The following is a 57,671-nucleotide window of genomic DNA, read 5'->3' as shown; positions in this document are numbered from 1 at the left end:
CGCCGCGCACCGTCCTGCTGGTCCTCGGCGTCCTCCTCGTCCAGGTCGCCTTCATCGCCTCCTACGTGGGCGCCTTCCACCATCCGACACCGCACGACATCGCGGTCGGCGTCGTCGCGCCGGCGGGCCAGGCGCCCACGGTGGCGCAGAAGCTCAACGGCCTCGACGGGCGCCCGCTGTCCGCCGAGGTGGTCGCCGACGAGGCGGCCGCACGCGACCGCCTCGCCGACGGCACCCTGGCCGCGGCGATCGTCGTCGACCCCACCGGCACGGAGGACACGCTGCTGGTGGCCACGGCCCGCGGCGCGACGCTGACGACCGCCGTCGAGCAGATCGCGCAGCGGGTGGACGCGCAGCAGGGTCGGACGATCACCACGACCGACGTCGTACCGCTGCAGGACGGCGACGCCCGCGGCCTGACCGGCTTCTACCTCGCCATCGGCTGGCTGGTCGGCGGCTACCTGGTCGCCTCGCTGCTCGGCGTCGCGAAGGGTGCTCGGCCTGCCAACCGCCGCCGGGCCGTGATCCGCCTCGGCGCGATGGTGCCGTACGCCGTCGTGTCGGGTCTGTCTGGCGCGCTCGTCGTCGACCAGGGGCTCGGAGCGCTGACCGGGCACTTCTGGGCGATCGCCGGGGTCGGGATGCTCCTGGTGCTCGCGAGCGCGACGGTGACCATGGCGCTGCAGGTGCTGTTCGGGACGATCGGCATCGGGCTGACCGTGCTGCTCTTCGTCGTGCTCGGCAACCCGAGCGCCGGTGGCGCCTACCAGTCCGAGCTGCTCCCGGGCCTGTGGCGAGGCGTCGGTCAGGCGCTCCCCAACGGCGCCGGCACGACCGCCCTGCGCGAGATCGTCTACTTCGGCGGCCACGGTGCGGCGCCGCACCTCTGGCTGATCGCCGGCTACGTGGTCGTGGGCACGCTCGTGGCGCTGCTCGCCTCGGGCCTGCGCCGGCCGGTGGAGTGACCACCGATCTTGGTGATCCGCGCCCGCTCCTGATCGCGCGGGCGAGCCCACGGCGCTAGCGTCACGGCCCATGGGGGAGACGGTGGGGATCGTCGGAGGCGGCATCGTAGGGCTCGCCGTCGGCCGCGAGATCGTGCGCCGCCGCCCGGGGACCCGGGTCGTCGTCCTGGAGAAGGAGGACCGGCTCGCCGCCCACCAGACCGGCCACAACTCCGGCGTCGTGCATGCGGGCATCTACTACCGGCCCGGCAGCCTCAAGGCGCAGCTGTGCACGCGCGGGCGCGCCCTGCTCGAGGAGTACGTCGACCAGCAGGCCATCCCGTACCGACGCTGCGGCAAGCTCGTCGTCGCCGTCGACCCCTCCGAGCTGGAGCGGTTCGACGCGCTCGAGAAGACCGCTCGTGAGAACGGCGTACCCGGCCTGCGGCGGCTGCAGGGCGCCGAGATCACCGAGGTCGAGCCGCACGCGTTCGGCATCGCGGCCCTGCACTCGCCCGCCACCGGCATCGTCGACTACGTCGCGGTCGCGCAGGCGTTCGCGCGCGAGATCGTGGGGGCGGGCGGCGACGTCCGGCTCGGGGCCGAGGTGACAGCCATCGACCGAGTGCCCGGCGGCGTGGCCGTCACGGCCGGCGAGCGGCACGTCGTCGACCACCTGGTGGTGTGCGGTGGGCTGCAGTCGGACCGGCTGGCGCGGCTCGTCGGTGGCTCCAAGGCGCCCCGGATCGTGCCGTTCCGGGGCGAGTACATGCAGGTCGCGCCGCAGAAGCAGGAGCTCGTGCGCGGGATGGTCTACCCGGTGCCGGACCCGCGCTACCCGTTCCTGGGCGTGCACTTCACACGGCGCGTCGACGGCACCCTGGAGGTCGGGCCGAACGCGTTCCTCGCTCTCAGCCGGGACCGCTACGGCCGCGGGTCGCTGTCGGCGCGCGACACGGCGGCCACCCTCGGGTGGGGCGGATTCTGGCGTTTCGCCGGCGAGCACTGGCGCACCGGCGCCACCGAGCTGCGCGGGGTGCTGTCGAAGCGGGCGTACATGAGAGCGGCCCAGCGCTACGTGCCCGAGATCGGGGCCGCGGACGTCGTACGCGCGGGGATGGGGCTGCGGGCTCAGGCGCTGGCCGCCGACGGCTCGCTGGTCGACGACTTCGTGATCGATCGGGTCGACCGGGTCACCAGCGTCCGCAATGCGCCCTCACCGGCGGCGACGTCGAGCCTCGCGATCGCGGAGTACGTCGTGGACCGGATGGCCTGACGTCATACGGGTCGGTGGCCGGAGCGACCGACCCGTATGACGTCCCGCGCGACGGGGTCCGACCTCAGTGGCCGGCGATCGCCGCGGCCACGGCGGTGTGCACGTCGTGGTGGAACACCGACGGGATGATGAAGCTCGGGTTGAGCTCGTCGTCGCTCACGACCAGCGCGATCGCCTGCGCGGCCCGCAGCATCATCTCGGTGGTGACCTGCTTGGCGCGGGCGTCGAGCAGCCCGCGGAAGACGCCCGGGAAGGCCAGCACGTTGTTGATCTGGTTGGGGAAGTCGGAGCGGCCCGAGGCGACGACGGCGGCGTACTTCGCGGCTGCGGCCGGGTCGACCTCCGGGTCGGGGTTGGCCATCGCGAACACGATCGGCTTCTCCGCCATCTCCGGGATCCACTCGGCGTCGAGGACACCGGGGGCGGAGACGCCGATGAAGACGTCGGCGCCCTGCAGAGCCGCCCGCAGGTCGCCGGTCACGCGGCGCGGGTTGGTGTCCGCGGCGAGTGCGGCGTGCGCCTCGGAGAGTGTCGAGTCGCCGGCGACGAGGCATCCGTTGCGGTCGTAGACGACCACGTCGGCCACACCGGCGGCGAGGAGGAGGCGCACGATCGCCGTGCCGGCGGCGCCACCGCCCGACACGACGACCTTGATCGAGTCGACCGACTTGCCGACGACGCGCAGCGCGTTGGTGAGACCCGCCAGCACGACGATCGCGGTGCCGTGCTGGTCGTCGTGGAAGACCGGGATGTCGAGGCGCTCGCGTAGCCGGGCCTCGATCTCGAAGCAGCGAGGCGCGGCGATGTCCTCGAGGTTGATGCCGCCGAAGCCGGGCGCGATCAGCTCGACCGCGCGCACGATCTCGTCGGTGTCCTGGGTGTCGAGGCAGATCGGCCAGGCGTCGATGCCGCCGAAGCGCTTGAACAGCGCGGCCTTGCCCTCCATGACCGGGAGCGCGGCGCCGGGGCCGATGTTGCCGAGACCGAGCACGGCGGACCCGTCGGTCACCACGGCCACGGCATTGCCCTTGATCGTCAGGCGGGAGACGTCCTCGGGGTGCTCGGCGAGCGCGCGGGAGACGCGGCCGACGCCGGGCGTGTAGGCCAGCGAGAGGTCGTCACGGGTCTTCAGCGGCACCTTCGAGGAGATCTCGATCTTGCCGCCGAGGTGGAGCAGGAAGGTCCGGTCGGAGACCTTGTGCACCGTCACGCCGGGGACCTCCGCGACGACCTTCTCGAGCTCGATCGCGTGGTCGCCGTCGGCGGCCGAGCAGGTGACGTCGACGACGAGCCGGTCGTGGCTGGAGTCCGTGACGTCGATCGCGGTCACGACGCCGCCCGCGCCAGAGAGTGCGGTCGCGACGGCGCCGACGACGCCGTGGTCGGGCGCGGTGTAGAGGCGCATCGTGATCGAGTTGGAGGAGGCTGTCGCGGTCTTCACGTTGTGACTATGCGCCTGTTCGGCGGCTACTCGGAAGTAGCGGAAACCCCCGATTCCTGCCGGTAAGCGGGAGCACGGGTCGCGGGTGTGGCACGAGTCTCAAGAAGAGGCAGATGGCGGGGCGCGATCAGCTCGGACAGCACCACCACGCTCGTCGACCGCCGGACCGACGCCGACTGGTCGATGCGGACCAGCACGTCCTGGAGCTGCGCGTGCGATGCGGTCGCCACCCGGCACACGACGTCGAACGCCCCGGTCGTGACGTGGGCCTCGAGCACCTCCGGGATCGCGACGAGGTCGGCGCGGACGTCGTCGAGCGCGCCCTGCGCGATCTCCAGCGTGACGATGGCCTGGACCGGGAAGCCGGACGCCGCGATGTCCAGCGTCGGCGCCCAATCGCGGATGACGCCGGCGTCGGCCAGCCGCCGCAGCCGGCTCTGCACCGTCGCGCGCGCGACCCTGGTGATCCGGGACAGCTCGAGGTCACCGATCCGAGGGTGCTCGTGGAGCGCCTGGAGCAACGCGACGTCGAGCTCGTCCACCGAGGATGTCATGGGCTCAAACTAGACAATCTGTGCAGCCCGAGATAGTCGGGGGGTCACAGTTGTGACAGTCTGGCAAGCATCGGATGGGCAGGTTGCTGTGGTCAGGCGGCGCTCACTTGACTGTGCCCATGACGCTCGCGGACACCCTCACCAACGAAGAGAAGCTCGCCGATCTCGACCTCGACACGCTCAAGCAGCTCGTCGGGCTGGTCGAGCACGACGCCGCCACCGACCCCTTCCCCGTCAACGGCTGGGACGCCGCCGTCTGGGCGGTCGGCAACGCGACGCAGACCTCGCACTTCTTCCAGTCGGCGTTCGGCATGGAGCTGGTCGCCTACTCCGGGCCCGAGACCGGCAACCGCGACCACGTCGCGTTCGTCCTGCGCAGCGGCGGCGTCCGGTTCGTCGTCAAGGGCGGCGTCAACTCGAGCAGCCCGATCGCCCGGCACCACGCCCGGCACGGCGACGGCATCATCGACATCGCGCTCGAGGTGCCGGACGTCGACAAGTGCATCGAGCACGCCCGCGCCCAGGGCGCGACCGTCCTCGAGGAGCCGCACGACATCTCCGACGAGCACGGCACGGTGCGGATCGGTGCCATCGCGGCGTACGGCGAGACCCGCCACACGCTGGTCGACCGCAGCCGGTACGACGGCCCGTACCTGCCCGGCTACGTCGCCCGCACCTCGGGCTTCCGCAAGCGTGACGGCGCGCCGAAGCGCGTGTTCCAGGCGCTGGACCACATCGTCGGCAACGTCGAGCTCGGCAACATGGACGAGTGGGTGGCGTTCTACAACCGCGTCATGGGCTTCACGAACATGGCCGAGTTCATCGGCGACGACATCGCGACCGACTACTCCGCACTGATGTCGAAGGTGGTCGCCAGCGGCAACCACCGGGTGAAGTTCCCGCTCAACGAGCCGGCGGTCGGCAAGCGGAAGTCGCAGATCGACGAGTTCCTGGAGTTCTACGAGGGCCCCGGCGCGCAGCACCTGGCGCTGGCGACCAACGACATCCTGCAGTGCGTCGACGTGCTGAGCGCCGAGGGCGTGGAGTTCCTCAACACCCCCGACTCCTACTACGAGGACCCGGAGCTGCGCGCCCGCATCGGCGAGGTCCGGGTGCCGATCGAGGAGCTGCAGAAGCGCGGCATCCTCGTCGACCGCGACGAGGACGGCTATCTCCTGCAGATCTTCACCAAGCCGGTCGGCGATCGTCCTACGGTGTTCTTCGAGTTCATCGAGCGGCACGGCTCGCTGGGCTTCGGGAAGGGCAACTTCAAGGCGCTCTTCGAGGCCATCGAGCGCGAGCAGGAGCGCCGGGGCAACTTCTGAGCCCGAGGAGGCACGCAGATGGCCTACTACCGCTCGGCGGGGCACGTCCCGCCCAAGCGCCACACCCAGCACCGCTCACCCGAGGGTCGCCTCTACTACGAGGAGCTGATGGGGGAGGAGGGGTTCTCGTCGGACTCCGCCCTGCTCTACCACGTCAACATCCCCTCCTCGATCGTCGAGTACCGCACCTGGGAGCTCCCCGACCAGACCCTGGTCCCCAACCACCCGCTGACGCCTCGGCACCTCGCGACGCACAAGCTGTTCGAGGAGGGTGCCGCCGGGGTCGACGGCGTCACGGGACGCCGCCTGCTGCTCGGCAACGCCGACGTGCGGATCTCGTACGTCGTCGCCGACACCGCCAGCCCGTACTACCGCAACGGCATCGGTGACGAGTGCCTCTACATCGAGTCCGGCGACGCCGTGCTGGAGACCGTCTTCGGCGACCTGCCGGTGGGCGAGGGCGACTATGCGATCGTGCCGCGCGCGACGACGTACCGGATCGTCCCGGTCGGCAGCGTGCGCATCTACGCAGTCGAGGCCAACTCGCACATCGCCCCGGCGAAGCGCTACCTCTCCCGGTTCGGGCAGTTCCTCGAGCACGCGCCGTTCTGCGAGCGCGACCTGCGCCCGCCGAGCGAGCCGCGGGTGGTCGAGGGGTCCGACGTCGAGGTCTTCATCAAGCACCGCGGACCCGGCCCGGGTGGCATCGCCGGCACGGTCCACACGCTCCCGCACCACCCGTTCGACGTCGTCGGCTGGGACGGCTGCCTCTACCCGTACGCCTTCAACGTCCGTGACTTCGAGCCGATCACGGGCCGGGTGCACCAGCCGCCGCCGGCGCACCAGGTCTTCGAGGGCAACAACTTCGTGATCTGCAACTTCGTCCCGCGCAAGGTCGACTACCACCCGCTGTCGATCCCGGTGCCGTACTACCACTCGAACGTCGACTCCGACGAGGTGATGTTCTACTGCGGCGGCGACTACGAGGCCCGCAAGGGCTCCGGGATCGGGCAGGGCTCGATCAGCCTGCACCCGGGCGGCCACCCGCACGGCCCGCAGCCCGGGGCCTACGAGCGGTCGATCGGCGCCGAGTTCTTCGACGAGCTCGCCGTCATGGTCGACACGTTCCGTCCGCTCGAGCTCGGCGAGGCGGCTGCGGAGGCGGACGACGGCCTGTACGCCTATTCGTGGGCGCGCGGCGACCGCGGAGAGACCGGGGCGACCGACGGATGAGCCTCTTCGCACGGCTGCTCGACGACGCCGCCGTCTTCCCGCCCGGCGACCTGCCGCTCGACCGGGCGGTGCCCGAGCACCTGGCGCACCGGCGCGCCGAGCACGGCGCCCTCGTCGGTCCGCTCGTCGTCGGTGCCGGTGCTCTCGGTGACCTGGCGCCGGTCGTGGCTGCGCTGCCGCCCGGCTCACTGGCCGTCGCCGTGACGACGCCGGTGTCCGCGCTCGCGGAGGCGCTCGCGGCCGCGGACGCCCTGACGGCGGTCCGCGTGGTCGCCGTGGAGGTGACCCTCTCCGAAGACATGACGGCCGACGAGGCGATCGGGCTCGCCGGACAGGCATCGGACGTGAGGGTCTTCGTCGAGCTGCCCCGTGACGAGCGCCGTGAGCCGCTGCTCGCCGGCCTCGCCCGGGCCGGGCTCTTCGCCAAGCTGCGCACCGGCGGGCTGACCGCCGACGCGTTCCCCCGTGAGGAGGAGCTCGCCTCGGCGGTCGTCGCGGCGGTCCGGGCCGGGGTTCCGTTCAAGGCGACGGCCGGGTTGCACCACGCCGTGCGCAACACCGATCCGGGCACCGGCTTCGAGCAGCACGGCTTCCTCAACCTGCTCGCAGGCACGGCCGCGGCTCGCGCCGGCGAGCAGGCGCGCGACGTGGCTCAGCTGCTGGCCGAGCGCGACCCCGAGCGGGTCGTGGCCGGCGTACGAGAGGTGGACGGGTCGGTGCGCGAGTGGTTCCGGTCGTTCGGCACGTGCAGCATCGCCGAGCCGGTGGCCGAGCTCGCGGCGCTGGGCCTCCTGCCGAAGGTGCCCGCGTGACGCGGCTCGCGATCGACGCCGACTCCCTCTTCGGGGTCGCCAACCTGCCGTACGGCGTCTACTCGGTGCCGGGCTCGGCGCCGCGTGTCGCCACGCGGTACGGCGACCACGTCGTCGACCTCGCGCTGCTGCTCGACGACCCCGTGTTCGAGGCGCCGTCGCTGAACCCGTTCATGGCGCAGGGCCACGACCGCTGGGTCGAGGTGCGCTCGCGCATCGCGTCCGCCGTGGTCGGCGACGTGCCGGAGCGGGCCGTGCATCCGGTCGCCGACGTCACCCTGCACCTGCCGTTCGAGGTCGCCGACTACGTCGACTTCTACGCCTCGGAGCACCACGCGTCGAACCTCGGCCGGCTCTTCCGTCCCGACAACCCCGACCCGCTGATGCCGAACTGGAAGCACCTGCCCGTCGGCTACCACGGCCGATCGGCCTCCGTCGTCGTCTCCGGCACCGACATCGTCAGGCCGTCGGGCCAGCGTCTGCCCCCGGGCGCGGCGGCTCCGGTCTTCGGGCCCTCCACCCGCCTCGACATCGAGGCCGAGGTCGGCTTCGTGGTCGGCACCGGCAACCCGATGGGCACCCCGATCCCGGCTCCCGAGGTCGATCGGCACGTCTTCGGCGTCGTGCTCTTCAACGACTGGTCGGCGCGGGACATCCAGGCCTGGGAGTACGTCCCGCTCGGCCCCAACCTCGGCAAGTCCTTCGCGTCGACGGTGTCGCCGTGGGTGGTCCCGCTGCTCGCTCTGGACGCGGCGCGTGTCGCGACGCCTGCCCAGGAGCCGGCGGTGCTTCCCTACCTGGCGATGACGCAGCCGTGGGGACTCGACATCGCGCTCGAGGTCGAGTGGAACGGCGAGGTCGTCAGCCGGCCGCCGTACGCCGCGATGTACTGGTCGCCCGCCCAGATGCTCGCCCACCTCACCGTCAACGGTGCCCCGACACGGACCGGCGACCTGTTCGCATCCGGCACGGTCTCGGGCCCGGCGCGCGACCAGCGGGGTGCCTTCATCGAGCTCACGTGGGGCGGCGCGGAGCCGGTCATGGTCGCCGGTCGGTCCAGCACGTTCCTGGAGGACGGCGACGAGGTCGTCATCCGGGCTGTCGCCCCGGGCGTCGACGGGGCTCGGATCGGGTTCGGCGAGGCGCGGGGGCGGGTCGTTCCGGCACGCTGAGTCCAGCCTGCTCGGTCCGGAGCTGGTTGGTCGACCTGGCGAGAAGGGTCCTGACCTCGGCGACCTGTTCGTGGATCCGAGCGCGTTCGATCCCGACCGCACGTCTGAACTGGACGTCAGTCGCGGCCGTGGCCTGGACTCTCGACCAGCCGAACTCCTCTTGGAGCGCGACGATGCCGGACTCGATGTCCGCGGCGGCCGTGAGCACGTCGAGCACCCGGTGCGGATCGTGCATCGCGGCGTCGATCGCCTCGATGACGTGCAGCCGTTCCCGAAGCCTCCTGACCTCCGCGGCCATGTCGTGATCTCGCCGTCTCATGCGAAGGATCCTCACGGGACCAAGGATCTCTGATCGGCTTGGTATCGCTAGTGCCCATTTCGCAAAAGTACGCAACGTGCGGGCCGGTTGCCGTCCACAGGATCGGCTCGTGCGGGGTTGTGCACAGCCGTACCCGGGATCCGCGGGAGTGTCGGCGACGACTTCTAGAGTGAACCCAACGCATTGGATCTCTCAGGAGTCTCGCTCATGTCCGCACCCGCATCTGCCGCACACCCGGTGCTCGGGGCGTTGGCTGTGGTGGAGGGTGCACTGAGGGATGTGGCGGGTGTGAACCCGGGGTTCATGGAGCCCGATGTGCAGCGGTTGGCGTTGGTCGGGCTGGCTGCGGCCCGGGCACGGCTCGACGAGCTCGAGCTGCGGCTGATCTCGGCTGCGGCTGGGGTGGCCCAGACCGACGCGGCCCGTGATGTGGCGGCGTGGTTGGTCGCGCACACCCGTCGTGACATCCGGACCGCGCGTGCTGATGCTCGGTTGGCGGAGGCGTTGGACCGGCGCTATGAGGTGGTGCGGGTCGCGATGGCCGAGGGACGCGTCCATGCCGAGCAGGCACACGTGATCGCCCAGGCGCTTGACCGACTGCCGGGCGATCTCGACCCGTCCGTGCTGGCCGATGCCGAGGCTGCGCTGGTCGACCTGGCCGGGCGGCACACGCCGCGGGATCTGCGTCGGCTGGGGGAGCGGATCTTGGACACTGCCGCCCCCGACATCGCCGAGCAGACCCTGGCCCGCCGGCTGGAGGCCGAGGAGGCCTCCGCGTCGAGGAGGACGCGGCTGACGTTCCGGCCGGACGGGGATGGCACCACCCGGATCAGCGCGGTGGTGCCCGACGCGGCGGCGCTGCGGCTGAAGACCTACCTGGACGCCTTCACCAGCCCCCGGCAGGGAGCCACCCGTGGGGAGGGGCCCTATCCCCGGATCCTGGGGACCGCGTTCTGCACGTTCCTGGAGCGGGTCGACCCCAAGCTGCTGCCGCGGCACGGCGGGCGGGCCACCACCGTCATCGTGACGATCCCGCTGCAGTCCCTCCAGCAGGAGCTGGGTGTGGGTGACCTGATCGGCGGGGAGGCGGTGTCGGCGACCGAGGTCCGGCGGCTGGCCTGCACCGCCGGGATCGTCCCGGCCGTGCTCGGTGGCAGCGGGGAGATCCTCGACCTGGGTCGTGAGCAGCGCCTGTTCACCCCGGCCCAGCACAAGGCCCTGGTGGTCCGCGACCGCACCTGCCGGGCGCAGAGCTGCGACATCCCCGGCACCTGGGCCGAGGCCCACCACCGGATCCCCTGGAGCCACGGCGGGAGGACCGACCTCGCCAATGGACTGCTCCTGTGCAGCCACCACCACCGCGTCCACGACCCCCGGTTCGCCGCCGACCGACTCCCCAACGGCGACGTCCGCTTCACCAGACGGCGGTGAGGAGACCCGACCAGGCAGCGGAACTCCCGGGCGCGGTCCGGACATCGCCTCGTCTGCCCACGGCGGAATCGCTGGCCCGCCGTCGCGCGTCGTGCTGAGGTGAGGTCATGCGCATCCTCGTCCTCGGTGGCACCGTCTTCCTGAGCCGTGAGATCGCGGCCCGTGCCGTGGAGCGCGGCCACGAGGTCGTCTGCGCGGCGCGGGGCGAGAGCGGGAGCGTCCCTGACGGGGCGCGACTGGTCCGCTGGGACCGTGACGAGGAGCCGCCGGCGGAGCTCGCCGCGCTGGACCCCGACGCGGTCGTCGACGTCGCTCGGCTGCCGTCGCGCGTACGTCGGGCCGTCGCCGCCTTCCCCGAGGCGCACTGGACGTTCGTGTCGACCTGCAACGTGTACGCCGACGAGGGGACCCCGGGCGGCGACGCGGAGGCCGCGCTCAAGGAGCCGATCACCGACGACCTCGACCCGTCGTCCTCGCCGGAGGCGTACGGCGCGATGAAGGTCGCCTGCGAGCAGGCCGTCCAGCGGGGAGTCAGGGCGGCGTTCGTCGTCCGGCCGGGCCTCATCGTCGGGCCCCACGACCCGTCGGGCCGGTTCACCTACTGGCCCGCGCACGCCGCGGCCGCCGCCGAGGACGCCGGCCCGTTGCTCGTGCCGGGGGAGCCGGACGACCCGGTGCAGCTGATCGACGTGCGCGACCTCGCCGACTGGGTCGTCGACGCCGCGGAGGCGGGCATCACAGGTGCGTACGACGGCATCGCCGCGTCCGTCACCCGGCGGGAGTTCCTCGCCGCGCTGGTCGACGCGCTGAGGGCCGAGGGCGTGGACGCCGATCTCGACGCCCGATGGGTCCCGACCAAGGAGCTGGTCGACGCCGGGGTGGCCGAGTGGGTCGGACCCGGGTCCGTGCCGGTGTGGATCGGCGAGCCGGGCTACGAGGGCTTCATGGCGCGCGACGTGACCGGGTCCCTGGCGGCCGGCCTGAGGACGAGGCCGCTCCTCGACACGGTCCGGGACACCCTCGACTGGCTCCGGGCCGAGCCCGAGGCGGCCGTCACCGGCCTGACCCGCGCCGAGGAGCTCGCGGTGCTCGACCGGCTCGGCCCCGACGTGGTCAGCTGAGCGTCGCGCGGATCGGCCGGCCGGGGAACGCGTCGACCTCGAGCGCACCGTCGCGGACCACGAACGTGCCGTCGACCAGCAGATGGCGTACGCCGACGGAGGGTCGCGTCGGGTCGACGTACGTCGCGCTGTCGCTGATCGTGGCGGGGTCGATGACCACCAGGTCGGCGTCCGCGCCGACGCCGAGCCATCCCTTGCCGCGGGCCGCGGCCGCGAAGCCGGCGACCACCTGGGCGGGCAGGTAGGAGCAGCGGCGGAACGCCTCGGGCCACGACCACGCGCCCGTCTCGACGACCATCCGGCGCAGCGAGCGGGCGAACGTGCCCGCCGTGCGCGGGTGGGTCTGACCGCCGGGCGGCAGCGGCCACTCGCGGCTGTCGGTGGAGCCGTCGGGCCACTCGACGTGCATCGCGTCGCTGGCGACGATCGCGTCTGGGAAGGCGAGCGCGCGCTGGAGCAGGGCGGCGTCCTCGGGGTCGTCCTCGTCGAGGAAGGACACGACGCACACGGCGCCCGGGTCGGTCGCACGGAGCTCGGCCAGCCGGGCCACGGACCCGATGCGCTCCCCGGTGGCGACCATCGAGATCGAAGAGGGCCGCAGGCCCCACGCCCCGAGACGCTCCGGGGCGAGGAAGAAGGCGCCGACGGCGGTGCTGCCGGCGCCGTACGGGTAGGCCTCCACCGTCACCCGCGACCCGTTCGAGCGCGAGGTGTCGAGCAGGTCGAGCACCCGCTCGACGTGGCGCCGGGAGGTGCTGTTGACGTGGCAGTGGTGCATCGCGGCACCGGTCTCGGCCGCGGCGCGGGTGATCTCGAGAGAGCCGTCGATCGGCGTGGTCGGATCGGCCTCGACGATCTCGCGCACGTGGGTGAAGGTCGCCGTGCCGGTCCGCGCGGCCAGCGCCGCCACCTCCAGGAACTCCGCCGGGTCGGTCCGCGGCGCGTAGCCCATCAGCACGCCGATTCCCAGGGCACCGGCCTCGAGCTCGGACTCCAGCAGCCGCAGCCACGCGGCGCGCTCCGTCGGCGACGAGGTCCGCTGCCAGTCCGGGTCGCCCAGCATCGCGAGCGAGGCGTTGAGGTCCGCCGCCGGTGTCATGCCGAGGTGCGCCGCGGCGCGGGCGTCGCCCCACGAGGCCGAGAAGCCGTAGTGCAGGAGCCGCCCGTCCGCCGCGGCGCGGGCGTACGCCGTCTCGATCGGCATCAGCCCCGCCTCGAGGTCGAGCGTCGCCGTCACGCCGTCCAGCGCCTGGAGCCGTTGGCCGGCGATCGAGTGGACGTGGCTGTGCAGGTCGACGAAGCCGGGTCCGACCACGTGTCCGGTCACGTCGACGACGGTCGCTCCCTCGGACGGGAGCGAGGGTCCCACGGCCACCACCTTGCCGTCGTCCACGGCCACGTCGGCCACCTGCTCGGTCCCGGAGCGCGGGTCGATGACGCGCCCGCCGCGGAGAATCAGCACGCTCTCATCTAACCCGGCGACTGTGAGCAGACTCACTGTTCGGTTGGACAGGTAGGGCCGCTCTTGCCTGTCCGATCGGACGAATACACGGCGCGATCACCGACCTACGTTTGCCGACATGTCAACGCAGGAGAGCACCGGGCTGGACGCTGCCGCCCGCTGGCTGGACGACAACTTCGCGAGCCTCGTCGCCGAGCACCAGGTGCCGGGCGCGACCGTGGCCGTGCTCGCCGGGGGTCGCATCGCGACCGCAACCGGCGGCGTCACGAGCCTGGGCACCGGCGTCCCGGTCGACGCTGACACCGTCTTCCAGATCGGCTCGATCACGAAGATCTGGACGACGACCCTCGTCATGCAGCTCGTCGACGACGGCCTGCTCGACCTCGACCAGCCGCTGCTCGACCACCTCCCCGAGCTGGTCATCGGCGACATGGAGGCCGCCAAGGCCCTCACCACGCGCCACCTGCTGACCCACACGGCCGGGTTCGAGGGTGACATCTTCACCGACACGGGTCGCGGCGAGGACGCCGTCGAGAAGTACGTCGCCACGCTGACGGACCTGCCCCAGCTCTTCGCGCCCGGGGAGACGTTCTCCTACAACAACACGGGGTTCGTGTTGCTCGGCCGTCTCGTCGAGGTCCTGCGCGGCAAGCCGTACGACGAGGTGCTGCTCGAGCGGATCGCCGAGCCGCTCGGCCTGGCGCGGGTCAGCCCCAGCGCCTACGAGGCGATCCGGCACCGGGCCGCCACGGGACACGTCGCGACAGGCGACGATGGCGAGCTGGAGCCCGCCCAGACCTGGGCGCTCGCCCGGTCGAACGCGCCCGCCGGCTCGATGCTCGCGATGACGCCCACCGACCTGCTCGGCTTCGTGCGGATGCACCTCGACAGCGGTGCGGCGCCCGACGGCGCGCAGGTGCTCGCCGCCGAGTCCGTGACGGCGATGCAGACCCGCCAGGTCGACCTGCCCCGCCTGTCGGGCATGGGCGACGCCTGGGGTCTGGGCTGGGAGCTCTTCGACACTCCGCAAGGGACCGTCATCGCCCACGACGGCGGCACGATCGGCCAGGCCGCCTTCCTGCGCGTTGTCCCGGAGGCCGGGGTGGCCGTCGCGATGCTCACGAACGGGGGCGACGTCTTCGGCCTGTTCAGCGACGTGGTCGCGAAGCTGCTGACGGACCTGACGGGCGTCGTGCTCCCTGAGCGGCCCACGCCGCCGGCCGAGCCCGCGCAGGTGGACGTGTCCCGCTACCTCGGCCACTACGCCGACACGATCTACGACATCTCCGTCACCCAGGACGCCGAGGGCAGGGTCTGGCTCGACCGTGAGCCGAAGGACATCCACGCCGAGATCGGGGAGAAGCCGATGAGGTTCGAGCTCGTCCACTTCACCGGCGACTCCCTGATCACGGTCGAGCCGTACCACGGCATCCACGTCGTCTTCGCCTTCATCGGCACGGTGTCCGACTCGTCGGGCGAAGGCGGCAAGGCCAAGTACGTCCACTACGGCCGCGTCGTCTCGCGCGTCGGCTGACGCCTCCCATCACCAGCGCTCAACCCACCCTGCAGAAAGAGGAACGCCCATGAGGCCGGTCCGCTCGAGCGCCATCCTGGCGCTCTCCCTCTCCGTGGCCGCCGTCGGCCTGACCGCCTGTGGCGGCGGCTCCGCCGGCAGCTCCGGCTCCGGCGGCAGCAAGTACGCCGACGGCAAGACGTTCACGCTGGCGCTCTCCGCCGACCCCGGCGCCCTCGACCCCCAGGGCAGCGCGTCGAGCCCGCTCTTCCAGGTCACCAAGTTCGCCTACGACACCCTGGTCTCGGTCGACGCCAAGGGCGAGGTCACCTCCGGACTCGCGTCGAAGTGGTCGGTGAGCGGCACGACGGTGACCTTCGACATCGGGCAGGGGATCACGTGCGCCGACGGCGCGCCGTTCACCGCGCAGACGGCCGTCGACAACATCACCTACGTCGAGGACCCGAAGAACAAGAGCCCGTTCCTGGGCGTCTTCGTGCCGGCCGGCGCCACCGCCAAGGCCAGCGGCAGCACCGTCACCGTGACGCTCGCGACCGCGTCGCCGTTCGTGCTGGACTCCTTCGCGAACCTGCCGATGGTCTGCGACGCCGGCATGAAGGACCGTGCCTCGCTCAAGGACGCGACCAACGGCACCGGCCCGTACACCCTCAAGGAGGGTGTGCCGGGCGACCACTACACCTACGCGATCCGCAAGGGCTACACCTGGGGCCCGGCCGGCGCGAAGACCTCCACGAAGGGCATGCCGGCGACCATCGAGGTCAAGATCGTCCCCAACGAGACGACGGCGGCCAACGAGCTGCTGTCCGGCGCACTCAACGCGGCCGCCATCCACGGCGCGGACGCGACCAGGCTCGAGGCGGCGAAGCTCGACCACGACGACGCCGAGGCGATCGTCGGCGAGCAGTGGTACAACCACAACGCCGGCCACGCGACCTCCGACCCGGCGGTCCGCGAGGCGCTGACGAAGTCGCTCGACCTCGCTCAGCTGCAGAAGGTGATCACCTCCGACCGTGGTGGCCCGGCGACCCAGCTGGCGGTCGTCGCGCCGGCCGGCTGCACCGGCTCCTCGGTCGAGGGCAACGTCGCGGCCACCGACGTGGCCGCCGCCGAGTCCGCGCTCGACGCGGCCGGCTACGTCAAGGGTGCCGACGGCATGCGTGCCAAGGCCGGCAAGCCGCTGTCGCTCTCCTTCATCTACGACTCCTCGCTCGGCTCGGGCGGCAGCGCCGCCGCGGAGCTGGCGGTGGCCGCCTGGAAGAAGATCGGCGTCGCCGTCAAGGCCAAGCAGCTCGACGAGACCGGTGTGGTGAACGCGATGTTCGGCACCGGCGACTGGGACGTCTCGTGGGAGCCGCTCAACATCAACACGCCCGAGCAGGGTGTCCCGTTCTTCTCGGGGCCGACGGTCAAGGGCGGTGGCAACAACATGGCCGCCATCACCAACGCCGACTACGACGCGGGCGTGAAGAAGGCGATGGGCGAGGTGGGCGTGCAGAGCTGCCCCGACTGGCTGGCCGCCGAGGCCGCGCTCTTCAAGGCCAACGACCTGGTCCTCTTCGCCAACAGCGTGCTGCCGTTCTTCGCCAAGGGCGCCGAGCTGGACGTCCTCGGCAGCGTCGTGCCGACCAGCATCCGGATGCTGGGCTGAGCGGGGTCTGATCGAGCATGGCGACACTGACCCCAGCAGCCGCTCCGCCGCGGACCGCCCCCCGAGTCACGGGACGGCTCGGCGGGAGGTGGACACGATTCGCGCTCCGTCGTACGGGGCGGCTGCTGGTGTCGCTCTGGGTCCTCGTGACCGCGTCGTTCCTGATGATCCACCTGGTCCCGGGCGACCCGGTCCGGGCGGCGCTCGGCATGACGGCGCCGACCGACCTGGTCGAGGCCAAGCGGCACGCGCTCGGGCTCGACGACCCGCTGCTCACGCAGTACGTCCACTACCTGGGCAACCTGCTCCACGGTGACCTGGGCGAGTCGATCGTCTCCCAGCTCCCCGTGACCGAGACGATCAGCCAGCGCCTCCCGGCGACGGCGTCGCTCGCCTTCCTCGCCTTCCTGGTCGCGATCGCGGTCGCCATCCCGCTGGGCGTGGCGGTCGCGGTCGCGACCAGGCGGGGCCGGCGCCGTCGTACGGAGCTCGCGTTCGCCTCGACGAGCGTCGTGCTCGGCTCCATCCCGGACTTCCTCGTCGGCGTCGCGCTCGTCTGCGTGTTCGCGGTCAACCTCGGCTGGTTCCCGGTCGCGGGCCGCGACGGGGCGTCGTCGTACGTCCTGCCGGTCCTCGCCCTGGCGATCGGACCCGCCGCCGTGCTGGCCCGGATCGTCCGGGTGGAGATGCTCTCCGTGCTGGAGGCCGACTACATCCGCACCGCCCGCGCCAAGCGGCTCCCGGCCCTGCGCATCAACCTCCGGCACGCGCTCCCCAACGCGGTCACGGCGACGCTCACCATCGGCGGCATGCTGCTGGCCTCGATGGTGGCCGGCACGGTGCTCGTCGAGAACGTCTTCGCCTGGCCCGGACTGGGCAGCACGATCGTGCAGTCGATCGTGACCAAGGACTACCCGGTGGTCCAGGGCACCGTCCTCGTCTACGGGCTCGGAGTGCTCCTCATCAACACGCTGGTCGACGTGGCGCTCGCCGTCCTCGACCCCCGCTCCACGATCGGTGACCTCTAGACCATGACGAACCGCTGGTCCCGCATCCTCAGAACCCCCGTCGGCATCGTCGGCGTCGGGCTGCTGACCCTGGTCGTGCTGCTGGCGATCTTCGCCCCGATGCTGTGGGGCGACAAGGCCGGCGCGGTCGACACCGAGAACCTGCTCGCCGGACCGTCGGCGAAGCACTGGTTCGGCACCGACAACCTGGGCCGCGACCTGTTCTTCCGCGTGCTCGTCGCCACCCGGCTCTCACTCACGCTGACCCTCGTCGCGACTGTGCTCGGAACGCTGATCGGGCTGGTCCTCGGCACCGCGCCGCTGCTGCTCGGAGGGCGGCTCGGCCGCCTCGTCACGGCGTTCGTCAACGTCTTCGTGGCGTTCCCCGGCCTGCTGCTGGTCCTCGTTTTCGCGGTCATCTTCGGTGTCGGCGCGAGGGGAGCGGTGCTCGCCATCGGGCTGGCGGTCGCGCCCGGCCTGGCCCGGCTGTGCCAGACGCTCGTCGCCGGCGTCGCCGGCCTCGAGTACGTCGCGGCGGCCCGCGTCGCAGGGGTCAACCGCTTCCGGGTGATGGCCCGGCACGTGCTGCCCAACGTCGCCGAGCCCCTCGTGGTCAACGTGACCATCACCGCCGGTGCGATCCTGCTGAGCTTCGCCGGGCTCTCCTTCCTCGGTCTCGGCGTCCAGGCGCCGGACTACGACTGGGGCCGGCTGATGCAGGACGGGCTGAGCGGCATCTACGTCCACCCGCTCGCGGCCCTCGCGCCCGGGATCATGGTGGTCATCGCCGGCCTGGCGTTCAACCTGACCGGCGAGGCGATCGCCGGGGTCTTCGGGATCTCCGCGACGACCGGTCTCGGCAAGGCCCTGCACGTGCCGACCGGCGAGACGCCCGCCGCCGATCTGCCCCACGACCACGCGGTCGAGGGCGACCTGGTGCTGGACGTGCGCGACCTGTCCGTCTCCTTCCCCGGTGTTCACGGGCCCGTCCGTCCGGTGCGCGGCGTCTCCTTCGGCGTCGGCGTCGGCGAGGCCGTCGGCGTCGTGGGCGAGTCCGGCTCGGGCAAGTCGCTGACGGCCCTGTCGATCGCCCAGCTCGTCGAGGAGCCGGGCCGCGTCGACGCCCGTCACCTGAGGTTCTGCGGCACGGACCTGCTCGAGGCGCCCACGGGCGGGCAGAGCCACGACAAGCTGCTCGGCACCTCGCTGGCCGTCGTGTTCCAGGACCCGATGACGTCGTTCAACCCGACGATGCGCATCGGCACGCAGCTGGCCGAGGTCGGCCGCCACCACCAGGGGCTCGACCGCAGGTCCGCGTTCGCCCGCGCCGTCGACCGGCTCCGTGCCGTCCGGGTCAGGGACCCCGAGCGCCGGGCGAGGCAGTACCCCTTCGAGTTCTCCGGCGGCATGCGCCAGCGGGCCATGATCGGCATGGGGCTGATGGGCAGCCCCCGCCTCATCATCGCCGACGAGCCGACGACCGCCCTCGACGTCACCGTGCAGAGCCAGGTGCTCGAGCTCCTCCAGGACGTACGCCGCGAGCAGGGCGCCGCGCTCCTCCTCATCAGCCACGACGTCTCCGTGGTCGCCGACGTCTGCGACCGCGTCCTGGTCATGTACGCCGGCCGCATCGTCGAGGACGTCTCGACCGCGGACCTGCGTACCCGCGCCCGTCACCCCTACACCCGTGCGCTCGTCGCCGCGGTGCCCGACATGACGACCGACATCGACGCCCCGCTGGCGACGATCCCCGGGCACCCGGTCGACCCGGCCGAGGTGCCGGTGGGCTGCGCGTACGCCGCCCGCTGCCCACTCGCCACCGACCGGTGCCGCCGGGAGGACCCGGTGCTGCTGTCCGGACCCGACGGCGGCCGGGTCGCGTGCTGGCACGCGGGCGAGTCGATCGAAGCCGTCACGTGCGAGGAGGCCACCGCATGAGTGAGCTGACGTTCGACCACGTCACCGTCCGCTACGGAGCGAGCACGGTGCTCGACGAGGTCAGCCTGACCGTCCCCGACGGCGAGATCGTCGGTCTGGTGGGCGAGTCCGGCTCGGGCAAGTCGACGCTGGCGAAGGCCGTCGTCGGCCTCGCGCCCGTGCACGGCGGGCAGATCCTGCTCGACGGCGCGCCGATCCTCCAGCGGGGTCGGATGCGCGGTCGCCACCGGCCCGTGAGCATGGTCTTCCAGGACCCGTTCTCGTCGCTGGACCCCCGGATGACCGTCGGCGAGAGCATCGCCGAGGCGCTGTACCGGCCGAGGACCGAGCGCCTCTCCCGCGCCGGCCGCCGCGCGGAGATCACCCGGCTCCTCGAGCTCGTCCACCTCGACGGCGGGCGTGCGGCGCAGCTGCCCGGCCAGCTCTCGGGCGGCCAGCGCCAGCGCGTCGCGCTCGCCCGGGCACTCGCCGGCCGGCCGCGGCTGGTCATCGCCGACGAGATCACCTCCGCCCTCGACGTCTCGGTCCAGGGCGCCGTCCTGAACCTGGTCCGGGAGATGCAGCGCGAGCTCGGCCTCTCGATGCTGTTCATCTCGCACAACCTGGCGGTGGTCCGCTACGTGGCCAGCCAGGTCGCCGTCCTCGAGGGCGGCCGCATCGTCGAGCACGGCCCGACGGTCGACGTACTCGGTCGACCCCAGCACGACTACACCCGTCAGCTCCTGGCCGCCATCCCCGGCGGCCGCCCCACTCAGACGACCAAGGAGACCCGCGCATGACCACGACCCCCGTATCGATCGATGCCGCGCACTGGGAGGCCCGCTTCGCCGAGCTGGTGAAGAAGCACGGCATCCCCGGCGCGCAGCTCGGGATCCTGCGCATCGGCGCGGACGGCGCCGAGGACGAGCTCTTCACCACCGCCACCGGCGTCCTGCACGCCGGCACGGGCCAGCCCGCGACCCCCGACTCGGTCTTCCAGATCGGCTCCGTCTCCAAGGTCTGGACGGCGACCGTGGTCATGCAGCTCGTGGACGAGGGGAGGTTCGCGCTCGACACCCCCGTCGTCGAGATCATCCCCGAGCTCGCTCTGCGCGACCCCGAGGTGACGAAGACGGTGACCGTCTGGCACCTGCTGACCCACACCAGCGGCATCGACGGCGACGTCTTCACCGACACCGGCCGCGGCGACGACGCGCTGGAGAAGTACGTCGCCCAGCTCGACGAGGCTTCGCAGAACCACCCGCTCGGCGCCACCTGGTCGTACTGCAACTCCGGCTTCTCCCTGCTCGGCCGGATCATCGAGGTCACCACCGGCCAGACCTGGGACGCCGCGATGAAGGAGCGGCTCTTCGCCCCGCTCGGGCTGACGCACACCACCACGCTGCCCGAGGAGGCGATGGTCTTCGGCCACGCGATGGGCCACCTCAAGGGCGGCGACGACCCGCAGGTCGCACCGGTCTGGGGCCTGCCCCGCTCGGTCGGCCCGGCCGGGCTGATCACCTCCCGCCCCGAGGACGTGCTGGCGTTCGCCCGGATGCACCTGACCGGCGGCCTCGCCGAGGACGGCACGCGCGTCCTCTCCGAGGCGAGCGTCGCGGCGATGGCCGACTACCAGACCGAGTGCCCGGAGAAGATCCTGCTCGGCGACTCGTGGGGCCTCGGCTGGTTCCGCTGCGACTGGAACGGCCACCGCGCGATCGGCCACGACGGCAACACGATCGGGCAGGCGGCGTTCCTGCGCCTGCTGCCGGAGGCCGGCCTCGCCGTCTCCATGAACACCAACATCGGCAGCGCGATCCCGCTCTACCAGGAGCTCTACGAGGAGATCTTCGCGGCGCTGGCCGGGGTGCACCTCCCGACGCCGTTCGAGCTCCCCACCGAGCCCGTCGAGGTCGACGTGACCCCGTTCCTGGGCTCCTACTCGCGCGAGTCCGTCCTCGAGGAGGTCTACGTCGAGGACGGCAAGACGTGGATGCGGACGACGGTCTCCGGGCCGGTCGCCGAGGCGTCGGGCGGTGCCGAGCCGGAGACGCACGAGCTGATCCCCGTCGGCGAGGCGCTCTTCGCGGTGAAGCCGGACAAGAGCGAGGCCTACTACCCGGTGCGCTTCTACGCGCTGCCGACCGGCGAGGAGTACATCCACTTCGGCGCCCGCGCCACTCCGAAGAAGCCTGCATGATGACGTCCGTGAAGACACGAGCCGATCCGTCGCTCGATGCGCTCCTCGCCGATCTGCGTGAGCTCGTCGAGTGCGAGTCGCCGTCGAGCGACCTGGCCGCCGTGGAGCGGTCGGCCGACCTCATCGCGCGGCTCGGTGCCGAGCGGCTCGGCGCGAAGCCGGAGCGGATCGTCGTCGACGGCGTCCACCACCTGCGCTGGCGCTTCGGGTCGGCGACGAACGGCGTCCTCGTGCTCGCCCACCACGACACGGTGTGGCCGCTCGGCTCGCTCGAGCGGCGGCCGTTCGGCGTCGTCGACGGCGTGCTCCGAGGGCCCGGGTGCTTCGACATGCTCGCCGGTCTGGTGATGGCCCTGCATGCGATCGCCGACCTGGGCGACCGGGACGGGGTGACCCTGCTCGTGACCGGCGACGAGGAGCTCGGCTCCGCGAGCTCCCGCACGCTCATCGAGGACGAGGCGCGCCGTGCGTCGGCCGTGCTCGTGCTCGAGGCCTCGGCCGACGGGGGAGCGCTGAAGACGGGTCGCAAGGGGACGTCGTTCTACGAGATCGAGGTCGTCGGCCGGTCGGCCCACGCGGGGCTGGAGCCGGAGAAGGGCGTCAACGCGACCGTCGAGCTGGCGCACCAGGTGCTGGCTGCGGCCGCGCTCGCGGACACCGCGGCGGGCACGACGGTCACGCCGACCGTCGCCACGTCGGGAGTCACGGCGAACACGGTGCCGGCGTCGGCGCGGTTCACGGTCGACGTACGTGCCTGGAGCATGGCGGAGCTGCAGCGCGTCGACACGTCGGTGCGCGCACTGCGGCCGGCCCTCGCGGGTGCGGAGGTCCGCGTCCGCGGCGACATCAACCGGGCGCCGCTGGAGGAGTCGGCCTCGCTGCCGCTCTTCGAGCGGGCACAGGCGCTGGCGACCGGGCTCGGGATGCCGGCGCTCACCCGGGCCTCGGTCGGCGGCGCCTCCGACGGCAACTTCACGGCCGGCGTCGGCACGCTGACGCTGGACGGCCTCGGGGCTGTCGGCGGCGGGGCCCACGCCGAGGACGAGCACGTGCTGGTGGACCGGCTGCTCGACCGCACGGTCCTGCTGCACGCGCTGCTGGCCGACCTCCTGGCCGACCGCTGGGAGGACCGGCGATGACGACCGAGGCGTGGACGTCGTACGCCGCCGCTGCCGCCAGGTCGCGGATCGTCGTGCGTGAGCTCGGCGAGCTCGGCGAGCTGCAGGAGGCCGCCGCGGTGCTCGGCCGGATCTGGGGAGTGCCGGACAACCCGCCGATGGGCGCCGAGCTGCTGCGTGCGCTCGGGAAGGCGGAGAGCTACGTCGCAGGCGCGTACGAGGGGACGGAGATGGTCGGCGTCTGCGTCGGCTTCCACTCGACGCCCGCGGCCCGGACGATGCACAGCCACATCGCGGGCGTCACCGAGGCCGTCGCCGGGCGTCACGCGGGCTTCGCGCTCAAGCTGCACCAGCGCGCCTGGTGCCTCGACCGGGGCATCGAGCTGATGGAGTGGACGTTCGACCCGCTGGTCTCGCGCAACGCCTACTTCAACCTGGCCAAGCTCGGCGCCCGCGTCGCGGAGTACCTCCCCGACTTCTACGGCTCCATGGACGACGGCATCAACCGCGACGACGAGACCGACCGGATCCTCGTCCACTGGGAGCTCGCCACGCCGGCGGTCGTGGCCGCGAGCGCGGGCACTCCCGTCCGGCCGGTCGTGCCTGCCGCGGCCGCCGCGTCCTGGGTGCAGGTGCCGCGCGACATCGAGGCGCTGCGCCTCACCGACCCCGAGCAGGCCCGCAGCTGGCGCACCAAGGTGCGCGAGCAGCTGCTGAGCTCACTGGCCGCCGGCGGCAGCGTCGCCGGATTCGACAAGGAGCAGGGCTACCTCGTCCTGCCGCATGAAGGAGACAGCCTCCCGTGAACGTCAAGCTCGAAGGCGTCGAGCTGCGCCGCGTCGCGATGCCCCTGGTCTCGCCGTTCCGAACGTCGTTCGGCACCCAGACCGCGCGCGACATCCTGATCCTGCGCGCCGTCACCTCCGACGGCGAGGGCTGGGGCGAGTGCGTCGCCATGTCGGACCCGCTCTACTCCTCGGAGTACGTCGACGCCACGGCCGACGTGCTGCGCCGCTTCCTCATCCCGGCCCTCTCGGAGGCGCCGGAGGAGCTGCTGCAGCACGGTGCGCACGCCGTCGGCTCGGTGCTGCACAGGTTCAAGGGCCACCGGATGGCCAAGGCAGCGCTCGAGATGGCCGTGCTCGACGCCGAGCTGCGCGCGGCCGGCCGGTCGTGGGCTCGCGAGCTCGGGGCGGTCCACTCGCGGGTGCCGTCCGGCGTGTCGGTGGGGATCTTCGACAGCATCCCGAAGCTGCTCGACGTGGTCGGCGGCTACCTCGACGCGGGCTACGTGCGGATCAAGCTGAAGATCGAGCCGGGCTGGGACGTCGAGCCGGTGCGCGCCGTGCGCGAGCGCTTCGGGGACGAGATCCTCCTGCAGGTCGACGCCAACACGGCGTACACGCTGCGCGACGCCCGCCACCTCGCCAAGCTCGACGACTTCGACCTGCTGCTCATCGAGCAGCCCCTGGAGGAGGAGGACGTCCTCGGACACGCCGAGCTCGCTCGTCTGATCAGGACGCCCGTCTGCCTCGACGAGTCGATCGTGTCGGCGCAGACGGCGGCGGCAGCCATCTCCCTCGGCGCCTGCTCGATCATCAACATCAAGCCGGGCCGGGTCGGCGGCTACCTCGAGGCGGTGCGCATCCACGATCTCGCGGCCGCCCACGGGCTCGCGGTGTGGTGCGGCGGCATGGTCGAGACGGGCCTGGGCCGGGCGGCCAACGCTGCCCTCGGCGCACTGCCGGGCTTCACGCTCCCGGGTGACATCTCGGCGTCGGACCGCTTCTACCGGACCGACATCACCGCCCCACTGACGATCTCGGACGGCTACATGGACGTCCCGAACGGCCCCGGCCTCGGCGTCACCCCGATCCCCGAGATCCTCGACGCCGTCACCACCGCGACGGAGTGGATCACCCTCTAACGCCGAGATCCGGGTTGTGGCCCTCGGAGGGCCACAACCCGGATCTCGGCACCTATCCTGAACCGGTGAGCCAGCGACCCCGAGCGAGCCTGGGACGCGTGCTCGACGACCTGGGCGACTCCCTCCTCGAGCTGGTCGCCGGCGACCCGGCGCACGACGGGGAGATCGGCGGCATCGTCATCCACGACCCCGACGACGAGCCGGTCCAGCCGCCCGCGGCACTCGTGCTCGGCGTCGGCGTCGCCGCGACCGCGCTCCCGGAGCTGGTGCGCGACGTCGGAAGGCGTGGTGGGGTCGGCCTGATCGTCCGCGCGCCCGTCGTGCTGACCCCCAGGCTCGAGGCGGCCGTGCGTGACGCGAGGCTGGCGCTGATCGGCCTGCGGCGCGGTGCGACGTGGGCCCAGCTGACGGCGCTGCTCCGCTCGCTGCTCGCCGAGGGTGATCTCGGCCCGGCGGAGGCCGAGTCGATCGGAGGTCTCCCCTCCGGCGACCTGTTCGCGGTCGCGAACGCCGTCGGCGCACTGCTCGACGCCCCCGTCACGATCGAGGACCGCAGCTCGCGGGTGCTCGCGTTCTCCGGCCGTCAGGACGAGGCCGACCCGTCCCGCGTGGAGACGATCATCGGCCGCCAGGTGCCGGAGCGGTACGCCAAGATGCTCACCGACCTCGGCGTCTTCCGTGAGCTCTACCGCGAGCACCGCCCGGTCGTCGTCAACCCGGCCGACCTCGGTGCCGACTCGGTCAGCAAGCAGCGCGTCGCCATCGCCGTGCGGGCCGGTGACGAGGTGCTCGGCTCGATCTGGGCCGCCATGGACGGCGAGGTCACGCCCGAACGCTCCGCGGCGCTCCAGGACGCCGCCAAGCTGGTCGCCCTCCACATGCTGCGGGTGCGCGCCGGCGCCGACGTCCAGCGCCGCCTGCGGACCGACCTGGTCAGCACCGCTCTCGAGGGAGGCGTCGGTGCCCGCGACGCGCTGAGCCGGCTCGGGCTCGCCGGGAAGCAGGTCGTCGTACTCGCCGTGGCGCTGCGTGCCGAGCATCCCGCCGACGCCGAGCAGGTGGCCGGCGGCACCGGCGACCTCGAGCGGGCCGCGGACGCGCTGAGCGTCCACCTGTCCTCGTCCGTGCCCTCCTCGGCGGTGGCCGTCGTCGGCGGCATCGCGTACGCCCTGCTCCCGGTGACCGCCACGCACGGCAGCGAGCCCGAGGAGCGCGCGGCCCGGCTCGCGGAGGAGTTCTGCGAACGGCTGGGCGCCCGCCTTCCGATGGTGGTCGGCATCGGGGGCGCCGGCACCGACGTCAGCGGCGTCACCGAGTCGCGGGCGACGGCGACCCGGGTGCTCCGCGTGCTCCGCGACGGGCACGCCCACCGCCGCGTGGCGCGGCTGCCCGACGTACACACGCAGTCCCTCCTGCTCGAGCTGCGCGACCTGGCCGCGGCGCGCGGGGAGAAGCCGGTCGGCCCCATCGCCCGGCTCCTGGAGTACGACGAGCGCAACGACTCCGGCCTCGCCGAGACGCTCGAGGCGTGGCTCGACGCACTGGGCGACGTACGCGCCGCCGCCGCCGCGCTCTTCATCCACCCCAACACGCTGCGCTACCGACTGCGCCGCCTCGAGGAGGTCAGCGGTCTCGACCTCGCCGACCCCGAGCAGCGCTTCGCGGCGATGTTGCAGCTGCGGATCCTCGCGCCCCGGTGACCGTCACCCGGTCGTGGCGCACGAGTGTGAGACCCGTCTCTTTGGATCGATCCCATCGCTGCCAGTCCTGAGACCCCCTTCCGGCGCGGGTGCATCGCTGGCAAGGTGCCTTCCACCTGGTGACCCAGCCGTTGACGGGACAGCACCCCAGACCGAAGGAGCCTGGTAGATGCGCATCGGAGTGACTCGTGAGACCCGCCCCGGGGAGACCCGTGTGGCCGCGACACCGGCGACGGTGAAGCAGCTGGTCGGCCTGGGCTACGACGTGCTCGTCGAGCGGGGGGCGGGGGAGCTGTCGAGCTTCTCCGACGAGGCGTACGCCGAGGCGGGCGCCGCCCTCGGGTCGACCGGCGAGGCCTGGGGTGCCGAGGTCGTGTTCCGGGTCAACGCGCCCTCAGCGGGGGAGGTCCCCCAGCTGCGTGAGGGCACGATCCTGGTCAGCCTGCTCGCCCCGGCCCTCAACGAGGAGCTCGTCGACGCGCTCACGGCGCAGGGTGTGACGGCGCTGGCGATGGACGCCGTGCCGCGGATCAGCAGGGCGCAGTCGCTCGACGTGCTCTCGTCGATGGCGAACATCGCCGGCTACCGCGCTGTGGTCGAGGCGGCGCACGAGTTCGGGCGCTTCTTCACCGGTCAGGTGACGGCGGCGGGCAAGGTCCCCCCGGCCAAGGTGCTGGTCGCCGGAGCGGGCGTGGCCGGGCTGGCCGCGATCGGCGCCGCGTCCTCGCTGGGCGCGATCGTGCGGGCGACCGATCCGCGTCCCGAGGTGGCCGACCAGGTGAAGTCCCTGGGCGGGGACTACCTCGAGGTCGTCGTCGACGAGGTCCAGGAGCAGTCCGGCACCGGCTACGCGACGGCGACGAGTGAGGCCTACAACGCCCGCGCCGCCGAGATCTACTCCGAGCAGGCCGCCGACGTCGACATCGTCATCACGACCGCGCTGATCCCCGGCCGGCCCGCGCCCAAGCTCCTGACGGCCGCCGACGTGGCCGCGATGAAGCCAGGGTCGGTCGTGGTGGACATGGCCGCGGCACAGGGCGGCAACGTCGAGGGCAGCGTCGCTGACGAGAAGATCGTGACCGCCAACGGGGTCACGATCATCGGTTACACCGACCTCCCGGGCCGGCTTCCCACCCAGGCCTCCCAGCTGTACGGCACCAACCTGGTCAACCTGATGAAGCTGCTGACCCCCGGCAAGGACGGCAAGGTCATCCTCGACCTCGACGACGTCGTCCAGCGCGGTGTGACCGTCTCCAAGGACCACGAGAAGCTGTGGCCGCCGCCGCCCGTCCAGGTCTCGGCGGCTCCCGCCGCCGCTCCGGCGGCGCAGAAGCCGGCCCCGGCGCCGAAGAAGCAGATGTCGTCGCAGGCCAAGCTGGGTCTGATGGCGGTGGGGCTGCTCGTGCTGTTCCTGGTCAACGCGACCGCCCCCGCACCGATCCCGCAGCACTTCACGGTGCTGGTGCTCGCGGTGGTGGTCGGCTTCTACGTCATCGGGCACGTCCACCACGCGCTGCACACGCCTCTCATGTCGGTGACCAACGCGATCTCCGGGATCATCGTGGTCGGCGCGTTCCTGCAGCTCGCCACCGACGACAACGCCGTACGGACCCTGGCGTTCGTCGCGACGCTGCTGGCCTCCATCAACGTCTTCGGCGGCTTCGCCGTGACCCGACGCATGCTCGGCATGTTCTCGACGAGCTCCTCGACCAGCACCGTCCAGAAGGGCTGATGCGCTGATGTCTGCTTCCTCGATCGCCACCGCGGCCTACATCGTCGCGGCGCTGCTGTTCATCCTGTCGCTGGCCGGGCTGTCCAAGCACGAGACGGCCCGCCGCGGGGTCTGGTTCGGCATCGTCGGCATGGGCATCGCGCTCGTGGCGACCTTCGCCCTCGTGGTGGACCTGGCCACCAGCGACGCGATCAACGCCGGCGGCTCGGTCTCGATCGTGCTGCTGGTCGTGGCCGTCGTCATCGGCGCATCGATCGGGCTGTGGCGGGCCCGGATCGTCGAGATGACCGGCATGCCCGAGCTGATCGCGCTGCTGCACTCCTTCGTCGGACTCGCCGCCGTGCTGGTCGGCTGGAACGGCTACCTCGAGGTCGAGCGGCACCCAGTGATCAGGTTCTTCGCCGATGACAGCCTGCTGCGCATCCACCACGCCGAGGTCTTCATCGGCATCTTCATCGGCGCGGTCACCTTCACCGGCTCGATCGTCGCCTTCCTCAAGCTCTCGGCCCGGATCAAGTCCGCGCCGCTGATGCTGCCGGGCAAGAACCTGATCAACATCGGCGCCCTGGTCCTCTTCGCAGTGCTGACGATCGCGTTCGTGTCCCACCCGCAGGCCTGGGAGCTGGTCGCGGTCACCGCGATCGCGCTCGCGCTGGGCTGGCACCTGGTCGCCTCCATCGGCGGCGGCGACATGCCGGTCGTGGTCTCGATGCTCAACAGCTACTCCGGCTGGGCCGCGGCCGCGTCCGGGTTCCTGCTCAACAACGACCTGCTGATCGTCACCGGCGCGCTGGTCGGCTCCTCGGGTGCCTACCTGTCCTACATCATGTGCCAGGCGATGAACCGGTCCTTCCTGTCCGTGATCGCGGGCGGCTTCGGCATCGAGGCCAAGACCGACGACACCGACTACGGCGACCACCGCGAGATCGACGCCGAGGGGGTGGCCGACCTCCTCGCCGGCGCGAGCTCGGTCGTCATCACACCCGGCTACGGGATGGCGGTCGCGCAGGCGCAGTACCCGGTCGCCGACCTCACCCGCCGGCTGCGCGAGCGCGGGGTCGACGTACGTTTCGGGATCCACCCGGTCGCCGGCCGCCTGCCCGGGCACATGAACGTCCTGCTCGCCGAGGCCAAGGTGCCCTACGACATCGTCCTGGAGATGGACGAGATCAACGACGACCTCGCCTCCACGGACGTGGTCCTGGTGATCGGCGCCAACGACACCGTCAACCCCTCCGCGGCCGAGGACCCCACCTCCCCGATCGCCGGCATGCCGGTGCTGCGGGTCTGGGAGGCCAAGAACGTCATCGTCTTCAAGCGCTCCATGGCCGCCGGGTACGCCGGGGTGCAGAACCCGCTCTTCTACCGCGACAACACCCAGATGCTCTTCGGCGACGCCAAGGACCGCGTCGGCGACATCCTCACCGCCCTGGCGCGGGTGCCTGCCTGACGTCGGGCGCCGCGAGGCGCTCGGGACCAACCGCCTGTCGACCGGGGTCTGACGACCCTCCCGGGCGGTGCGCCGACCGACGATCGTTCGAACCGTCGGGAGGTGGCGCCATGACGACCATGGTGAGGAGCCTGGCCCACACGCGCGGGCCGAGCACGAGGACCCGTGTCCTCGTCCTCGTGCTGGCGGTCGCAGTGCCGGCGGCGACCGTGCCGGTGCTGGTCGTGGACGGCGTACTGCACGGGCATCCGGTCATGAACGGCTCGGCGCGTGGCACGGCGCTGGTCATGCTCGCCGTGGCACTGCCGGCGCTGGTCGCCGGGCTGCGCGTGTCGTCGCGAGGCTCGGTGCGCGGATGGGCGCTCCTGCTCGGCGCGCTCGCCTACATCGCCTACAACGCGACGCTCCTGGTGTACGCGACGCCCTTCAACGCCCTGTTCCTGGTCGACGTCGCGCTGCTCTCCCTGGCGTTCTGGGCGCTGGTGAGCCTCTTCGCCGACCCGCTGCCACGGCTGTTCGCGGGACCTCGTCTGCCGGTGCGCGGCATCTCCACGTTCATCCTCGCGATCGTCGTCCTCAACGCGGCGGCGTGGCTCGCGAGGATCGTGCCGGAGCTCGGTGACGACCCGCCGGGCTTCCTCAAGGGCACGGGACTGACCACCAACCCGATCTTCGTGCAGGACCTGGCGATCTGGCTGCCGGCCCTCGCCGTTGTGGCGATCCTGCTCCGGCGCGGTCACCCGGCCGGGGTGCTCCTCGCAGGGGCGGGCCTGGTCTTCTGGCAGGTGGAGGCCGTCGGTGTCGCGGTCGACCAGTGGCTCGGTCAGCACGCTGCGCCGGGATCGGACGTCGCCACCTACGGCGGCTCCGTGCTCTTCGTCGCCGTCGCGCTGGTCACCGCGGTGCCCCTGACGCTGTGGTGGAGGGCCGCCCCCGAGGCGCGCGGACGCCTGCTGCCAGACTGACCGGCGTGAGTGTCACTCCCGACGAGATCGCCGCGGCCGCCCGGAGGACGATCGCGCAGCGCACTCCCCTCGAGGTCTCGCCCCGCCTCTCCGAGCGGTACGGCGCCGAGGTGCTGCTCAAGCGCGAGGACCTCCAGCTGGGCCGGTCCTACAAGGTCCGCGGCGCCTTCCACCTGATGAGCTCCCTCACCCCCGAGGAGCTCGGCCGGGGCGTCGTGTGCGCGAGCGCCGGCAACCACGCCCAGGGTGTCGCGATCAGCGCCGCGCGCCTCGGGACTCAGGCGCACATCGTCGTGCCGACGAACACGCCGCGTCAGAAGCGCGAGCGGATCCTCGCGCTCGGCGGGTCCAACGTGGAGCTCAGCCTCATCGGCCGGACCTACGACGACGCGAGCGCCGCGGCCCACGAGCTGGCGGACAGCACGGGCGCGACGTACGTCCACCCGTTCGACGACACCCGCACCATCACCGGCCAGGGGACCGTCGGCGTCGAGCTGACCGAGCAGGTCGCGCAGGGCGGCCAGCGTCCCCTGGACCTGCTCGTCGTGCCTGTCGGCGGCGGCGGCCTGCTCGCCGGCATCGCGACGTGGGTCCGCCACGCCTGGCCGCAGACCCGCATCGTCGGTGTGGAGCCGGTCGGCGCGGCGTCGATGAGCGCGGCGGTCGCGGCCGGGGCCCCGGTCCGGCTCGACGAGCTCGACACGTTCGTCGACGGGGCCTCCGTCGGGCTGGCCGGCGCGACGACGTACCCGATCGTGCGCGACCTGGTCGACGACGTCGTCGCCGTGGAGGTCGGGGCGATCTGCACGGAGATGCTGGAGCTCTACCAGGTCGACGGCATCATCGCCGAGCCCGCCGGCGCCCTGGCCACGGCCGCGCTGGCCCAGCTGGCAGCGACCGGCGGCCTGGGCGGTCGCGTCGGCGCCATCGTCTCCGGCGGCAACAACGACGTGTCGCGCTACGCCGAGGTGATCGAGCGCGCGCTCGTGCACCAGGGGCTGCGGCACTACTTCCTGGTGAGCTTCCCGCAGGAGCCCGGCGCTCTGCGAGGCTTCCTCGACCACGTGCTGGCCGAGGGCGAGGACATCGTCGTCTTCGACTACATCAAGAAGTCGAACCGCGAGACCGGCCCGGCGCTGATCGGCATCGACCTCGACCACGCGTCCGGCATCGACGGGCTGCTCGCACGGATGGCCGCGACCAACCTGGTGATCGAGAAGATCCCGTACGACAGCCCGCTGTTCACGTTCCTGCACTGACCCCGGGCAGCGACCACGCGGGCTACTCGTGCCCCTCGCTGGCGTAGAGCGCCGCACCGACCACGCCCGCCTTGTTGAGCAGCGTCGCGGGGATGATCTCGGTGTCGATGTCGATGAGCGGCAGGAACTGGTCGCTGTCCTTCGAGACGCCGCCGCCGACGAGGAAGAGGTCGGGGGAGAAGAGCCGCTCGAGCGTGCGGTAGTACTTCGTGAGCCGCTTCGCCCACCGCTCCCAGGACAGCTCCTCGCGCTCGCGGGCGCTGTTGGCGGCCCGCGTCTCGGCGTCGTGGCCGTCGATCTCGAGGTGGCCGAGCTCGGTGTTGGGCACCAGCACGCCGTCGTTGATCACCGCGGAGCCGATGCCGGTGCCGAGCGTGGTCACGATGATCAGCCCGCGGCGGCCGGCCGCCGCGCCGTACCTCACCTCGGCGAGGCCCGCGGCGTCCGCGTCGTTGACGACGTGCACGTCGCGCCCGGTGGCCTTGGTGAAGACCTTGTCGGCGTCGGTGCCGATCCAGGACTCGTCGATGTTCGCGGCCGAGTGCACGACCCCGTGTCGCACGACGCCCGGCACCGTCACCCCGACAGAGCCCTCGTGGTCCGGGAACTGCGCGAGCAGCTCCACGAAGACCTCGGCGACCGCGTCCGGTGTGGACTTGGCGGGGGTCTTGATCCGCACCCGCTCGGCCGCGAACTCGCCCGTCCTGAGGTCGACCGGAGCCCCCTTGATGCCCGTGCCGCCGAAGTCGATGCCGAATGCCCGAGTTGCCATGGGTCCAAAATAGGCGGCACCCGGGCGGTCCGCACTGAGACCCTGGGCGGGTGCCCACCCAGCTGACAGCCGAACGCCACCTCGACGGACTGCGCGAGGCCATGCTCGCCTTCGTGAGGTACGGCGACCGAGCCGGTCTCTCGGCCCCCGTGCCGACGTGCCCCGGATGGACCGTGCGCGAGCTCGTCGCCCACCAGGGCATGGTGCATCGCTGGGCCGCCGCCAACCTCCGCGGCGAGCGATCCGACCCCGACGTCCTCGAGCGGGCCGGGCTCGACGCGGCCGACCCTCTGGAGTGGCTGGCCGACGGGGCGATCGAGCTCGTCGCCGCCTGGGCGAAGGCGCCCGTCGACGTGCGGACCGTCGTCTTCCTCAACGACGCACCCGGTCCGTTGCCGTTCTGGGCGCGCCGACAGTGCCACGAGACGACGATCCACGCGGTCGACGCGCTGGCCGCCTCGCTCGGCCGGGCACCGCGCGTCGACGAGGTCTGGATGGACGCCGAGCTCGCCGCCGACGGCATCGACGAGCTGCTCTGCGGCTTCCTCACCCGGTCGAAGTCGCGGCTGCGCACCGACGGGCCCGGCCTGCTGGTCGTCGCGCCGGACGACCGCGACGAGTGGTGGGAGGTCAGGCTGTCGCCGGATCCGGCGGTCAGCACCCGCCGTACACGATCGATGCTGCCCGACGCTCCGCCTGCGGACGCCGACTGGACCCTGACCGGCCCTGCCGTCGAGCTCTACCTGCGGCTCTGGAACCGCGGCAGCGACGCGGTCGACGTCCCCGACTGGAGCGAGCGGGCGCGCGTCACCTGGTGACCGGAGGACTCCGGGACCCTCCGCGCGCGCCTGGGATTCCGGGGATCCGGCGCGCACCGACCCTCTATCGTTGGCGACCGGGGAGGTCGGGTATGGGCAGGCGTGACGGGATGCGGCCGGGGGCCGTGCTCCTGTGCGGGCTCCTGGGCGGGCTCCTGGGCGTGCTCACCCTCGCCGGCTGCCAGAACAGCGACGCGTCCCCGTCGGCCGATCCGACGACGGCGGGCAGCGCGCCGACGACCGCGACGACCCGGCCCGCGGCGTCCGCCACGCCGACGGCACCGGTGGCCGACCCGGCCCACGCCGTGACGCCACCCGGTCCGCGGAAGGGTCCGGTCGTCCCGGCCGACGTCCTCGTCCTCGCCCAGGACACCATCCCCGACGCCGTCGTCCGCCAGGTCGAGCGGATCAAGGGCGTCACCGGCGTCGCACGGATCTCGATGGCGAACCCCTCCGTCGAGGACCGCCTGCTCAAGGTCGTCGCGGTCGACCCGGCGAGCTACCGCAACTTCACGCCCGTGCTGTCTGCGGACAACCAGACGCTCTGGGACCGGATCGCCGGCGGCGAGATCGCCGTCGACACCAGCCTGCGCAAGGTGCTGGCGCCGGACGGTGACGGCTACGTCAAGCTCGGGGCCGATGCCGAGGCCCCACGCATCCACGTGGGCGCCTGGGCGCCGCAGATCCCCGGCGCGGTCGACGCCGTCGTCAACGAGAAGTGGGGCAAGGCGCTCGGCATGAAGCCGGACAACGCGTTGCTCGTCACGTCGACGTCGACAGCGCCCGACCGCGTCGTCGGTCCGATCCAGGCCGCCGTCGGTAGGAGCGCGTCGGTGCAGCGGCTCGACGTCGTCGCGCGGCTCGGCCTGGACCCCCAGGCGGTCCAGATGCCGGTGCTGTACGGCGCCGTGGCGCAGGCCGTCGGCAACTACACCTACGCCTTCGCCGGTGGCCAGGTGGTCCCCTCGGGCGCCTGGGTGCGGTCCCACATCGTCACCGAGACGGTGCCGATCCTCGGCTCGGTGACCTGCAACAAGGCGCTCTTCCCACAGCTGAAGGCGGCGCTCGCCGACGTCATCAAGCAGGGCCTCACGAGCAAGATCCATCCGAGCGAGTACGCCGGCTGCTACTACCCACGCTTCATCGCCGGCACCCGCTCGCTCTCCAACCACGCCTTCGGGCTGGCGCTCGACCTCAACGTGCCCGGCAACCAGCGCGGCACCGTGGGCCAGATGGACCGCAGCGTCGTGGCGATCTTCGAGCACTGGGGCTTCACCTGGGGCGGGACCTGGCACTACACCGATCCGATGCATTTCGAGATGAACCGGATCGTCCACCCCGGCTGACGGCGCGCTGGCACGCACCAGCGCGCCGTCAGGACCCTGACATAGGCTCACGCCCGTGACCACTCTCGACGAAGCGCGGGCCGGGTTCGACGAATCGATCCGCCCACAGGACGACCTCTTCGGCCATGTCAACGGCACCTGGCTCGAGACGACCGAGATCCCGGCGGACCGGTCCAGCTGGGGCCCGTTCGTGCAGCTGGTCGACGTCGCGGAGGAGCAGGTCCACGCGATCATCGAGGAGCTGGCCGCGAGCGATGCCGCGCCGGGATCGGAGGCCCAGAAGATCGGTGACCTCTTCGCCGCCTTCATGGACACCGACGCGATCGAGGCGGCCGGGCTGAGTCCGGCCAGGCCCCTTCTCGACGCGGTCGAGACCGTGGGCGACGTCCGCGACCTGGCGGCGTTCCTGGGCGAGCTCGAGCGGATCGGCGGCCGCGGCCTCTTCGGGTCCTACGTCGACAACGACGACCGCGACTCCGACCGCTACGTCGTCAACCTGCTCCAGGGCGGCCTCGGGCTGCCGGACGAGTCCTACTACCGCGACGAGAAGTTCGCGGAGATCCGCGAGAAGTACGTCGACTACCTCGAGCGTCTGCTGGCGCTCGGCGGCATCGAGGACGCCGGCGCCAAGGCCCGCACGATCCTCGCGATCGACACCGCGCTGGCGGCCGGCCACTGGGAGCGCTCGGAGACGCGCAACGTCCAGAAGACCTACAACCTGAAGACGTTCGCGGAGGTCGCCGCGCTGACGCCGTCCTTCGACTGGGACGTCTACGTCCGGAACGTGTCGGCCGGCCGGATCACCGCCGCGGAGCTGCTCTTCGAGGCCACGGTCCGGCAGCCGTCGTACTTCGAGCACCTCGAGGCCGTGCTCACCGAGACGTCGATCGAGGACTGGCGGGCCTGGCTGACGTCGCACGTGCTGCGACTGGCCGCGCCGTACCTCACCGACGACTTCGTCGAGACGAACTTCGACTTCTACGGCCGCACGCTCAACGGCACGCCGGAGCTGCGGGCACGCTGGAAGCGCGGCGTCGCGCTCGTGGAGGGCGCCCTCGGCGAGGCCGTCGGCCGCGAGTACGTCGCCCGCCACTTCCCGCCGTCCTCCAAGGCCCAGATGGACGAGCTGGTCGCGAACCTGCTGGCGGCGTACCGCGTCTCCATCGCCAAGCTCGACTGGATGACGGACGAGACCAAGCAGCGCGCCTTCGACAAGCTGGAGACCTTCCGGCCCAAGATCGCCTACCCGGACCAGTTCCGCGACTACTCGGCGCTCGCGATCGTGCCGGGTGACCTGCTCGGCAACGTCGTCGCGACCTCGGCCTTCGAGACCGACCGTCAGTTGCGGAAGATCGGCTCGCCGGTCGACCGCGACGAGTGGTTCATGCTGCCGCAGACTGTCAACGCCTACTACAACCCGGGCACCAACGAGATCTGCTTCCCCGCGGGCATCCTGCAGAAGCCGTTCTTCAACCCCGACGGCGAGCTGGCCGAGAACTACGGCGGGATCGGTGCCGTCATCGGCCACGAGATCGGCCACGGGTTCGACGACCAGGGTGCGCAGTTCGACGGCCTCGGCAACCTCAACGACTGGTGGACTGCCGACGACAAGGCCGCGTTCGAGCTGCGCACGAAGGCCCTGATCGAGCAGTACGACGCCTTCGAGCCGCGCGACCTCCCCGGTGAGCACGTCAACGGCGCGCTCACGGTCGGCGAGAACGTCGGCGACCTGGGCGGTCTGACGATCGCCCACACCGCCTTCCTCATCGCGAAGCCGGACGCGACCGTCGAGGAGCGTCGGGCGCTGTTCACCAACTGGGCGTTCTGCTGGCGCACCAAGCGTCGCAAGGAGCAGGGGCAGCAGTTCCTCGCCATCGACCCCCACAGCCCGCCGGAGTTCCGCGCGAACATCGTGCGCAACCTCGACGAGTTCCACGAGGTCTTCGGCACCGAGCCCGGCGACGGGCTGTGGCTGGACCCGGAGGGTCGCGTCAGGATCTGGTGACGGGGCCGGGGGGCGGAGTCCCCGGTTAACCGGGTACTCCGGAACTTCCGGGCCGTCATGACGCCCCGGAAGTTCCGCCCTTCCCTGGGCGCTGAGACAGGTGTGGCTGGTGGGATGATGCCGTGCGGGCCCTGTGGAGGGCGCTCCTCGGTGGTCGGAGGCGCCTGGTAGACAGGGCGCCATGCCCGTCACCACTCTCCGCGATCGCGCCGAGGAGCACCTGCGTGCCCTCGTCGGACGTCCCGACGCCACGCTGCGCGAGGACCAGTGGTCGGCCATCTCGGCGCTGGTCGAGGACAAGCGACGCGCGCTCGTCGTGCAGCGCACCGGGTGGGGCAAGTCGGCCGTCTACTTCATCGCGACGCTGCTGCTGCGGGAGGCCGGCTCGGGGCCGACCGTCATCGTCAGCCCGCTCCTCGCGCTGATGCGCAACCAGATCGCCGCCGCTGAGCGGGCCGGCATCCGTGCCGCGACCATCAACTCGACCAACATCGAGGACTGGTCGGCCATCGAGGGGGCCATCCACAGCGGCATGGTCGACGTGCTCCTGGTCAGTCCCGAGCGGCTCAACAACCCCGGCTTCCGCGATGCGGTCCTCCCGCGTCTGGCCGCGGAGTGCGGCCTCCTGGTGGTCGACGAGGCGCACTGCATCTCGGACTGGGGCCACGACTTCAGGCCCGACTACCGGCGGATCAGGACGCTGCTCGGTGACCTCCCCGACGGGATCCCGGTGCTGGCGACCACGGCGACCGCCAACGCGCGCGTCACCGCTGACGTGGCCGAGCAGCTCGGCTCGGCCGGCTCGCTGGGCGACGTACTGGTGCTGCGGGGGTCGCTGGACCGCGAGACGCTTCAGCTGGGCGTCGTCCGGCTCAAGACTCCCGAGCAGCGGCTCGCCTGGCTCGCCGACCACCTGGCGGAGCAGCCGGGCTCGGGCATCGTCTACTGCCTCACGGTCGCCGCGACCCAGGAGGTCGCCGACTACCTCCGCTCGCGCGGGCACGACGTGGCGGCATACTCCGGCCGCACCGACACGACCGAGCGCCTCGCGCTCGAGGAGGACCTCGCCGCCGGGCGCATCAAGGCCCTGGTGGCGACCAGTGCGCTGGGGATGGGGTTCGACGCGCCGCTGGGCTTCGTCGTCAACCTCGGTGCGCCGTCCTCACCGGTGTCCTACTACCAGCAGATCGGCCGCGCCGGCCGTGGCATCCAGGGACCGGCCTCGGTCGTCTTGCTGCCGGGCATCGAGGACCGCGACATCTGGGCCTACTTCGCCTCGCTCGCGTTCCCGCGCGAGGAGCTGGTCCGCCGCACGCTCGGGTCGTTGCAGGACGCCGGTCGCCCGCTGAGCACGCAGGCCCTCGAGACGTACGTCGAGCTCAACCGCACGCGCCTCGAGACGATGCTCAAGGTGCTCGACGTCGACGGTGCGGTCCGACGCGTGCAGGGTGGCTGGGAGGCGACCGGCCAGGAATGGATCTACGACACCGAGCGCTACGCCCGCGTCGCCGAGGCCCGTGCGCGTGAGCAGCGGGCGATGCTCGCCTACCTGGACTCCGCCGAGTGCCGCATGCGCTACCTGCGCGAGCAGCTCGACGACCCCGAGGCCGCCGACTGCGGTCGGTGCGACAACTGCGGCGGACTCACCCTGGGCACCTCCGTGTCGGAGGAGTCGCTGGCCTCGGCCGACGAGCGGCTGCAACGTCCGGGCGTCGTCATCGAGCCGAAGAAGATGTGGCCGACCGGGCTCGACCGGCTCGGCATCGCCCTCAAGGGCAAGCTGGCGACCCCGGCGGAGGAGGGCCGAGCGATCGCTCGGCTGACCGACCTGGGGCACGGCCAGGCGCTGCGCGAGCTGTTCCGCGCCGAGACCCCGGACGGACCTGTGCCGGTGCCGCTCGTGAAGGCGATCATCGAGGTCCTCGGCGAGTGGCGTCCTCAGGTCGATGCCATCGTCCACGTCGAGTCGGCACGGCGCCCGACGCTCGTCGCCGACCTGGCCGGCGGATTGTCGCGTTACCTCCGGGTCCCGGTCGCCGGCACGTACGCGATCGCCGACGAGACCGTCGAGCCCGAGCGCGGCGCGGTCAACTCCGCCCAGCGGGTGTCCGCCGTCGGACGCCGCTTCTCGCTGCAGGCGGACATCGCGCCCGGCGCGCGGGTGCTCCTCGTCGACGACCTCGTCGGCACCGGCTGGACGCTCACCCTCGCCGTCAAGGCGCTGCGAGAAGCCGGCGCCGAGGCGGTCTTCCCGCTGACCCTGGCCGTCAGCGCCTGACCCGGCCAACGTCATACGTTGTGGTTGCTCTGGCGACCAGCTCGTATGACGTCCGATCGGGTGCCAGCCGTGACGTCATACGTGGTGGTTGCTCTGGCGACCAGCTCGTATGACGTCCGACGGATCAGGCCGCAGAGGTCCGGGTCCAGCCGCGGGCGACGAGGGCGGTCTCGACCTGGTCGAAGAACTCGTCCGGACAGACACGGAGGCCAAGGACCGGCAGCCGCAGCACGATGTCGCCGTCGATGGCGATCGTGTTGTGACGCAGAGAGTCGCTGACGACGTTGGTCGCCCACGCATGCTGGATGCCGTCGACCTCGACGACGACACCCCAGCGGCGCCAGCGGAAGTCGAGATAGTAAGACCCGTTCGGCGTACGCCGGAGTGACTGGACGTCCGGCTCGGGCAGGTCGCGCTCCCGACAGCCGCGCAGCACGTCGAGCTCGTTCAGTGAGCTAACGCCGCCACTCAGGTCCAGTAACGTCACCGCGAGAAGCGACCGTCGGCGGTCACGCCTCACTCGGAGCAGCTCGACCGCCAGCTCCTCGATGCTGGCAAGGGACTGCTGCACCGTCATCGTGAGCAGCAGGGCGGCCTGTCGATCCGACTTCGCCCACAGTCCTGCTCGGATCGCGGCGACGGGAGTGCGGGTACGCCGCGGGCCGGCCCCGTCGGCGAGGTCGTCGACGCTCCATCGGCGGGTCTGGCGGATGTCGACGGCGCTGCCGCGGTGGCGGACGCGCGCACCGCGGGGCACCGAGACCCGGGTGACGGCGCTGGTGTAGTGCTCGAGGCCTGCGAGCAGCAGTGACGACTCACCGTCGATCTGTGCCCGGGGACCAGCTTCGAGCACGGCGACCCAACACGAGGCCTCATGTGTCAGCTCGCCCGTGAAGAGCGCCAGGCAGTGCACGCCGAGCCTGCGCCAGCGCCGGGCAGCCACCTGCGCGCGCACCTCTCCGCGGGACAAGCCGGCGGCGTACGCCTGCGTCCGGGTGACGATCATCGCCTGTCGCGCGCCGACGGCACGGAGCGAGGCGAGTCGCTCGGCTCGGGACGGCGGCGGGGCATCGGGTCGTTCGGTCATGCACCCACATTCGCCAGCGGCGACGGCCTGTGGTGGGCCCTGCGGGCCAGGCTGTGGAGAGGGCTGCCGGGCCCGAACCTGTGTACGACGTCCGGCCCGGCGTACGTGAGCCCGGGACGTCATACGAGTCGGTCGCCCAGGCAGCCGACTCGTATGACGTCCGGCCGCCCCCGTCCGGCCGCGCCGTCCGGCCGCCAGTGAAAACGTCATACGCCCTGGCTGCCGGAGCAACCAGGGCGTATGACGCTGCGAGGGGAGAGGCGGGTCAGTGCCCCATCATCGCGGCCGCTTCGACCGGCTTCTCAGCCTTGCTACGCGGCAGGAACAGCGCCGGGATGATGCAGAGGCCGACGAGGATCGCGGCGATCAGGTAGACGTTCGCGAACGCCGCGCCCATGTCGTCGATCGCCTTGGCGAACAGCTGCGGCAAGGTGGTCGGGTCGAGACCGAGCTTGCTCGCGGCCTCGGCGAGGATGTTGGGGTCCTTGCTCCCGCCGGTCGCCTTGTTCAGCTCGTTGACGGCCGTGATCGAGTCGCTGCGGTTGAACGACGCCGTGAGCAGCACCGAGAACAGGGCGGTGCCGATGGAGGCGGCGACCTGCTGGGTGATGTTCATCAGCGTCGAGCCGCGCGCGATGTTGTGGTCGGAGAGCGTGGCCAGGGCCGCGGAGAACACCGGCATCATCGTGGAGCCCATGCCGAAGCCCATGATGACGAAGGACACGAAGAAGTAGGAGTACGGCGTGTGGGCGTCGGTGAACGCCAGCATCGCCATGCCGATCGTGTCGAGGACGAGACCGGTCAGGACGACCTTGCCCGGGCCCATCCGGTCGGCCAGCACGCCGGCGATCGGCATGGTGACCATCGCGCCGAAGCCCTGCGGCGCGACCGCCCAGCCCGACTTCACCGGCGAGTAGCCGCGCACCTCCTGGAAGTAGAGGGTGAACAGCAGCGAGGCGCCGAAGAAGGCGATCGCGAACAGCGCCATCGTGATGACGGCGACGGTCATGTGCCGGTCGGCGAAGAGCCGGAGCTCGACGAGCGGATGGATGTTGCGCTTGCGCAGCGCCCACGGGACGAACGCCGCGATCAGCACCAGGCCGACCAGCGAGGTCAGGACGACCTGTGGCGTCCAGATCGTGCCGTGCTCCTGCTTGGCCGCCGGGATCGACGAGATGCCGTACAGGAACAGCGCCAGGCCCGGCGAGAGGAGCAGCATCCCGACGAAGTCGAAGCTCTCCGACGGTGACACGTTGTCCTTCGGCAGCACGATGGCCGCGTAGATGAGCGCGGCGATGCCGATCGGCAGGTTGATGAGGAAGATCCAGTGCCATGACGCGACGTCGATCAGCCAGCCGCCGAGGATCGGGCCGAAGATCGGGCCGAGCAGCATCGGGATGCCGAGCACGGCCATGACGCGTCCCACCCGCTCCGGACCGGCGGCGCGGGTCAGGATAGTCATGCCGAGCGGCATGAGCATGCCGCCGCCCAGGCCCTGCAGCACCCGGTAGGTGACCAGCAGCTCCAGCGAGCTGGCGGTCGAACACATCACCGAGCCTGCGGTGAACAGGAAGATCGCCAGCATGTAGAGCCGCTTCGTGCCGAAGCGGTCGGCGGCCCAGCCGGTGAGAGGGATGACGGTGGCGAGGGCGAGGGTGTAGCCCGTCATCGTCCAGGCGACCTGCGCCGTCGTCGCGTCGAACTCCTGCTGGAAGGTGCGCAGGGCGACGGAGACGACGGTGATGTCGAGGATGGACATGATGGCGCCGAGCACGACGACGCCGGCGACGACGAGGACACGTGCGTCGAGCTTGTCGCTCGCTTGGGGCGCGGGCGAGCCCTGGGAGAGGTCTGCGGTCACCTACGGAACCCTAGGGCCGGCCACCGACAGTCCCCAATTTCTTTTGGGCGAACCCTCGGTGACCGCCCCCGGGGTCACGTCACGACGAGGTGAGCTGCTCCTTGATCGCGCTGATGATGCGCTCGTCCTCGGGCTCGACCTGGGGCGAGAACCGGGCGACGACGGTGCCGTCGCCGGAGACGAGGAACTTCTCGAAGTTCCACTGCACGTCCCCGTCGGTGCCCTTCTCGTCGGCCGTCCGGGTCAGGCTCGCGTAGATCGGGTGGCGCTCGTCGCCGTTGACGTCGATCTTCTCGGTGAGCGGGAAGGTGACGCCGTACGTCGCCGAGCAGAACTCAGCGATCTCCTCGGCCGAGCCCGGCTCCTGGCCCAGGAACTGGTTGCACGGGAACCCGACGACGGCCAGGTCGTCGTAGCTCTCCGCGAGACGCTCCAGGCCAGCGTACTGCGGCGTGAGCCCGCACTTGCTCGCCACGTTGACCAGCAGGGCCGGCTTGCCGCCGGTGAGCTCGCGAAGGGTGGCGGGCGTTCCGTCCAGGCGGGCGATGGGCTCGTCGAGAATGCTCATGTGGACGAGCCTAGCCGGGGTGTCGGAGAGGCCGGGTAGCGTCGCCTGCCGTGAGCTTCGTACCCCTGACCGGCCCGGCGGTGCTGACCGTCGGCGACCGGCCACGGGACGGCTCGGTCACGTTCCAGGACGAGCGCCGCACGCTCTCGCTGCCGATCGTCTCGGCCGTGCCGGTGCTCACCAAGGCCTTCGCGCGCGAGGCGACGCACCCCTCCGTGGGGCTGCTCGGCGCCTCCGCCCACTTCGCGCTGCGTCTGGTGGCGGCCGGGAAGTTCGAGGAGACCGCCGACGGATGGGCGCCCGTGGTGGTCGGCGACGACGTGCAGCGGCTGCGGATGCTTGCGGAGTCACGGGCGTACGACGGCGTCGACCGTGAGGGCGCCGAGGCGCTGGTGTGGTCGATGGTGGCCGCCGTCGTGGACGCGATGCCGCGTGGCTCCATGCACGGTGCCACCCGCCGGGCGACCGCTGCGGTGTCACCCGCCCGCCCCGCCGCCGCCGGCCCGGCCGCCGATCGACTGCGCGAGCGCCTCCAGCGACACCTCGTGCCCGACGACACCCCTGCCGAGGTCTCGATCTCGCTGCGTGTCGAGGCCGACGAGGAGTCCCTCACCCAGGGCGTCCTGCGCGTGGTCCTCCAGGTGCACGACGAGGCGAACCCGCTGCACCTCGCTGACGCGGCCGTGCTCTGGCGCGACGACCCGCGCGAGCACGGCTTCGGACCCCGGACCCGCTCGCAGGTGGCGATGCGTCTCGCCGACGCGTCCCGGGCCTGGCCACCGCTGCAGCGGATGAGGTTCCAGGCGTCTCCGACCGAGATGGAGCTCGAGGGTGACGACATCGGGTCGCTGCTCGCCGACGGCGTCGCGGCGCTCAAGGAGATCGGCGTCGACGTGCTGTGGCCGCGTGCGCTCGGCCGCGAGCTGACCGCGCGCCCGGTCGTGGACGCGGGCCCTCGCCCGTCGGGGACCCGGGAGGAGGCGCTCAACACCGGGCTGTTCGGTGTCGACGACCTCTTCAGCTTCAAGTGGCAGCTCGCGATCGGCGACGAGCCGCTCACCGACGAGGAGATGGACGAGCTCGCCGGGGCGGCGGCGCCGATCCTGAAGCTGCGCGGGTCGTGGACGATCGTCGACCCCGGCATCGCGCGCAAGGCACGCAAGCGGATGCTGCGGAAGCTCACGCCCGCGGAGGCGCTCGGCGCCGCACTCACCGGAGTGGCCGACGTCGACTCGGAGGCGCGCGACGTGATCGTCGGAGCGACCCTGGCGAAGCTGCGCGACCGGGTGGCCGAGGTCGGGCGCGGCGACCTCGTCCCGGTGCCCGCCGGCCTGCAGGCGACGCTGCGCGACTACCAGCGACGCGGGCTCACCTGGCTCGCCGAGCTGACCGCGCTGGGACTCGGCGGCTGCCTCGCCGACGACATGGGCCTGGGCAAGACGATCACCCTGATCGCGCTCCACCTGCACCGGGCGGCCGGGCCGACGCTGGTCGTCTGCCCGACCAGCCTGATGGGCAACTGGGAGGCGGAGGTCGCGCGGTTCGCGCCGGGGGTCACGGTCCGGCGCCACCACGGCCGTGCCCGCGACCTCGACGACATCGGGGACGGGATCGTCCTGACGACGTACGGGACCATGCGGCGCGACGCCCGCCTGCTCGCCGAGGTGCCGTGGGACCTGGTCGTCGCCGACGAGGCGCAGCACCTGAAGAACGCAGCCAGCTCCACCGCCCGCCAGATGCGCCTCATCCCGGGCCGCGCACGTGTCGCGCTCACCGGCACCCCGGTCGAGAACGACCTCTCCGAGCTGTGGGCCATCCTCGACTGGGCGGTGCCGGGGCTTCTCGGCAGTCGCAAAGCGTTCCGGAAGGCCTGGGCGGCGCCCATCGAGGCGGGCATCGAGGTGACGACGAGGCAGTTCACCGACCTCGTCGCGCCGTTCCTGCTGCGGCGGCGCAAGTCGGATCCGGGCATCGCGCCCGAGCTGCCGCCCAAGACGGAGACCGACCAGCTGCTCTCGCTGACCAAGGAGCAGACGGTGCTCTACCAGGCTTACGTGCGCGACACGATGGAGCGGATCGAGCGACTCCCGGGGGACGACCCGGCGCGGCGCGGTCTGGTGCTGATGATGCTCACCGGGCTGAAGCAGATCTGCAACCATCCCGCGCAGTTCCTCAAGCACGGTGCCGAATCCGGGGGCAGAGGACGGATCGCCGGCCGGTCCCAGAAGATCGAGCTGCTCGACGAGGTGATCGAGACCGCCACGAGCGAGGGCGGGGCCGTGCTCGTCTTCACGCAGTACGTCGCGATGGCGCAGCTTCTCTCGGCGCACTGGACGGCCACGGGCGTGCCGCACCTGTTCCTCCATGGCGGGACGCCCGTCCGGGAGCGCGAGCGGATGGTCGCCGCGTTCCAGGACGCCCCCGACGGGCAGGGCGTCCCGGTCTTCCTGCTCTCCCTCAAGGCGGGCGGCACGGGTCTCAACCTGACCCGCGCCGACCACGTCGTCCACGTCGACCGCTGGTGGAACCCGGCCGTCGAGGACCAGGCGACGGACCGCGCCTACCGGATCGGCCAGACGAAGCCCGTGCAGGTGCACCGACTCGTCATGCGTGGCACGCTCGAGGAGCGGATCGCGCTGCTGCTGGACCAGAAGCGTTCGCTCGCCGAGGCGGTCCTCGGGCGCGGCGAGACGGCCCTGACCGAGCTGTCCGACGCCGAGCTGCGCGACCTGGTCAGCCTGCGGCCGGAGTCATGAGTCGGATGAGCCCAGCCCCGATGAGCCCAGCCCCGGCGAGCCCGGCACCGGTGACCCCAGCGCCCGCAGCGCCATCGCGGTCAGCACGCCGCGCATCTCGTCGGCCGGCAGCAGACCGCTGTGCGGCGTCGAGTTGATCAGGCCGAACGCCGCATGCGCCATCGCCCGTGCGGCCGACAGCGGCAGCCGAGGATCGAGCAGGCGCAGCTGGGCGGCCCACAGGTCGACGTACGCGCGCTGGAGCGTGCGGACCTGCTCGCGCGACTCGGCGGGCATGGACGACCAGTCGCGGTCCTGGACGACGATGAGTGCCCGGTGCCGCAGCGCGAAGTCGACGTGCCAGTCCACGAGCGAGGAGAGCGCCTCGGACGCCGACGTCGCGTCGGCGACACGTGCCTGCCCCTCGGCGAGCAGCTGCTCGCTGATCGCGACGAGCATCTCCGCGAGCAGCGCCTCCTTGGAGGGGAAGTGCTTGTAGAGCGCCGGCCCGCTGATGCCGCACGCCGCACCCAGGTCGGCGACCGAGACACCGTGGAAGCCGCGCGCCGCGAAGAGCTCGGCAGCTGTGTCCAGCAGCTGCTGGCGACGGGTCTGCGTCTCGGTCACGGCAGCAGGTTAACGGTCGTTCACCGATCTCGGGACCAGTCTCACGGTCCGCCCTTGCCGATCCTGGTTAACGATCGTTAACCTCACCTGTTGTGACCACCCTCAGCGAGCTGGGACTACGAGAGCTCACCACCGAGCTGCGCGAGCGCCTGGCGATCGTCCGGCAGGGCGGCAGCGAGAGCGCCCGGCAGAAGCACACCGATCGCGGCAAGCTGCTGCCCCGCGAGCGCGTCGACCGGCTGCTCGACCCCGGCAGTCCGTTCCTGGAGCTCAGTCCGCTGGCGGCGTACGAAATGTACGGCACCAACGTGCCGTCCGCCGGCGTGATCACCGGCGTCGGCCGCATCGCCGGTCGGGAGTGCGTCGTCGTGGCCAACGACGCGACCGTCAAGGGCGGCACCTACTACCCGATGACCGTGAAGAAGCACCTGCGCGCCCAGCAGGTCGCCGCGGACAACCGGCTGCCGTGCGTCTACCTCGTCGACAGCGGTGGCGCGTTCCTGCCGATGCAGGACGAGGTCTTCCCCGACCGCGAGCACTTCGGCCGGATCTTCTTCAACCAGGCGAACCTCTCGGCGCGCGGCATCCCGCAGATCGCGTCGGTGATGGGCAGCTGCACCGCCGGCGGCGCCTACGTCCCGGCCATGTCCGACGAGACCGTCATCGTGAAGGACCAGGGCACGATCTTCCTCGGCGGCCCGCCACTGGTGAAGGCGGCCACCGGCGAGGTCGTCAGCGCCGAGGACCTCGGCGGCGGGCTCGTCCACGCGACGAAGTCCGGCGTCGTCGACCACCTCGCCGCCGACGACGCCGACGCGCTGCGGATCGTCCGGGAGATCGTCGACACCCTGCCGCGCACGACGCCGAGCCTGACCCCGCAGGAACCGGAGGAGCCCCTCGAGGATCCACAGGGCCTCTACGACGTGGTGCCGACCGACACCCGGACGCCGTACGACGTCCGCGAGGTGATCCGCCGCATCGTCGACGGCAGCCGGCTCGCCGAGTTCAAGCAGCTGTACGGCGAGACCCTGGTGACGGGCTTCGCGCACATCCACGGCTACCCGGTCGGGATCGTGGCCAACAACGGCATCCTGTTCAGCGAGTCCGCACTCAAGGGCGCGCACTTCATCGAGCTGTGCAACCAGCGCGGGATCCCGCTGGTCTTCCTGCAGAACATCAGCGGCTTCATGGTCGGCCGGGAGTACGAGAACGGCGGCATCGCCAAGGACGGCGCCAAGCTCGTGACCGCGGTGGCCTGCAGCGTCGTACCGAAGTTCACCGTCGTGATCGGCGGCAGCTTCGGCGCCGGCAACTACGGCATGTGCGGGCGCGCCTACGACCCGCGGTTCCTGTGGATGTGGCCCAACGCGCGGATCTCGGTGATGGGCGGCGAGCAGGCCGCGTCGGTGCTCGCGACGGTCGCGGGGCGGGCGGACGACGACGACTTCAAGGCGCCCATCCGCGAGCAGTACGAGACCCAGGGCAACGCCTACTACGCCACCGCCCGGCTCTGGGACGACGGACTGATCGACCCGGTCGACACCCGCCGGGTGCTCGGCATGGGGCTCGCCGCCGCGGCCAACGCGCCGGTGCCGGCCCCCAACTACGGCATCTTCAGGATGTGACGCGCATGGACACTCTCCTGGTCGCCAACCGCGGCGAGATCGCGCTCCGGGTCTTCCGGACGTGCCGCGACCTCGGCGTGCGCACGGTCGCCGTCCACACCGACGCGGACGCCGGGGCTCCGCACGCACGCGAGGCCGACGTGGCGGTGCGCGTCGGCTCCTACCTCGACGGGGCCGAGATCCTCGCCGCCGCGCGTGAGACCGGCGCGACGGCGATCCACCCCGGCTACGGCTTCCTGTCCGAGAACGCATCCTTCGCGCGCGCGGTCCTCGACGCCGGCTTGGTCTGGGTCGGGCCGCCCCCGGCCGCGATGGAGGCGATGGCCCGCAAGGACCACGCCCGGGAGATCGCGGTCGCGGCCGGCGTACCCGTGGTGCCGCGCGACGACAGCAGCTTCCCGGTGCTGGTGAAGGCTGCCGCCGGTGGCGGCGGCAAGGGCATGCGCGTCGTCCGCAGCGCCGGCGAGCTCGAGGAGGCCAAGGCCGCCGCGGCGCGCGAGGCGGCGAGCGCGTTCGGCGACGACACCCTGCTCATCGAGAAGTACGTCGAGCGGGGCCGCCACATCGAGGTCCAGGTCTTCGGCGACGCACACGGCGACGTCATCCACTTCGGCACACGCGACTGCAGCGCGCAGCGGCGCCACCAGAAGGTCGTGGAGGAGGCGCCCGCGCCGACCCTGACCGACGCCCAGCGCGCGCTGGTCCAGGACTCGGCCGTCGCGCTCGCCAAGCAGGTCGGCTACTCCAACGCCGGCACCGTGGAGTTCCTGCTCGACGATGCGACCGGCGAGGCCTATTTCCTCGAGATGAACACCCGCCTCCAGGTCGAGCACCCGGTCACCGAGGAGACCGTGCTCGTCAGGGGCCGACGCCTCGACCTCGTCGCCCTGCAGCTGCGGGTCGCGGCCGGCGAGCCGCTGGGACTCACCCAGGACGAGGTCGTGTTCGACGGGCACGCGATCGAGGTGCGCATCTACGCCGAGGACGCGTACGCCGGCTTCCTGCCGCAGGCGGGCACGGCGAGCGTCGTCCGGTGGCCCGGCGGGGTCCGGGTCGACCACGCCCTGGAGAGCGGCCAGGTCGTCAGCACGTCGTACGACCCCATGCTCGGCAAGGTGATCGTCCACGCCGCCGACCGCGAGACGGCGCGGCGGGCGATGGTCGACGCCCTCGACGACACCGCGATCCTCGGCATCACGACCAACACCGGCTTCCTCCGGGAGCTGGTCGCCGGCGACGAGTTCCGCGATGCAGCGATCGACACCGCGTGGCTCGACCGCCACGAGCCGGTCGCGCCGGACGCCGGGGAGGCGAGGACCCTCGCAGCGTGGGCGTGGTACGACGCCCACGCCACCCCGGCCGGCCCGTTCGCGTCCGACGGCTTCCGTATCGGCGGTCCCGCAGCCGACCCGGTGATCGAGCTGGACGTCCCGGTCACGCTCGACCACCAGCCGGGACGTCATACGTTGCGGTCGCTCCGACCACCGGCTCGTATGACGTCCCGGGTGAGTGTCCACGGTGTCGAGCTCGCGCACCACGGACAGCGCCACGTGTTCACCCGTCCCGACCCGGCGGCGGCACACGAGTCGGTCGCGGACGGCACCATCGCCAGCCCGATGCCGGGGACGGTGCTGGACGTGCGCGTCGCGGAGGGTGACGCTGTCGAGGAGGGTCAGGTGCTCGGCGTGGTGGAGGCGATGAAGATGGAGCTCGCGCTCAAGGCGCCGTACGCCGGCACGGTGACCCGCGTCGCCGCCGCCATCGGCGCGCAGGTGGCCCTCGGCGCCCTTCTCTTCGAGGTGACGGCCCATGAGTGAGCTGCCGCTGGGAGCGCTGCCGGCAACCGTCCCCGAGCCGGGGCTGCCGGCGCGGGTGACGATCTACGAGGTCGGTCCGCGCGATGGCCTGCAGAACGAGAAGGGCGTCGTCGACACGGCCGTGAAGGCCGAGTTCGTCACCCGGCTGCTCGCGGCCGGCCTGCCGATCGTCGAGGCCACGAGCTTCGTCCACCCCCGGTGGGTGCCGCAGCTCGCGGACGCGGCCGACCTGATGACGCTCCTCGGCGAGGCGGGGAAGGGCCTGCCGGTGCTCGTCCCCAACGAGCGCGGCCTCGACCGCGCCCTCGAGCTCGGGATGCGGCACGTCGCGATCTTCGGCAGCGCCACGGAGACGTTCGCGAGCAAGAACCTCAACCGCACGCTCGACGAGCAGTTCGCCATGTTCGAGCCGGTCGTGCAACGAGCCCGGGACGCGGGGCTCGACGTCCGCGCCTATGTCAGCATGTGCTTCGGCGACCCGTGGGAGGGCCAGGTGCCGATCGAGCAGGTCGTCGGCGTCGGCCGGCGGCTGCTGGACCTCGGCGCCAGCCAGCTCAGCCTCGGCGACACCATCGGGGTCGGCACCGCGGGCCACGTGACGGCCCTGGTCGACGCCTTCGTCGCCGCCGGCGTCGGCACTGACCGGCTGGCGCTGCACTTCCACGACACCTACGGGCAGGCGCTGGCCAACACCTACGCGGGCCTGCGGGCCGGCGTGACGACGTACGACGCCAGCGCCGGCGGCCTGGGCGGTTGCCCCTACGCCAAGAGCGCCACCGGCAACCTCGCCACGGAGGATCTGCTCTGGTTCCTCACCGGCCTGGGGATCGAGCACGGGGTCGACCTCGGCCAGGTCGTCGACGCCAGCGTCTGGATGGCCGGCCAGCTGGGCCGGCCGAGCCCGAGCGCCGTCGTGCGCGCCCTCGCCGGGGCGTGAGGGGAAGCACGCGAAGACCCCTACATCGACCGCCCCTCGACCGGGCACACTCGGAGCATGGGTGCGAGGGTGTTTCTCCATGTCGGTGCGCCTAAGACAGGCACGACGTACCTCCAGGACCGGCTGTTCCTCAACCGGACCAACCTGGGCAGGCACGGCATCAAGTACCCCACGGGCATGCGGGAGGACATGTTCCTCGCCGCCGTCGACCTGACCGGCATCAAGTGGCCCGGGTTCGTCGACATGGCGAAGGGCGAGTGGGACGCGCTCGTACGCCGGACCAGGCTGGCCAGCGGCACCGTCGTGCTCAGCCACGAGCTCTTCGCGGTGGCCAAGCCGTCCCGGATCCGGAAGGCGGCCGAGGACCTCGGCCCCGGCACCGAGCTGCACGTCGTCCTGACCGCCCGCGACATCGGTCGCCAGCTCACCGCCGACTGGCAGGAGGGGCTGAAGATGTATGGCTCCAAGACCTTCGAGCGGTTCCTGAAGGAGACGGTCGAGGGCGACCCGCGGACGTCGAAGCAGTGGTTCTGGCGAGCTCAGCACATCCCGCGCGTGCTCAGCAACTGGGGTGCGATCGTGCCGCCCGAGCGCATCCACCTCCTCGTGCTGCCGCACTCCGACGCTGACGTGTGGGACATGTTCAGCCGGACGATCGGTGCCGAGCCCTCGTGGGCGCCGAAGGACACCGACCGACGCAACGCCTCGCTCGGCGCGGGCGAGGCGACCATGCTGCGCCAGCTCAACAAGCGGCTCAAGCGCGTCGGCCTCGACCGCGAGACCCATCGCAGCCTGGTGCTCAACCCCATCGTCTACGACACGCTGTCGCAGCACGCGGGACTCCCGATCTCGCTGCCGCCGGAGTCCTACGAGTGGGCGAACGGCGTCGCCAAGGAGTGGGGCGACTGGTCGGTCGCCGCGGGGATCGACGTCGTCGGCGACGTCGCCGACCTGCTGCCGGAGCCTCCGGCCGACGACGGCTGGCTGAACCCCGACCGCCCAGGACCGCGTGCCGTGCGCGACGCGGCGCTCGACGCGCTCGTCGGCGTCATCCTCGAGGCGGCGCAGCGGCCCGACCCCGAGGCACGCCTCAGCCGTCGGGCGGTCCGGGCGGCACGCCGGCTGGCCCGTCGTCCGGGTCGCTAGGCCGCGACGCTCAGCGCCGGCGCCACGGCAGGCGACGCAGCGCGCTCTCGCGCAGCCGGCGGTAGGCGACGACGCCGGACTCGCCGGAGTGGATGTCGCGACGCAGTCCCTCCTCGACCTCCACGAGCCGCCGGTCGATGAACTTCGTCAGGTAGAGCACCAGCCCGAGGCCGTGCTCGCCGACGTACGAGCGGAGGGCGGCGTCGCGGACCAGGGCGTCGTACTTCTCGTGGTCGTTGCTCGCGGAAGTCACGCTGTTGCCGTCGACGCCCGTCGTGCCGGGCCGCTGGTGCCAGAAGGCGAGCGGCTCGGCGCCGAGGTAGTCCAGCGACCACCTGGCGAGGATCTTGAGGTTGAACGCCCAGTCGCCGACGACGGAGAGCGACTCGTCGTAGTGGCCGATCTCGTCGTGCACCTCCCGGCGGTAGAGGAAGCCGATCGGCACGAACCTGTTGAAGAGCAGCGTGTCGCCGAGGAGCGGGTCGTGCAGGTGGCCCTGGAAGACCTCGCGCCCCGTCTCGACGTAGCCCTCCGCGCCGGCCTCCTCCCAGACGATCTCGATCCGGGAGACGACGCCCGGCGCGAGCGGGTGGGCGTCGAGGTGGGCGGCGGCGCGTTCGAGGAACGTCGGCGCCCAGGTGTCGTCGTCGTCGTGGAGGACGAGGTACGCCGCCCCCGACTCCGTCGCGGCGCGCACGCCAGCGTTGGCGCTCGGCCAGCGACCCAGCGAGGCGGGATGGTCCAGGATCGTCACCCGGGCCCTGTCGGCGTCGTCCAGGTCGGCGACGACGCCCGCGACGGGCACCGGGTCGCCACCGTCGTTGACGACGAACGCATGCCAGTCGTCGTAGGTCTGCGAGGCGATGCTGCGCAGGGCGCGGGTCAGGAAGTGCGGGCGGTCCTTGGTCCTGACCACGATGCCGACGGTTGCCACGGGCACCGATCCTAGAGGGCGGGTGTCCCCCTCTACGATGGCGCCATGGCTCGCCGCGTGCTCCTTCACATCGGGACTCCGAAGACCGCGACCACTTATCTGCAGGACATCCTCTTCCGCAACCGCGACGTGCTGGAGAAGCACGACGTGCACTACCCCGTCGTGCACTTCGACGATCACTTCCGCGCCGCGCTCGACCTGACCCGCCGGGAGTGGGGTGGTCTGGAGGACGAGGTCGTCGGTGAGTGGGACGCGCTCGCGGCCCGGACCCGCTCCCTCGGCGGCACGGTCATCATCAGCAACGAGATCCTGGCCGGCGCCAGCGCCGAGCAGGCCGCCCGCGCGGTCGCGAGCTTCGGTGACGCCGAGGTCCACCTCGTGCTCACGGTCCGCGACCTCGGCCGCCAGATCCCGGCGGAGTGGCAGGAGACGGTCAAGCACTACAACACCGAGACCTACGCCGAGTTCCTCCGCATCATCGAGTCTCGGCAGGGCCGCAGCGCCGACCTGTTCTGGCGCGTCCAGCACCTGCCCGACATCCTCGAGCGCTGGGCGGGCGACCTGCCGCCCGAGCAGGTCCACCTGGTCACCGCGCCGCCCGCCGGCGCCAGGTCCGACGTGCTGCTCGGCAGGTTGGAGCAGGCCTTCGGCATCGACGACCTCCCGCTCGCCTACGAGAGCAACCGGACCAACGCCGGGCTCGGCGTCGCCGAGACGGCGCTGATCCGGATGCTCAACGAGCGCGTCGACCGCTCCCTGCCCGACATCAAGTACCGCTACCTCGTCCGCGAGGTGCTCGCCCACCGGCAGCTCGCCGAGCGCACGACCCGCACCGGGTCCTCACGCGTCACGCTGCCGCCCGACCACCGGCCGTGGGTGGACGAGCTCGCCGAGAGCTGGATCGCCCAGCTCGACACGGCGGGGTACGCCGTCACCGGCGACCTGGCCGACCTGCACCCCGCCCCGTCACGGCTCGAGTACGTCGACCCCGATCACGCCGACACCCGCGAGGTGCTCGCGGCAGCCGTCGAGTCGATCATGGCGCTGGTCCACGAGGGGTCGCGGATGATCGTCGAGGAGGAGGAGCTGCGCGAGCAGCTGCACCGGGCCCGTGCCGAGCTCGACCTGCAGCGCAGCATCCCGCTGCGCCGCCGGGTCCGCGAGAAGGCGTTCGACACGCTCAACGGCAACGCCGCCGGGCAGAAGGCGCTCGGCGCGTACCGGCGCCTGCGCGGCCAGGTGGCCCGTCCGCTACCGGGTGCGGGTCGTCACTGACGCGCGGCCCGCGGCAGCAGCTCGCGTGCGGCGTACCGCCCGACCTTGAACGAGTCCCAGCCGTCGACGCCCGCGCCGACGACACCGCCGACGATCGGCACGCGCCGGCCGACGACCGTCGCGAGCCTCTTCCCGGCGACACGGGCGATCAGCTCGCCCGTCACCTCCGCCGCCACGATGCGGTCGAGGTCGGGGTCGTGCACGGGGGCGGTCGCGATCGCCATCGGCGGGGCGGGCAGCTTCTTGCGCCGGATCTGGCGGTTCACCCGCTCCTCGCCGAGCAGCGTCACGAGGATCGCCGCGCGCACGCGCGGGTCGTCGAGGTCGTAGCCGCGCAGGTGCGCGATGCCGGCGACCATCCGGCACTCGATGAGGGCGAGGCCGGTCACGTTGGCCGGCAGCATGAACGCGGTCGCGACGAGGCCACCGAGGTTGGTCGCGAAGCCGTTGGCCGATGCGTAGGCGACATGGTTCTCGATCACCTCGCGCACGGCCCTGCTCCTGTTGCCGCGCTGCTCCTCGAGCTGCTTCTCGGCGGCCGCGGCCGCCCCCGGCAGCGGGCCGACGCCTGCGATCGCCCGGTGCAGCGCTGTCTGCACGACGTTCGAGGAGACGCCGGGTGCGAGGTCGACCAGCTTCGGGGCGAGGGTCGTGCCCACCGCCGCCGCGACCTTCTTCGTGGTGCCGCTCATGGATCGATCCTAGGGACCTGTCGGTAACTTCAGACTCGTGCCCATCGAGCCGCCCCCGTCTCCGTGGCTGTTCGCCGACCCTGACGACGACAGGTACGACGACCTGGTCGGCCTCGGCGCCGACCTCGAGCCGGGCACGCTCCTGGCGGCGTACCGGGGCGGGCTCTTCCCGATGCCGGGGGACTTGCGGCAGGACCCCCTGCTGTGGTTCTCACCCGTGCAGCGCGGCATCCTGCCGCTGAACGGGCTCCGGGTGTCGAAGTCGCTGCGCCGCTCCGCGCGCGAGTTCGAGATCCGTGTCGACAGCGCCTTCGCCGACGTCGTCGCGGCCTGCGCGGACCCGTCCCGGCCGCAGGGCTGGATCGACGACAGGATCAGGACGGCGTACGGCGACCTGCACCGGCTCGGATGGGCCCACTCCGTCGAGGCCTGGCGTGACGGTCGCCTGGCGGGCGGCCTGTACGGCGTCGCGATCGGTGGCCTCTTCGCCGGGGAGTCGATGTTCCACCGGGAGACCGACGCGTCGAAGGTCGCGCTGGTCGGCCTCGTCGACCTGCTGCGCGACGAGTACGCCGACGAGCGGCTGCTCGACGTGCAGTGGTCGACCCCGCACCTGGCCTCGCTCGGTGTCGTCGAGATCGGCCGGAGCGCCTACCTGGCGCGGCTGCAGGGCGCCCTGACGCTGCCCCTGCCGGACGCCTTCGTCTAGCGGTCGGGCGCCGGATCGAGACGTCAGACGACCAGCGGCGGCTGACCGGTCTCGCTGACCATCGGCCGGCCGGCGCTCGCCCAGTCGAGCATCCCGCCGTCGAGGTTGACGGCCTGGAAGCCCTGGGCCGTGAGGTACATCGTCGCCTGCGCCGACCGGCCGCCGATCTTGCACACGACGAGGAGCTGCCCCTCGGGCAGGTCGCCGGTCCGGCTCGTCAGCTGGCTGAGCGGGATGTGGACGGCGCCGTCGATGTGGCCGTGCACCCACTCGATGTCCTCGCGCACGTCGAGGACGATCACGCCCTGGGGCAGCGGGTCGGGGACCCCGTCGACGGGAACGGTCGGGATGCTCACGGCCTCATTCCAACATGCGGGGCCGGGCTCGCAAATCCGACGTTCGGCCAGTTGAGCGGCCGCCGGTCTGGGTACCGCCACCATGCGACCGCTGACCGGCGCGACGGCACGGACGCCGGGGAGGTCCCATGACGATGCAGACGGGTGGCTATCTCGCCAGGCCCGCGCCCAGCGGGCTCGCCGACGTGATCGAGATCGTCCTGGACAAGGGCATCGTGGTCGATGTCTACGCTCGGGTCTCCCTCCTCGGCATCGAGCTGGTGAGCGTCGACGCCCGCATCGCGGTGGCCAGCGCGGACACCTATCTCAGGTTCGCGGAGGCGACGAACCGGCTGGACCTCTACGAGCACGGCGGCCGCACCCTGCCCGAGATGCTGGAGAAGGGCGTGCACGACACCGTCGAGCACGTCGCCTCGAACGTCGTGGAGAGCAAGATCGAGGGCGCGGTGGAGAAGGTGGAGGACGTCGCCGAGAAGGGCGGCCCCATCGCCGAGGCCGTCGTCTCCGGCGCCGAGAAGCTCGCCGGCAAGGTCGTCGACGCGCTCGTGCCGGACAAGGACGAGGACGCTACTTGAGCAGCTTGGACAGGCGCCGGTCCGCGAGCGGCTTGCCGCCGGTCTGACAGGTCGGGCAGTACTGCAGGCTCGAGTCCGCGAAGCTGACCTCGCGCACCGTGTCCCCGCAGACCGGGCACGGCAGGCCGGTGCGGCCGTGGACCGCCATGTGCGACTTCTTCTCGCCCTTGAGCTCGCTGGCGGCCAGCCCCCGGCTGCGCTCGACGGCGTCGCCCAGGGTCGTCCGGATCGCCGTGTAGAGGGTGTCGAGCTCGGCGTCCGCCCCCGGATTCAGCAGAGCGTCCGCCGGCTTGAACGGCGACATCTTCGCCGCGTGCAGGATCTCGTCGGAGTAGGCGTTGCCGATCCCGGCGATCGTGCCCTGGTGGCGCAGCACGCCCTTGATCTGCTTCTTGCCCTGCGCGAGGAGGATCTCCCGCAGGCGCGCCGGCGTGAAGTCGTCGGTCAACGGGTCGGGCCCGAGCGTCGCGATGCCCGGCACGTCCTGCGGGTCGCCGACCACGTAGATCGCGAGCGACTTCTTGGTGCCGGCCTCGGTGATGTCCAGCCCCGCCGACGAGTCGGAGCCCTCGTCGTCCAGCACGATCCTCGCGGCGAGCGTCGACTTCGTGCTGGGTCGCGGCGGGACCGCGGGGACCTCGTCGCGCCAGCGGACCCAGCCGGCCCGGGCCAGGTGCATCACGAGGTGGACGCCGGAGGCCTCGAGGTCGAGGAACTTGCCGTGGCGTCGTACGTCGTCGACGAGCGTGCCCTCGAGCGCGCTCAGCGGCGGGTCGTAGGTCTTGAGCGCGCTGAACTGCACCAGGTGGATCTTGGTGATCGCGCGGTCGTGCAGCCGGCTCCTCAGGTCGAGGGCCAGCGCCTCGACCTCGGGCAGCTCCGGCACGCGGACAGTCTAGGGAAACCGCCCTCGACGGCGTTCGATGCGACTCGCTAGCGAAATCTAAGCCTGACCCTAGAGATCCGGATACGGTCCGATCATGGACCCGATCCGCAACCCGTACGCGCCCGGCGCCGGCCAGCGACCGCCTGAGCTCGCCGGCCGCGACGACCAGCTGCGGGCCTTCGACGTGGTGCTGGAGCGGGTCGCCCGCGGCCGCCCGGAGCGATCCCTCGTGCTCACCGGGCTGCGCGGCGTCGGCAAGACGGTGCTGCTCAACGCCTGCCGCTCGGCGGCGGTCCGCAAGGGCTGGGGGACCGGCAAGCTCGAGGCCCGTCCGGACCAGTCGCTGAGGCGACCGCTCGCCAGCGCCCTGCACCAGGCCGTCCGCGAGCTCGGTCACCCGGAGGAGGACCAGGTCGACCACGCGCTCGGCGTGATCCGCGGCTTCGCGCAGCGGGAGGCCGGGCCCAACGCCAAGCTGCGCGAGCAGTGGTCGCCGGGCATCGAGGCGCCCGTCGTGCGCGGGCGCGCCGACTCCGGCGACATCGAGATCGACCTCGTCGAGCTGCTCAGCGACGTCGGCGGGCTCGCGGCCGACGTGGGCAAGGGCGTCGGCGTCTTCATCGACGAGATGCAGGACCTCGGCCCCGACGACGTCTCCGCGCTGTGCGCCGCCTGCCACGAGATGAGCCAGTCGGGCCTTCCGCTCATCGTCGTCGGCGCCGGCCTGCCGCACCTGCCGGCCGTCCTCTCGGCCAGCAAGTCCTACTCCGAGCGGCTGTTCTCCTACCAGCGCATCGACAGGCTCGTGCGCGAGGCGGCCGACCGCGCGCTGCAGGCGCCGGCGGCCGACGAGGACGCCGAGTTCGAGGAGGCGGCGCTCGAGGCCATGTACACCGCGACCGGCGGCTACCCGTACTTCATCCAGGCCTACGGCAAGGCGGTGTGGGACCTGGCTCCGCGCGCCCCGATCACCGCGAGCGATGTCGAGGTGGCGGCGCCGGAGGCCGAGCGCGAGCTGGCCGTCGGCTTCTTCGGCTCCCGCTACGAGCGCGCGACGCCTGCCGAGCGTGACTAC

At 71.8% G+C, this 57,671-nt stretch carries 48 protein-coding genes (2 of these 48 only partly in view); 36 read left to right on the top strand and 12 right to left on the bottom strand.

Annotated elements, in window-relative coordinates:
- Together ABD205_RS03805 and lhgO are read left to right on the top strand one after the other, a co-directional pair.
- Positions 1–965, top strand: partial view of an ABC-2 transporter permease gene (locus ABD205_RS03805; protein WP_344042564.1) — the 3' portion only. 46 nt of this gene lie to the left of the window's left edge; only the last 965 of its 1,011 coding nucleotides appear in the window; its start codon lies beyond the left edge, outside the window; its stop codon occupies positions 963–965.
- A 70-nt stretch (positions 966–1,035) separates the two neighbouring features.
- Entirely contained in the window at positions 1,036–2,220 is a 1,185-nt protein-coding gene (gene lhgO / locus ABD205_RS03800; protein ID WP_344042562.1) for an L-2-hydroxyglutarate oxidase, read from the top strand.
- 64 nt (positions 2,221–2,284) lie between these two features.
- On the opposite strand, the gene ABD205_RS03795 is transcribed toward lhgO, so the two are convergent.
- Both ABD205_RS03795 and ABD205_RS03790 read right to left on the bottom strand, forming a co-directional pair.
- Positions 2,285–3,661, bottom strand: a complete 1,377-nt coding sequence (locus ABD205_RS03795; protein WP_425572774.1) for an NAD-dependent malic enzyme — start codon at positions 3,659–3,661, stop codon at positions 2,285–2,287.
- A gap of 26 nt (positions 3,662–3,687) precedes the next feature.
- On the bottom strand, positions 3,688–4,215 hold the full coding sequence (locus ABD205_RS03790; RefSeq protein WP_344042560.1) for an Lrp/AsnC family transcriptional regulator: 528 nt from the start codon (positions 4,213–4,215) through the stop codon (positions 3,688–3,690).
- Between the two features lie 119 nt (positions 4,216–4,334).
- Here ABD205_RS03790 and hppD point away from each other — a divergent pair, with 119 nt between their 5' ends.
- From hppD to ABD205_RS03755, 7 genes are all read left to right on the top strand, one after another.
- Entirely contained in the window at positions 4,335–5,540 is a 1,206-nt protein-coding gene (gene hppD / locus ABD205_RS03785; protein ID WP_344042557.1) for a 4-hydroxyphenylpyruvate dioxygenase, read from the top strand.
- 18 nt (positions 5,541–5,558) lie between these two features.
- Positions 5,559–6,773 (top strand): homogentisate 1,2-dioxygenase, encoded by a 1,215-nt coding sequence (locus tag ABD205_RS03780; RefSeq protein WP_344042555.1) that lies wholly within the window; start codon positions 5,559–5,561, stop codon positions 6,771–6,773.
- The gene (locus ABD205_RS03775; RefSeq protein ID WP_344042553.1) at positions 6,770–7,585 is read left to right on the top strand and encodes a hypothetical protein; all 816 of its coding nucleotides are present in this window, start codon (positions 6,770–6,772) and stop codon (positions 7,583–7,585) included. The genes ABD205_RS03780 and ABD205_RS03775 overlap by 4 nt, the downstream gene beginning before the upstream one ends.
- Entirely contained in the window at positions 7,582–8,757 is a 1,176-nt protein-coding gene (fahA, locus tag ABD205_RS03770; protein ID WP_344042551.1) for a fumarylacetoacetase, read from the top strand. The genes ABD205_RS03775 and fahA overlap by 4 nt, the downstream gene beginning before the upstream one ends.
- A 70-nt stretch (positions 8,758–8,827) precedes the next feature.
- Complete coding sequence (locus tag ABD205_RS03765) at positions 8,828–9,109, top strand: hypothetical protein (RefSeq protein WP_344042549.1); 282 nt, start codon at positions 8,828–8,830, stop codon at positions 9,107–9,109.
- Between the two features lie 174 nt (positions 9,110–9,283).
- The gene (locus tag ABD205_RS03760; protein ID WP_344042547.1) at positions 9,284–10,507 is read left to right on the top strand and encodes an HNH endonuclease signature motif containing protein; all 1,224 of its coding nucleotides are present in this window, start codon (positions 9,284–9,286) and stop codon (positions 10,505–10,507) included.
- Positions 10,508–10,614: 107 nt separating this feature from the next.
- Complete coding sequence (locus ABD205_RS03755) at positions 10,615–11,628, top strand: NAD-dependent epimerase/dehydratase family protein (RefSeq protein ID WP_344042545.1); 1,014 nt, start codon at positions 10,615–10,617, stop codon at positions 11,626–11,628.
- Here ABD205_RS03755 and ABD205_RS03750 read toward each other — a convergent pair.
- On the bottom strand, positions 11,621–13,090 hold the full coding sequence (locus tag ABD205_RS03750) for an amidohydrolase family protein (RefSeq protein WP_344042543.1): 1,470 nt from the start codon (positions 13,088–13,090) through the stop codon (positions 11,621–11,623). The two genes, ABD205_RS03755 and ABD205_RS03750, sit on opposite strands and share 8 nt — an antisense overlap.
- Before the next feature lie 118 nt (positions 13,091–13,208).
- On the opposite strand from ABD205_RS03750, the gene ABD205_RS03745 reads away from it, so the two are divergent.
- The 14 genes from ABD205_RS03745 to ilvA all read left to right on the top strand — a co-directional run bounded on the left by ABD205_RS03745 (position 13,209) and on the right by ilvA (position 31,547).
- Complete coding sequence (locus ABD205_RS03745) at positions 13,209–14,624, top strand: serine hydrolase domain-containing protein (protein WP_344042541.1); 1,416 nt, start codon at positions 13,209–13,211, stop codon at positions 14,622–14,624.
- A 49-nt stretch (positions 14,625–14,673) separates the two neighbouring features.
- The gene (locus tag ABD205_RS03740) at positions 14,674–16,272 is read left to right on the top strand and encodes an ABC transporter substrate-binding protein (protein WP_344042539.1); all 1,599 of its coding nucleotides are present in this window, start codon (positions 14,674–14,676) and stop codon (positions 16,270–16,272) included.
- Between the two features lie 17 nt (positions 16,273–16,289).
- Positions 16,290–17,300, top strand: coding sequence for an ABC transporter permease (locus tag ABD205_RS03735; protein WP_344042537.1), 1,011 nt, complete (start codon positions 16,290–16,292; stop codon positions 17,298–17,300).
- Between the two features lie 3 nt (positions 17,301–17,303).
- Complete coding sequence (locus ABD205_RS03730; protein ID WP_344042535.1) at positions 17,304–19,217, top strand: dipeptide/oligopeptide/nickel ABC transporter permease/ATP-binding protein; 1,914 nt, start codon at positions 17,304–17,306, stop codon at positions 19,215–19,217.
- A complete protein-coding gene (locus tag ABD205_RS03725) occupies positions 19,214–19,996 on the top strand; it encodes an ABC transporter ATP-binding protein (protein WP_344042533.1) in 783 nt (260 codons plus the stop codon). Before ABD205_RS03730 ends, ABD205_RS03725 begins: the two co-directional genes overlap by 4 nt.
- A complete protein-coding gene (locus ABD205_RS03720) occupies positions 19,993–21,396 on the top strand; it encodes a serine hydrolase domain-containing protein (protein WP_344042531.1) in 1,404 nt (467 codons plus the stop codon). The genes ABD205_RS03725 and ABD205_RS03720 overlap by 4 nt, the downstream gene beginning before the upstream one ends.
- Positions 21,396–22,535 carry a M20/M25/M40 family metallo-hydrolase gene (locus ABD205_RS03715; protein WP_344044449.1) on the top strand — a complete coding sequence of 380 codons (1,140 nt, stop codon included), beginning with the start codon at positions 21,396–21,398 and terminating at the stop codon, positions 22,533–22,535. Before ABD205_RS03720 ends, ABD205_RS03715 begins: the two co-directional genes overlap by 1 nt.
- Positions 22,532–23,320, top strand: a complete 789-nt coding sequence (locus tag ABD205_RS03710) for a GNAT family N-acetyltransferase (protein WP_344042529.1) — start codon at positions 22,532–22,534, stop codon at positions 23,318–23,320. The genes ABD205_RS03715 and ABD205_RS03710 overlap by 4 nt, the downstream gene beginning before the upstream one ends.
- Complete coding sequence (gene menC / locus ABD205_RS03705; protein ID WP_344042527.1) at positions 23,317–24,441, top strand: o-succinylbenzoate synthase; 1,125 nt, start codon at positions 23,317–23,319, stop codon at positions 24,439–24,441. The genes ABD205_RS03710 and menC overlap by 4 nt, the downstream gene beginning before the upstream one ends.
- Positions 24,442–24,506: 65 nt before the next feature.
- The gene (locus ABD205_RS03700) at positions 24,507–26,141 is read left to right on the top strand and encodes a PucR family transcriptional regulator (protein ID WP_344042525.1); all 1,635 of its coding nucleotides are present in this window, start codon (positions 24,507–24,509) and stop codon (positions 26,139–26,141) included.
- A 169-nt stretch (positions 26,142–26,310) separates the two neighbouring features.
- Positions 26,311–27,873 carry a Re/Si-specific NAD(P)(+) transhydrogenase subunit alpha gene (locus tag ABD205_RS03695; RefSeq protein ID WP_344042523.1) on the top strand — a complete coding sequence of 521 codons (1,563 nt, stop codon included), beginning with the start codon at positions 26,311–26,313 and terminating at the stop codon, positions 27,871–27,873.
- A 7-nt stretch (positions 27,874–27,880) separates the two neighbouring features.
- Positions 27,881–29,323, top strand: a complete 1,443-nt coding sequence (gene pntB / locus ABD205_RS03690; RefSeq protein ID WP_344042521.1) for a Re/Si-specific NAD(P)(+) transhydrogenase subunit beta — start codon at positions 27,881–27,883, stop codon at positions 29,321–29,323.
- A 110-nt stretch (positions 29,324–29,433) separates the two neighbouring features.
- Complete coding sequence (locus ABD205_RS03685) at positions 29,434–30,288, top strand: hypothetical protein (protein ID WP_344042519.1); 855 nt, start codon at positions 29,434–29,436, stop codon at positions 30,286–30,288.
- Positions 30,289–30,293: 5 nt separating this feature from the next.
- Positions 30,294–31,547: a threonine ammonia-lyase IlvA gene (gene ilvA, locus ABD205_RS03680; protein ID WP_344042517.1), complete on the top strand. Its 1,254-nt coding sequence runs from the start codon at positions 30,294–30,296 to the stop codon at positions 31,545–31,547.
- Positions 31,548–31,569: 22 nt separating this feature from the next.
- Here ilvA and ppgK read toward each other — a convergent pair whose 3' ends face one another.
- Positions 31,570–32,319, bottom strand: coding sequence for a polyphosphate--glucose phosphotransferase (gene ppgK, locus ABD205_RS03675; protein ID WP_344042515.1), 750 nt, complete (start codon positions 32,317–32,319; stop codon positions 31,570–31,572).
- Between the two features lie 50 nt (positions 32,320–32,369).
- On the opposite strand from ppgK, the gene ABD205_RS03670 reads away from it, so the two are divergent.
- The 4 genes from ABD205_RS03670 (at position 32,370) to ABD205_RS03655 (ending at position 38,766) form a co-directional block, all read left to right on the top strand.
- Positions 32,370–33,137, top strand: coding sequence for a maleylpyruvate isomerase family mycothiol-dependent enzyme (locus tag ABD205_RS03670; RefSeq protein WP_344042513.1), 768 nt, complete (start codon positions 32,370–32,372; stop codon positions 33,135–33,137).
- Positions 33,138–33,229: 92 nt separating this feature from the next.
- Positions 33,230–34,483, top strand: a complete 1,254-nt coding sequence (locus ABD205_RS03665; RefSeq protein WP_344042512.1) for a M15 family metallopeptidase — start codon at positions 33,230–33,232, stop codon at positions 34,481–34,483.
- Positions 34,484–34,538: 55 nt separating this feature from the next.
- Entirely contained in the window at positions 34,539–36,488 is a 1,950-nt protein-coding gene (locus tag ABD205_RS03660; RefSeq protein ID WP_344042510.1) for a M13 family metallopeptidase, read from the top strand.
- A 181-nt stretch (positions 36,489–36,669) separates the two neighbouring features.
- The gene (locus tag ABD205_RS03655; protein WP_344042508.1) at positions 36,670–38,766 is read left to right on the top strand and encodes a RecQ family ATP-dependent DNA helicase; all 2,097 of its coding nucleotides are present in this window, start codon (positions 36,670–36,672) and stop codon (positions 38,764–38,766) included.
- Positions 38,767–38,890: 124 nt separating this feature from the next.
- Here the strand turns inward: ABD205_RS03655 and ABD205_RS03650 are convergent, their stop codons facing one another.
- From ABD205_RS03650 to ABD205_RS03640, 3 genes are all read right to left on the bottom strand, one after another.
- Complete coding sequence (locus tag ABD205_RS03650) at positions 38,891–39,853, bottom strand: DUF559 domain-containing protein (protein ID WP_344042506.1); 963 nt, start codon at positions 39,851–39,853, stop codon at positions 38,891–38,893.
- 265 nt (positions 39,854–40,118) lie between these two features.
- Positions 40,119–41,714 carry a DHA2 family efflux MFS transporter permease subunit gene (locus ABD205_RS03645; RefSeq protein WP_344042504.1) on the bottom strand — a complete coding sequence of 532 codons (1,596 nt, stop codon included), beginning with the start codon at positions 41,712–41,714 and terminating at the stop codon, positions 40,119–40,121.
- 79 nt (positions 41,715–41,793) lie between these two features.
- The gene (locus ABD205_RS03640) at positions 41,794–42,282 is read right to left on the bottom strand and encodes a glutathione peroxidase (protein WP_344042502.1); all 489 of its coding nucleotides are present in this window, start codon (positions 42,280–42,282) and stop codon (positions 41,794–41,796) included.
- A 50-nt stretch (positions 42,283–42,332) separates the two neighbouring features.
- Here ABD205_RS03640 and ABD205_RS03635 point away from each other — a divergent pair, with 50 nt between their 5' ends.
- Positions 42,333–45,038, top strand: a complete 2,706-nt coding sequence (locus ABD205_RS03635; protein ID WP_344042500.1) for a DEAD/DEAH box helicase — start codon at positions 42,333–42,335, stop codon at positions 45,036–45,038.
- Here the strand turns inward: ABD205_RS03635 and ABD205_RS03630 are convergent.
- Positions 45,033–45,644, bottom strand: coding sequence for an SACE_7040 family transcriptional regulator (locus ABD205_RS03630; RefSeq protein ID WP_344042498.1), 612 nt, complete (start codon positions 45,642–45,644; stop codon positions 45,033–45,035). The two genes, ABD205_RS03635 and ABD205_RS03630, sit on opposite strands and share 6 nt — an antisense overlap.
- 92 nt (positions 45,645–45,736) lie before the next feature.
- Between ABD205_RS03630 and ABD205_RS03625 the strand changes: the two genes are divergently transcribed.
- From ABD205_RS03625 to ABD205_RS03610, 4 genes are read left to right on the top strand one after another with little or no spacing between them, the layout of a single operon-like run.
- Positions 45,737–47,269 carry a carboxyl transferase domain-containing protein gene (locus tag ABD205_RS03625; protein ID WP_344042496.1) on the top strand — a complete coding sequence of 511 codons (1,533 nt, stop codon included), beginning with the start codon at positions 45,737–45,739 and terminating at the stop codon, positions 47,267–47,269.
- Positions 47,270–47,274: 5 nt separating this feature from the next.
- Positions 47,275–49,086: an acetyl/propionyl/methylcrotonyl-CoA carboxylase subunit alpha gene (locus tag ABD205_RS03620; RefSeq protein ID WP_344042494.1), complete on the top strand. Its 1,812-nt coding sequence runs from the start codon at positions 47,275–47,277 to the stop codon at positions 49,084–49,086.
- Entirely contained in the window at positions 49,079–50,023 is a 945-nt protein-coding gene (locus tag ABD205_RS03615) for a hydroxymethylglutaryl-CoA lyase (RefSeq protein ID WP_344042492.1), read from the top strand. The genes ABD205_RS03620 and ABD205_RS03615 overlap by 8 nt, the downstream gene beginning before the upstream one ends.
- A gap of 57 nt (positions 50,024–50,080) precedes the next feature.
- On the top strand, positions 50,081–51,169 hold the full coding sequence (locus ABD205_RS03610; RefSeq protein WP_344042490.1) for a hypothetical protein: 1,089 nt from the start codon (positions 50,081–50,083) through the stop codon (positions 51,167–51,169).
- 10 nt (positions 51,170–51,179) lie between these two features.
- Here the strand turns inward: ABD205_RS03610 and ABD205_RS03605 are convergent, their stop codons facing one another.
- Positions 51,180–52,103: a glycosyltransferase family 2 protein gene (locus ABD205_RS03605; protein WP_344042488.1), complete on the bottom strand. Its 924-nt coding sequence runs from the start codon at positions 52,101–52,103 to the stop codon at positions 51,180–51,182.
- A gap of 45 nt (positions 52,104–52,148) precedes the next feature.
- Between ABD205_RS03605 and ABD205_RS03600 the strand changes: the two genes are divergently transcribed.
- Positions 52,149–53,378 carry a hypothetical protein gene (locus ABD205_RS03600; protein ID WP_344042486.1) on the top strand — a complete coding sequence of 410 codons (1,230 nt, stop codon included), beginning with the start codon at positions 52,149–52,151 and terminating at the stop codon, positions 53,376–53,378.
- Here ABD205_RS03600 and ABD205_RS03595 read toward each other — a convergent pair.
- Positions 53,372–54,070, bottom strand: a complete 699-nt coding sequence (locus tag ABD205_RS03595; protein ID WP_344042484.1) for an EcsC family protein — start codon at positions 54,068–54,070, stop codon at positions 53,372–53,374. The two genes, ABD205_RS03600 and ABD205_RS03595, sit on opposite strands and share 7 nt — an antisense overlap.
- A 37-nt stretch (positions 54,071–54,107) precedes the next feature.
- Between ABD205_RS03595 and aat the strand changes: the two genes are divergently transcribed.
- Complete coding sequence (gene aat, locus ABD205_RS03590; RefSeq protein WP_344042482.1) at positions 54,108–54,779, top strand: leucyl/phenylalanyl-tRNA--protein transferase; 672 nt, start codon at positions 54,108–54,110, stop codon at positions 54,777–54,779.
- Between the two features lie 23 nt (positions 54,780–54,802).
- Here the strand turns inward: aat and ABD205_RS03585 are convergent, their stop codons facing one another.
- Entirely contained in the window at positions 54,803–55,135 is a 333-nt protein-coding gene (locus tag ABD205_RS03585) for a rhodanese-like domain-containing protein (protein WP_344042480.1), read from the bottom strand.
- Between the two features lie 128 nt (positions 55,136–55,263).
- Between ABD205_RS03585 and gvpJ the strand changes: the two genes are divergently transcribed.
- Positions 55,264–55,710, top strand: coding sequence for a gas vesicle protein GvpJ (gvpJ, locus tag ABD205_RS22615; RefSeq protein ID WP_425572773.1), 447 nt, complete (start codon positions 55,264–55,266; stop codon positions 55,708–55,710).
- Here gvpJ and ABD205_RS03575 read toward each other — a convergent pair.
- Positions 55,703–56,596 (bottom strand): Fpg/Nei family DNA glycosylase, encoded by an 894-nt coding sequence (locus ABD205_RS03575; protein WP_344042478.1) that lies wholly within the window; start codon positions 56,594–56,596, stop codon positions 55,703–55,705. The two genes, gvpJ and ABD205_RS03575, sit on opposite strands and share 8 nt — an antisense overlap.
- 94 nt (positions 56,597–56,690) lie before the next feature.
- Between ABD205_RS03575 and ABD205_RS03570 the strand changes: the two genes are divergently transcribed.
- Positions 56,691–57,671, top strand: the 5' portion of a protein-coding gene (locus tag ABD205_RS03570; protein WP_344042476.1) for an AAA family ATPase. 222 nt of this gene lie beyond the right edge of the window; only the first 981 of its 1,203 coding nucleotides appear in the window; its start codon is at positions 56,691–56,693; its stop codon lies off the right edge, out of view.

The organism is Nocardioides panacihumi, assembly GCF_039530925.1.
GTDB classification, from domain to species: domain Bacteria; phylum Actinomycetota; class Actinomycetes; order Propionibacteriales; family Nocardioidaceae; genus Nocardioides; species Nocardioides panacihumi.
Note: the sequence above shows the minus strand (reverse complement) of the source record. Positions and strands in the feature narration are given on the sequence as shown.

Excerpts from the sequence above, each read along its gene's own strand:
- ABD205_RS03665 (WP_344042512.1), top strand. The coding sequence starts at position 33,230 with ATGGGCAGGCGTGACGGGATGCGGCCGGGGGCCGTGCTCCTGTGCGGG.
- ABD205_RS03740 (WP_344042539.1), top strand. The coding sequence starts at position 14,674 with ATGAGGCCGGTCCGCTCGAGCGCCATCCTGGCGCTCTCCCTCTCCGTG.
- ABD205_RS03745 (WP_344042541.1), top strand. The coding sequence starts at position 13,209 with ATGTCAACGCAGGAGAGCACCGGGCTGGACGCTGCCGCCCGCTGGCTG.
- pntB (WP_344042521.1), top strand. The coding sequence starts at position 27,881 with ATGTCTGCTTCCTCGATCGCCACCGCGGCCTACATCGTCGCGGCGCTG.
- ABD205_RS03710 (WP_344042529.1), top strand. The coding sequence starts at position 22,532 with ATGACGACCGAGGCGTGGACGTCGTACGCCGCCGCTGCCGCCAGGTCG.
- ABD205_RS03640 (WP_344042502.1), bottom strand. The coding sequence starts at position 42,282 with ATGAGCATTCTCGACGAGCCCATCGCCCGCCTGGACGGAACGCCCGCC.
- ABD205_RS03600 (WP_344042486.1), top strand. The coding sequence starts at position 52,149 with ATGGCTCGCCGCGTGCTCCTTCACATCGGGACTCCGAAGACCGCGACC.
- ABD205_RS03760 (WP_344042547.1), top strand. The coding sequence starts at position 9,284 with ATGTCCGCACCCGCATCTGCCGCACACCCGGTGCTCGGGGCGTTGGCT.
- ppgK (WP_344042515.1), bottom strand. The coding sequence starts at position 32,319 with ATGGCAACTCGGGCATTCGGCATCGACTTCGGCGGCACGGGCATCAAG.
- ABD205_RS03620 (WP_344042494.1), top strand. The coding sequence starts at position 47,275 with ATGGACACTCTCCTGGTCGCCAACCGCGGCGAGATCGCGCTCCGGGTC.
- ABD205_RS03695 (WP_344042523.1), top strand. The coding sequence starts at position 26,311 with ATGCGCATCGGAGTGACTCGTGAGACCCGCCCCGGGGAGACCCGTGTG.
- ABD205_RS03615 (WP_344042492.1), top strand. The coding sequence starts at position 49,079 with ATGAGTGAGCTGCCGCTGGGAGCGCTGCCGGCAACCGTCCCCGAGCCG.
- ABD205_RS03755 (WP_344042545.1), top strand. The coding sequence starts at position 10,615 with ATGCGCATCCTCGTCCTCGGTGGCACCGTCTTCCTGAGCCGTGAGATC.
- ABD205_RS03715 (WP_344044449.1), top strand. The coding sequence starts at position 21,396 with ATGACGTCCGTGAAGACACGAGCCGATCCGTCGCTCGATGCGCTCCTC.
- ABD205_RS03610 (WP_344042490.1), top strand. The coding sequence starts at position 50,081 with ATGGGTGCGAGGGTGTTTCTCCATGTCGGTGCGCCTAAGACAGGCACG.
- ABD205_RS03790 (WP_344042560.1), bottom strand. The coding sequence starts at position 4,215 with ATGACATCCTCGGTGGACGAGCTCGACGTCGCGTTGCTCCAGGCGCTC.
- ABD205_RS03720 (WP_344042531.1), top strand. The coding sequence starts at position 19,993 with ATGACCACGACCCCCGTATCGATCGATGCCGCGCACTGGGAGGCCCGC.
- ABD205_RS03780 (WP_344042555.1), top strand. The coding sequence starts at position 5,559 with ATGGCCTACTACCGCTCGGCGGGGCACGTCCCGCCCAAGCGCCACACC.
- ABD205_RS03655 (WP_344042508.1), top strand. The coding sequence starts at position 36,670 with ATGCCCGTCACCACTCTCCGCGATCGCGCCGAGGAGCACCTGCGTGCC.
- ABD205_RS03595 (WP_344042484.1), bottom strand. The coding sequence starts at position 54,070 with ATGAGCGGCACCACGAAGAAGGTCGCGGCGGCGGTGGGCACGACCCTC.
- ABD205_RS03735 (WP_344042537.1), top strand. The coding sequence starts at position 16,290 with ATGGCGACACTGACCCCAGCAGCCGCTCCGCCGCGGACCGCCCCCCGA.
- ABD205_RS03725 (WP_344042533.1), top strand. The coding sequence starts at position 19,214 with ATGAGTGAGCTGACGTTCGACCACGTCACCGTCCGCTACGGAGCGAGC.
- ABD205_RS03775 (WP_344042553.1), top strand. The coding sequence starts at position 6,770 with ATGAGCCTCTTCGCACGGCTGCTCGACGACGCCGCCGTCTTCCCGCCC.
- hppD (WP_344042557.1), top strand. The coding sequence starts at position 4,335 with ATGACGCTCGCGGACACCCTCACCAACGAAGAGAAGCTCGCCGATCTC.
- ABD205_RS03685 (WP_344042519.1), top strand. The coding sequence starts at position 29,434 with ATGACGACCATGGTGAGGAGCCTGGCCCACACGCGCGGGCCGAGCACG.
- ABD205_RS03650 (WP_344042506.1), bottom strand. The coding sequence starts at position 39,853 with ATGACCGAACGACCCGATGCCCCGCCGCCGTCCCGAGCCGAGCGACTC.
- lhgO (WP_344042562.1), top strand. The coding sequence starts at position 1,036 with ATGGGGGAGACGGTGGGGATCGTCGGAGGCGGCATCGTAGGGCTCGCC.
- gvpJ (WP_425572773.1), top strand. The coding sequence starts at position 55,264 with ATGACGATGCAGACGGGTGGCTATCTCGCCAGGCCCGCGCCCAGCGGG.
- ABD205_RS03730 (WP_344042535.1), top strand. The coding sequence starts at position 17,304 with ATGACGAACCGCTGGTCCCGCATCCTCAGAACCCCCGTCGGCATCGTC.